This window comes from Vagococcus vulneris (assembly GCF_003950515.1).
Taxonomy (GTDB): Bacteria; Bacillota; Bacilli; order Lactobacillales; family Vagococcaceae; genus Vagococcus; species Vagococcus vulneris.
Genome location: NZ_NGJS01000009.1, coordinates 57672 through 103874 on the forward strand (window position 1 = coordinate 57672; position 46203 = coordinate 103874).

General features: G+C 36.1%; 45 protein-coding genes, 1 tRNA gene and 1 pseudogene (1 of these 47 cut by a window edge). 6 read left to right on the forward strand and 41 right to left on the reverse strand.

What is annotated here, in order from left to right; genetic code table 11:
• From cshA to CBF37_RS07340, 4 genes are all read right to left on the reverse strand, one after another.
• A protein-coding gene (gene cshA, locus CBF37_RS07325; protein ID WP_125984111.1) for a degradosome RNA helicase CshA crosses the window boundary here: on the reverse strand, nucleotides 1-32 show its beginning. 1549 nt of this gene lie to the left of the window's left edge; 32 of the gene's 1581 nt are visible here — the first part of the coding sequence; it begins with the start codon at nucleotides 30-32; its stop codon lies off the left edge, out of view.
• Nucleotides 33-135: 103 nt separating this feature from the next.
• Nucleotides 136-1500, reverse strand: coding sequence for a UDP-N-acetylmuramoyl-tripeptide--D-alanyl-D-alanine ligase (locus CBF37_RS07330; protein ID WP_125984112.1), 1365 nt, complete (start codon nucleotides 1498-1500; stop codon nucleotides 136-138).
• A gap of 64 nt (nucleotides 1501-1564) precedes the next feature.
• A complete protein-coding gene (locus CBF37_RS07335) occupies nucleotides 1565-2608 on the reverse strand; it encodes a D-alanine--D-alanine ligase (RefSeq protein WP_125984113.1) in 1044 nt (347 codons plus the stop codon).
• Nucleotides 2609-2729: 121 nt separating this feature from the next.
• Nucleotides 2730-3500 (reverse strand): hypothetical protein, encoded by a 771-nt coding sequence (locus CBF37_RS07340; RefSeq protein ID WP_125984114.1) that lies wholly within the window; start codon nucleotides 3498-3500, stop codon nucleotides 2730-2732.
• 396 nt (nucleotides 3501-3896) lie between these two features.
• Between CBF37_RS07340 and CBF37_RS07345 the strand changes: the two genes are divergently transcribed.
• On the forward strand, nucleotides 3897-4499 hold the full coding sequence (locus CBF37_RS07345; protein ID WP_125984115.1) for a class A sortase: 603 nt from the start codon (nucleotides 3897-3899) through the stop codon (nucleotides 4497-4499).
• Between the two features lie 31 nt (nucleotides 4500-4530).
• Here CBF37_RS07345 and CBF37_RS07350 read toward each other — a convergent pair whose 3' ends face one another.
• From CBF37_RS07350 to CBF37_RS07370, 5 genes are all read right to left on the reverse strand, one after another.
• Complete coding sequence (locus CBF37_RS07350; RefSeq protein WP_125984116.1) at nucleotides 4531-5481, reverse strand: 3'-5' exoribonuclease YhaM family protein; 951 nt, start codon at nucleotides 5479-5481, stop codon at nucleotides 4531-4533.
• A gap of 11 nt (nucleotides 5482-5492) precedes the next feature.
• Nucleotides 5493-8243, reverse strand: coding sequence for an ATP-binding protein (locus CBF37_RS07355; RefSeq protein WP_125984117.1), 2751 nt, complete (start codon nucleotides 8241-8243; stop codon nucleotides 5493-5495).
• Nucleotides 8243-9460, reverse strand: a complete 1218-nt coding sequence (locus CBF37_RS07360; protein ID WP_125984118.1) for a metallophosphoesterase family protein — start codon at nucleotides 9458-9460, stop codon at nucleotides 8243-8245. The genes CBF37_RS07355 and CBF37_RS07360 overlap by 1 nt, the downstream gene beginning before the upstream one ends.
• Nucleotides 9461-9563: 103 nt before the next feature.
• Complete coding sequence (locus tag CBF37_RS07365) at nucleotides 9564-9911, reverse strand: YlbF/YmcA family competence regulator (protein WP_125984119.1); 348 nt, start codon at nucleotides 9909-9911, stop codon at nucleotides 9564-9566.
• Nucleotides 9912-9984: 73 nt separating this feature from the next.
• The gene (locus tag CBF37_RS07370) at nucleotides 9985-12135 is read right to left on the reverse strand and encodes a PBP1A family penicillin-binding protein (protein WP_125984120.1); all 2151 of its coding nucleotides are present in this window, start codon (nucleotides 12133-12135) and stop codon (nucleotides 9985-9987) included.
• Nucleotides 12136-12332: 197 nt separating this feature from the next.
• Here CBF37_RS07370 and CBF37_RS07375 point away from each other — a divergent pair, with 197 nt between their 5' ends.
• Nucleotides 12333-13202, forward strand: coding sequence for an RluA family pseudouridine synthase (locus CBF37_RS07375; protein ID WP_125984121.1), 870 nt, complete (start codon nucleotides 12333-12335; stop codon nucleotides 13200-13202).
• 655 nt (nucleotides 13203-13857) lie between these two features.
• Nucleotides 13858-14214, forward strand: coding sequence for a hypothetical protein (locus CBF37_RS07380; RefSeq protein ID WP_125984122.1), 357 nt, complete (start codon nucleotides 13858-13860; stop codon nucleotides 14212-14214).
• An 85-nt stretch (nucleotides 14215-14299) separates the two neighbouring features.
• On the opposite strand, the gene CBF37_RS07385 is transcribed toward CBF37_RS07380, so the two are convergent.
• The 19 genes from CBF37_RS07385 to CBF37_RS07465 all read right to left on the reverse strand — a co-directional run bounded on the left by CBF37_RS07385 (nucleotide 14300) and on the right by CBF37_RS07465 (nucleotide 31323).
• On the reverse strand, nucleotides 14300-14512 hold the full coding sequence (locus CBF37_RS07385; protein ID WP_125984123.1) for a hypothetical protein: 213 nt from the start codon (nucleotides 14510-14512) through the stop codon (nucleotides 14300-14302).
• A gap of 339 nt (nucleotides 14513-14851) precedes the next feature.
• Complete coding sequence (gene selA / locus CBF37_RS07390; RefSeq protein WP_125984124.1) at nucleotides 14852-16237, reverse strand: L-seryl-tRNA(Sec) selenium transferase; 1386 nt, start codon at nucleotides 16235-16237, stop codon at nucleotides 14852-14854.
• A 7-nt stretch (nucleotides 16238-16244) separates the two neighbouring features.
• Complete coding sequence (locus tag CBF37_RS07395) at nucleotides 16245-17399, reverse strand: aminotransferase class V-fold PLP-dependent enzyme (RefSeq protein WP_125984125.1); 1155 nt, start codon at nucleotides 17397-17399, stop codon at nucleotides 16245-16247.
• A gap of 14 nt (nucleotides 17400-17413) precedes the next feature.
• The gene (gene selB / locus CBF37_RS07400; protein ID WP_125984126.1) at nucleotides 17414-19309 is read right to left on the reverse strand and encodes a selenocysteine-specific translation elongation factor; all 1896 of its coding nucleotides are present in this window, start codon (nucleotides 19307-19309) and stop codon (nucleotides 17414-17416) included.
• A 1-nt stretch (nucleotide 19310) separates the two neighbouring features.
• Nucleotides 19311-19577 carry a putative Se/S carrier protein gene (locus CBF37_RS07405; RefSeq protein ID WP_125984127.1) on the reverse strand — a complete coding sequence of 89 codons (267 nt, stop codon included), beginning with the start codon at nucleotides 19575-19577 and terminating at the stop codon, nucleotides 19311-19313.
• Between the two features lie 21 nt (nucleotides 19578-19598).
• On the reverse strand, nucleotides 19599-20204 hold the full coding sequence (gene yedF / locus CBF37_RS07410; protein WP_125984128.1) for a sulfurtransferase-like selenium metabolism protein YedF: 606 nt from the start codon (nucleotides 20202-20204) through the stop codon (nucleotides 19599-19601).
• A 14-nt stretch (nucleotides 20205-20218) separates the two neighbouring features.
• Nucleotides 20219-21241, reverse strand: a complete 1023-nt coding sequence (gene selD, locus CBF37_RS07415; protein ID WP_125984129.1) for a selenide, water dikinase SelD — start codon at nucleotides 21239-21241, stop codon at nucleotides 20219-20221.
• 129 nt (nucleotides 21242-21370) lie between these two features.
• Nucleotides 21371-22249, reverse strand: coding sequence for a TSUP family transporter (locus CBF37_RS07420; protein WP_125984130.1), 879 nt, complete (start codon nucleotides 22247-22249; stop codon nucleotides 21371-21373).
• A 12-nt stretch (nucleotides 22250-22261) separates the two neighbouring features.
• On the reverse strand, nucleotides 22262-23278 hold the full coding sequence (locus CBF37_RS07425) for a proline racemase family protein (protein WP_125984131.1): 1017 nt from the start codon (nucleotides 23276-23278) through the stop codon (nucleotides 22262-22264).
• Nucleotides 23279-23292: 14 nt separating this feature from the next.
• Entirely contained in the window at nucleotides 23293-23769 is a 477-nt protein-coding gene (locus CBF37_RS07430) for a glycine/sarcosine/betaine reductase component B subunit (protein ID WP_125984132.1), read from the reverse strand.
• A gap of 21 nt (nucleotides 23770-23790) precedes the next feature.
• Nucleotides 23791-24528, reverse strand: coding sequence for a proline reductase cluster protein PrdD (gene prdD / locus CBF37_RS07435; RefSeq protein WP_125984133.1), 738 nt, complete (start codon nucleotides 24526-24528; stop codon nucleotides 23791-23793).
• Between the two features lie 19 nt (nucleotides 24529-24547).
• Nucleotides 24548-24793 (reverse strand): hypothetical protein, encoded by a 246-nt coding sequence (locus tag CBF37_RS12025; RefSeq protein ID WP_240626683.1) that lies wholly within the window; start codon nucleotides 24791-24793, stop codon nucleotides 24548-24550.
• 27 nt (nucleotides 24794-24820) lie between these two features.
• Nucleotides 24821-25273, reverse strand: a complete 453-nt coding sequence (locus CBF37_RS12030; protein ID WP_240626684.1) for a glycine/sarcosine/betaine reductase selenoprotein B family protein — start codon at nucleotides 25271-25273, stop codon at nucleotides 24821-24823.
• A gap of 2 nt (nucleotides 25274-25275) precedes the next feature.
• On the reverse strand, nucleotides 25276-25572 hold the full coding sequence (locus CBF37_RS07445) for a CBO2463/CBO2479 domain-containing protein (RefSeq protein WP_125984135.1): 297 nt from the start codon (nucleotides 25570-25572) through the stop codon (nucleotides 25276-25278).
• 22 nt (nucleotides 25573-25594) lie between these two features.
• Nucleotides 25595-27493 carry a D-proline reductase (dithiol) proprotein PrdA gene (gene prdA / locus CBF37_RS07450; protein WP_125984136.1) on the reverse strand — a complete coding sequence of 633 codons (1899 nt, stop codon included), beginning with the start codon at nucleotides 27491-27493 and terminating at the stop codon, nucleotides 25595-25597.
• Between the two features lie 33 nt (nucleotides 27494-27526).
• Complete coding sequence (prdC, locus tag CBF37_RS07455; RefSeq protein ID WP_476718443.1) at nucleotides 27527-28819, reverse strand: proline reductase-associated electron transfer protein PrdC; 1293 nt, start codon at nucleotides 28817-28819, stop codon at nucleotides 27527-27529.
• 335 nt (nucleotides 28820-29154) lie between these two features.
• On the reverse strand, nucleotides 29155-30600 hold the full coding sequence (gene proS, locus CBF37_RS07460; protein ID WP_125984138.1) for a proline--tRNA ligase: 1446 nt from the start codon (nucleotides 30598-30600) through the stop codon (nucleotides 29155-29157).
• A 256-nt stretch (nucleotides 30601-30856) separates the two neighbouring features.
• Nucleotides 30857-30953, reverse strand: a tRNA-Sec gene (locus CBF37_RS11635).
• Nucleotides 30954-30990: 37 nt separating this feature from the next.
• On the reverse strand, nucleotides 30991-31323 hold the full coding sequence (locus CBF37_RS07465; RefSeq protein ID WP_125984139.1) for a nitrous oxide-stimulated promoter family protein: 333 nt from the start codon (nucleotides 31321-31323) through the stop codon (nucleotides 30991-30993).
• A gap of 577 nt (nucleotides 31324-31900) precedes the next feature.
• On the opposite strand from CBF37_RS07465, the gene CBF37_RS07470 reads away from it, so the two are divergent.
• Nucleotides 31901-32200, forward strand: a complete 300-nt coding sequence (locus CBF37_RS07470) for a bacteriocin immunity family protein (RefSeq protein ID WP_125984140.1) — start codon at nucleotides 31901-31903, stop codon at nucleotides 32198-32200.
• A 421-nt stretch (nucleotides 32201-32621) separates the two neighbouring features.
• On the opposite strand, the gene CBF37_RS07475 is transcribed toward CBF37_RS07470, so the two are convergent.
• Nucleotides 32622-34127, reverse strand: coding sequence for a phosphohexomutase domain-containing protein (locus tag CBF37_RS07475; protein WP_125984141.1), 1506 nt, complete (start codon nucleotides 34125-34127; stop codon nucleotides 32622-32624).
• 138 nt (nucleotides 34128-34265) lie between these two features.
• Here CBF37_RS07475 and CBF37_RS07480 point away from each other — a divergent pair, with 138 nt between their 5' ends.
• Nucleotides 34266-34808: a DUF924 family protein gene (locus CBF37_RS07480; RefSeq protein ID WP_125984142.1), complete on the forward strand. Its 543-nt coding sequence runs from the start codon at nucleotides 34266-34268 to the stop codon at nucleotides 34806-34808.
• Nucleotides 34809-34842: 34 nt separating this feature from the next.
• On the opposite strand, the gene CBF37_RS07485 is transcribed toward CBF37_RS07480, so the two are convergent.
• The 9 genes and pseudogenes from CBF37_RS07485 to CBF37_RS07525 all read right to left on the reverse strand — a co-directional run bounded on the left by CBF37_RS07485 (nucleotide 34843) and on the right by CBF37_RS07525 (nucleotide 43057).
• Nucleotides 34843-35286 (reverse strand): hypothetical protein, encoded by a 444-nt coding sequence (locus CBF37_RS07485; protein ID WP_125984143.1) that lies wholly within the window; start codon nucleotides 35284-35286, stop codon nucleotides 34843-34845.
• Nucleotides 35287-35296: 10 nt separating this feature from the next.
• Nucleotides 35297-35893, reverse strand: coding sequence for a MurR/RpiR family transcriptional regulator (locus CBF37_RS07490; RefSeq protein WP_125984144.1), 597 nt, complete (start codon nucleotides 35891-35893; stop codon nucleotides 35297-35299).
• 1 nt (nucleotide 35894) lies between these two features.
• Nucleotides 35895-37154, reverse strand: a pseudogene (locus CBF37_RS07495) (6-phospho-alpha-glucosidase); the annotation flags it as partial.
• Nucleotides 37155-37185: 31 nt separating this feature from the next.
• Nucleotides 37186-38778, reverse strand: coding sequence for an alpha-glucoside-specific PTS transporter subunit IIBC (locus CBF37_RS07500; RefSeq protein ID WP_125984146.1), 1593 nt, complete (start codon nucleotides 38776-38778; stop codon nucleotides 37186-37188).
• 195 nt (nucleotides 38779-38973) lie between these two features.
• The gene (locus CBF37_RS07505; RefSeq protein ID WP_125984147.1) at nucleotides 38974-39570 is read right to left on the reverse strand and encodes a nitroreductase family protein; all 597 of its coding nucleotides are present in this window, start codon (nucleotides 39568-39570) and stop codon (nucleotides 38974-38976) included.
• Between the two features lie 273 nt (nucleotides 39571-39843).
• Nucleotides 39844-40587 carry an ABC transporter permease gene (locus CBF37_RS07510; protein ID WP_125984148.1) on the reverse strand — a complete coding sequence of 248 codons (744 nt, stop codon included), beginning with the start codon at nucleotides 40585-40587 and terminating at the stop codon, nucleotides 39844-39846.
• Nucleotides 40588-40592: 5 nt separating this feature from the next.
• A complete protein-coding gene (locus CBF37_RS07515; protein ID WP_125984149.1) occupies nucleotides 40593-41321 on the reverse strand; it encodes an ABC transporter ATP-binding protein in 729 nt (242 codons plus the stop codon).
• 11 nt (nucleotides 41322-41332) lie between these two features.
• Entirely contained in the window at nucleotides 41333-42298 is a 966-nt protein-coding gene (locus CBF37_RS07520; protein ID WP_125984150.1) for an ABC transporter substrate-binding protein, read from the reverse strand.
• 120 nt (nucleotides 42299-42418) lie between these two features.
• Complete coding sequence (locus CBF37_RS07525; protein ID WP_165866664.1) at nucleotides 42419-43057, reverse strand: PepSY domain-containing protein; 639 nt, start codon at nucleotides 43055-43057, stop codon at nucleotides 42419-42421.
• Nucleotides 43058-43198: 141 nt separating this feature from the next.
• Here CBF37_RS07525 and CBF37_RS07530 point away from each other — a divergent pair, with 141 nt between their 5' ends.
• Nucleotides 43199-43621, forward strand: a complete 423-nt coding sequence (locus CBF37_RS07530; protein WP_125984152.1) for a hypothetical protein — start codon at nucleotides 43199-43201, stop codon at nucleotides 43619-43621.
• 13 nt (nucleotides 43622-43634) lie between these two features.
• On the opposite strand, the gene CBF37_RS07535 is transcribed toward CBF37_RS07530, so the two are convergent.
• The 3 genes from CBF37_RS07535 to CBF37_RS07545 are packed head-to-tail and all read right to left on the reverse strand — an operon-like array spanning nucleotide 43635 to nucleotide 45986.
• Complete coding sequence (locus tag CBF37_RS07535) at nucleotides 43635-44792, reverse strand: glycerate kinase (RefSeq protein WP_125984153.1); 1158 nt, start codon at nucleotides 44790-44792, stop codon at nucleotides 43635-43637.
• A gap of 17 nt (nucleotides 44793-44809) precedes the next feature.
• Entirely contained in the window at nucleotides 44810-45655 is an 846-nt protein-coding gene (locus tag CBF37_RS07540) for a DUF1129 domain-containing protein (protein ID WP_125984154.1), read from the reverse strand.
• On the reverse strand, nucleotides 45648-45986 hold the full coding sequence (locus tag CBF37_RS07545) for a PadR family transcriptional regulator (protein WP_125984155.1): 339 nt from the start codon (nucleotides 45984-45986) through the stop codon (nucleotides 45648-45650). The genes CBF37_RS07540 and CBF37_RS07545 overlap by 8 nt, the downstream gene beginning before the upstream one ends.
• Between the last annotated feature and the right edge of the window lie 217 nt (nucleotides 45987-46203).

The following is a 46203-nucleotide window of genomic DNA, read 5'->3' on the forward strand; positions in this document are numbered from 1 at the left end:
TTTTCGTCTAAATGTAATTCACTAAATTTCAAAAGTTAGCCTCCTATTAATCTTTCACTATCGTCAAAACATGCCAAAAATTAGCAGTCGTATCATCATATCACATTTTCATTTCTCATACAATCTTTAACTAAATTAAACTTCCCTTAATTTGTTGACCACATCAATTAATTTCATACCGTTACTTCCTTTAATGAATACCATATCTTTCGGCAATACATACTCTTGAACCGCTTCAATCAAATCTGTTTTCTGCTCACTTGCATACCATGTGACCGACTCATTAAAAACTGGAAGTAATTCTTGATACAATGCCTCCATGTCCTTTCCATATAAAAAGACACGTTGAATTTTTTCATGCGGTATATGTTCTGCCAAAGCAGCATGCATCTTTTTAGAATCCGAACCTAGCTCTAACATATCGCCTAAGACAATAATTCGCCTGCCATTCGCTGCTAATTGACTAAATGTGTCTAATACCAAACGGGTTGCTGTAGGATTTGCATTATATACGTCACTTAAAATTTCGACACCATTACTGCTGTGTAGCCACTCTGTCCGATTTTTTGTCAAATCAAAATGAGTCAGTCCTTCTTGAATTTTCTCAACAGAAATATCGCAGTGATACCCAATTAAAATAGCAATTAGTGCATTTTTTACATTATATGTTCCTAAGACAGGGATTGTAAAGACAGGCCCCGGAAACAAACTAGTTGTAAAGCTTGTTTGATTTTTTTTGCTAGCAACAATTGTTCCGCTGATAGTTGCCTCTGTATCCATACCAAAGGTTTCGACTGTTTGTTTCAAATCCATAATTAATTCTTTTAAAAGCGGTTCATCATTTGGAATAATCAGTGTGCCCTTGTCAGACATGCCATTAATTATTTCCATCTTAGATTCAGCAATGCCTCGACGTGAGCCCAAATATTCGATGTGAGATTCACCAATAAGAGTAATAGCAGCAATATCAGGTTGACCAATCATAGACAACACATCAATTTCGCCTTTATGATCCATACCCATCTCTAAAACCAGCATCTCCGTATCTGCAGGCATATGTAAAACAGTGTACGGCAAACCGATATGATTATTATAATTTCCTTGTGTTTTATATGTTGCATATGATGTATTTAAAATTGCTGCCGTCATGTCTTTAGTTGTCGTTTTCCCATTACTACCTGTTACAGCGATAACTTTGGGATTAATTTTTTTTAAGTACCATTTTGCCAACTGCTGCAATGCCGCTAAAGAATCGGCTACTTGCAGATAAGGAATATTCTCCGATAATTTTCTTTCTGAAAGCGTTAAGACTGCTCCATTTTCAAATGCTTGAGGAATAAATTCATGCCCGTCACGTTCACCTTTTAACGGGATAAACAAACTGTCCTTTACTACTTTACGTGTATCAAACTCGACAGATTGAATCGACTGAGTTTGGCAAGATGTAGAGATATACAAAGGAGAAACAGCCTCAATTATTTGATCAATAGTTAACATCATTTATAGTCTCCTCCTAGTTGCAACAGAAAAAGCTGAACACGATGTCCAGCCCCATCTTTTATTTTTAATATACTTTAATTGCCTGTTTCTTTTCATATCGTAGTTTAGCAAGTTGGATAAGTTCTTCTAATAAGTCACTATAACCCAACCCCATATTCTCCCATAACAACGGATACATACTAAACGGCGTAAAACCGGGCATTGTATTTACCTCATTTAGGTACATCTCATTGTTATTTGTCAAGAAAAAGTCACAACGGCTAAGTCCACTACAATCAAGCATGACATATGCCTTTTCAGCATACTCACGCATTTTTTCTTGTACCTCTTCGGTAATTTCGGCTGGAATTTGAAGTGTCACCTGATTATCGATGTACTTCGATTCATATGTATAAAACTCGACATCTTTTACTATTTCTCCTGCCATTGTTGTTCTGATCTCGTCATTACCTAAAACGGCAACTTCTAGTTCTCGTGCTTCCACGCCCTGCTCAACAACTACACGACAATCATATTTTAAAGCTTCTTCTAAAGCAGCGTATAATTCTTCACGATTTTCTACTTTATTAATTCCGACACTAGAACCCATATTAGCCGGTTTAACAAACATCGGATACAACAGTGATCCTTCACAACGAGCATATAACTCTTCGCGGTCTACTTCAAAATCACGTTTAGCCACAGCAACATACGGTAATTGTGGAATTCCTGCTTGTTGAAATAATTGCTTAGCAATTATTTTATCCATAGCACATGCGCTAGCTAATACACCGGCACCAACATATGGCATATCAAGCACTTCAAACAACCCTTGAACGGTGCCATCTTCTCCATTTGGACCATGCAAGACAGGAAAAATAATCGTATTTTTTTCTTTGATTTCAGCCGGAGAAATCGGTTGAGCATTTGCAAGCGTTAGGTGTAGCTCTTCTTCACTAGCAGGTGCTTCCTTAAATAAAGGTCCTTTTAGCCAATTACCTGTTGTATCAATATAGATTGTCTGAACTTCATAATAATTGTAATAAATAGCCTTCAAAACTGAAAAGGCAGACAGAATCGACACATCATGTTCGGCACTCTTACCTCCGTAAATTAAAGCAATTTTCATGGTAATCCCCCTAATTTTTATCATCACTCATTATACTTTATTTCTAAAAAAAAACATAGTCAAGAGGATAAATTAATTAACTAAAAAAACCGTTATGCATTTTTGCACACCGGTTCTCTTATCAACTCAATGCGTAAAAAGAGTCGAATTGCTCTTTTTGCAGCGACCATTTTTTATGTCCAGAATCATAACTCAATATCCCAATTTGTTCTTCCGTTTTAAATACTGGCTGATCTAATTTTCTAAGATTATCTTCAACAATATAAATCGGAATATGATAAAACCCATTTTTTAATCCAACCTGGGCCGTATCAAAAACAACGCCTTCCTGCATTGTTAATTTCAATCGATTAATCAGTTCTTCCGGAATTTCTAACACGTCTATTTTTTTTCTAAAAAAAGACACTGATGAATTTAATTTCGCATCAGTCTGATTTGTTAACTTTTCGGATAAAATTCGATAAAAATTTTCGATATTACGAAAATAAATTTTTGTGGTTTTATCATTTACTTCAAAGAAAGCATAATTATTTTGTAATTTATAAAAAAACGGTGAACTTAATTGAGAATTCATATGACCGAAATAAAGCAATTCAGCAATTTCATTAGCTGTTAAACGCTGCAGTACATCATACTCTTCAAAATCAATCCACTTTGTTCCGGTCGATATTCGTTGACTGGCCTCTGCTAAATAATTATCTACCTCCCGCGCACCTCGAACAACGCGAAAACCTGTATGTATTTCATAGTCACCACTTCGATCATCGCCATTTAATAATAAAATGTTTTGAGGCCGATGTAATGTATAATTATAAAAATCACGATGTGTGATTCCACGAGACAATACAGAATTACTCATTTGATCTAAATGAACATAAGTATAATTACGCAACAAACACACCTCTTTCTGGACTTTTCTACCAATCTGTTATTATTAACTATACCACTTTTTTTTAACAAAATGTTGCCGTAAACACATTAAGTTTATATTACAACATTTCATCTCTAAAACAAATTCTGAAGCAATCACGTAACACAAAAAATAATTCCATCTTATCCACTTTATAAAAAGTCTATGTTATGATAAAGTAACAATGAAAAGGAGGGGAGTGTCATCGCAAAAAAGCAATCCTCTAACAAACAAACCACACGTTCTCAAAAACACAAACATAAAAAGCCAACCAAAACATGGGGAACACGAATTAAAAACTTCATTACAAATCTACTTATTTTCTGTTTACTTTTGGTCGGATTAGCTCTAATATTTAATAACCAAATAAAAAATTATATGGTCAAACAAACAACAGATAAATTTACGGTGGAAAAATATACAGCTAAAGATATTGAGGCAAATAAGAAAAAAGAAGCTACTTTTAACTTCGACAATGTTCAATCGCTCGATTTTAATCTCGTAGCGGAAGCTCGAAAGAACACTGCTAACATGCATGTTCTAGGTGGCATTGCTATTCCTAGTGTCGAACTTAATTTGCCAATTTTTAAGGGAATTTCAAATTACAGTATCGCTGTCGGTGCCGGCACGATGAAAGAGGACCAAATCATGGGCCAGGGTAACTACGGCTTAGCCAGCCATTATATGTATGATCCTAAATTATTGTTTGCACCGTTGGTTCGAGTGGAAAAAGGCAGTTCTATTTTTCTAACTGACTTAGAATATATTTACGAGTATAAAGTAACAATGAAAGAATACGTTGAACCAACACGTGTTGAAGTTATCGATGACGTCCCTGGAAAACGTATGGTCACACTCGTAACCTGTGATGTTACAGGTGCTAACCGTTTGATTGTTCAAGGAGAGTTAGTGAAAGTAGCAGCTGGTGATGCTGCTACTAAAGACATGACCAGTGCTTTCAAACTACCTCAAAGCAATTAAAAAGCACAGCCGCTTAAAGCGGTTGTGCTTTTTAATTATCTTTAAAGTTCGGCAAATAAAAATTACGATGATCTAAACCAAAAATACGTTCTGTATATTCCCCTGGACTGACTTGTTTTAACGAACCTAACATCATTTGAATAGAAGCATCTAGATTATCAATCTGATGCAGTATTTCAGCCTCCATGATTTTAGGTCGAACAGGTGAACCATACTCCAGCAATCCATGATGCGCTAGAACAACATGCTTCAAAATTAAAACATCTTCATCCTGCTCATTGATAGACAACTCGACACAGGCTTTTGTAATTTCTTCATCAGCCATAACAATATGCCCTAAAAGATTCCCAGCCAGCGTATATTCAGTTGATACTGCACCGCTTAATTCTTTGACCTTGCCTAAGTCATGAAGGATTGTTCCAGCATACAGCAATGCTGGATTAACTTCTGCATATTGTTCACAAACAGCCTTAGCTAAACGCAGCATAGTCACTGTATGATAAGCGAGACCACCCGCAAACGCATGATGGTTTCTTTTAGCTGCTGGGAACTCAAAAAATTCTTGCTGATACTTTGATAAAACGTGACGCACAATTCGGTGCCATTTACCGTGATCAATCGCAAATAAAAATTGATTGATTTCTTCACGCATCTCATCACTATCTACGGGTGATTTTTCCATATAGAGTACAGGGTCTCTAGGTTCGTCTTCTTGTGCCAAACGTAAATGCAATATTTTTACCTGTGGCATATTTTGATATGTTTCACGCTTCCCACCAAGAAAAACGACATTGCCAACCGTAAATTTTTCGATTTCTTCCTCTGTCGCACCCCAATATTTTCCATCAATAGTACCTGATGTATCTTGAAACGTAAATGCGATAAATTTCTTGCCGTTTCTCGCAACACGAACATCTGCTGTTTTTAATAAGACGAACATTTCAAAAGTTTCATCGACAACTAATTCTCTTAATTTTTTCATTCTTTAACTCCTTACAGCGTAATAACTGTTTGTTTGGTTTCATCGAAAAACTGCTTCATACTTATATCTGATGATAAACAGATGACCTGTGACTCTTTGCCTAAAACTTGTATTAGCTTAAACAAAGTTTCTTTGCGCTCTTTGTCGAAGTGAAGCCAGCCATCATCGATAATTAAAGGACTGCCATAATCTCGTTGATGCATCTGGATAAATGCTAAACGAAAAGCAATGTACATTTGATCTTTTGTGCCTGTCGATAACTGTTCGATATGTAGTACACGACGCTGACGATCTTTTACAACTAACTGTCCTTCATTGACGATAATCTGATTGTATTTTTCTTGAGTAAGCAAATTAAAATAATTAGATGCTGCTTTTAATAAACTTGGCAGCTGTTGATCTGAAAGAAATTGGAATAATTCTTGAATCGTTTCTTCAGCTAATCGGATGCTCAGCCATTCATCAGACAGCTGTTTGATAACTGTTAAGTAATTTTCGCGTTCTTGATACAAATAATCTAATGTCCCATTTTTTTCCATCGCTGTAATCTCATAACGAACAGCTTGTAAATCATCTCTGGTTTTAACCATCTGTTGTTCAAGCTGTTCCTTCTCAGTTGATGCCTTAATTAGGCTATCACTGATTGCTGCAAGTTCGTAAGATTTTGATAAATCAAAATATTCTTCCAAGCGCAATGCAAGTTCCTCCGCCTGCTGCTGATTATTCTGCCAATCCGTTTGACGAGCAATCCACGTCACAATACCATCAACGTTCGTTACTGCGGAATCTTCAATCACATGTATCAATTGTTCCAATAATGCTTGCCGTTCGTATCGTAAATTAATTAATGATTGTTGATATGATTCAGTTTGTGCATAGTTCACACGTTCTGTTTGAGCCGCTTTTTGCTGATCGGTTACAAAATCACGTACAATCAAGTATTGTTCTCTAATTGTATTTACTTCTAAATTAAGCCATTGACGTGCAAAATTCAACTGCTCACTATACATTGTCAACTCATTATCAATCTGATCCAGTTGTAATTGACTTGACTCAGCTTTTTCCTGCAACTCTTGAAGCTGAACAACAACCGGTATTTTAGTCAGCCAGCTAGCCAACGTATCTGTTGAGGTAAATCCGTATAATTTATGCCAAATGGCCTTTTGGTCTTCAATCACTGTCAGCTGATTACTAACAGTATCTAGCTTTTCCGATATTTTATTCAGTTCGTACTCTAATTCATCCGCTTCCGCTAACTGCAAGCGATAATGATCTCTTGACATCATCGGATTCATATCTTGAATAGGCGGTTGACCTCCCTTTTGAGGTTTTGTCTGCATCCAACTGATAACACCTGCACCAGTAAAAATAATTGCTGGTACAATTAAAATTAGCTTCGGTAATAAAACGGTCAACAGCAGACAGATGACTCCGACAGCAACTAAACCTGCACCGACTATTTGTGCTAGGGTCATCCCAGAAACATGTTTAGGTGCCGCTTGCGACTCACCTTCTTGTTCAACCATTGTTTTTTCGATAGCATTCAGTTGCTGATTTAGTTCTTTTTGACGAATACCTAATCGGCTGCTTTCGTTACCAAGAATAATCTTCTCACGCGTAATTAGTTCTTCACGTTCAGATACTTCTTCGATTTCCTTAATAATCTGCTGATTCAATGGCTCATCTGTAACACCACGCTGCATTCCATATGTACTGCATAACGCATCGATCTTACGATTATCCGCCAATACTTGCTCTGCAACTAATTGGCGTCGCTCAGTCAATGTTTCTACAGTCATTTGATCAACAAGTGCCTTTTCAAAAAGCTCTTGATTATCCAAATAAAAAACAAAGGCAGGTGAAACATTACTCGTCTGCTCTGCTTGCTGTGCCATCATATCCTTTTCTTTTTTCTCTAAAAACCGATACTCTTGAAGACCATCTTGTACCTTCATAACCGTTAATTGATCTGTTGGTTTAGTAGCTTCTGCTTCAGTCTTTAGCGTTGTATACTCCACATACATCGCAAACCGCTTTTGCTGTTCAGCCAATCGGCGACTGGCGGTCATTACTTGGTCATGCTGATTTTCTAGATGCAGTACCTTTTCTTCCAATTCTCCAAGCAATGACAGCTTCGTTTGATATGTCGATTCTTGCTTTTCAACATCTGTAATCTTGGCTTCTAATTCACGAAAAGCTTTTAATTCCTGATTTAATCTAGGCAAACGTCCAGTCGGTTTATAAATTTGTTGACGATCCTTTAATAAATCATCACTGATTTTAGTTAATTCACCACTCCCAGTTAAACCAACAGATAATAACAGGTGCTGCAGTCTCACTTCGTCTAGCTGAGCCAAATCGGTCAACTGTTCTTGTTGAAAACTGAATACTTGATCAAACAATTCCTTAGTTAATGGATTTAAGATTTTTTCAAGCAAAGCTTCTTGTCCGGTTTGACCATCTGACAACGTTACAGATGCTTGGCCTTTATTCTTGTTTTTAAACCGCTCAATTGTAAACTGATTATAGACGGGATGCTCTATTTCTATTCTACCGCCATAAGCAGCTCCCGAAATAGGCTCAAAATCTCTAACTTGTTCACGTTTTTTTGGAAAACCAAACAACATAGTTCGTATGAATTGGTAAATAGTTGACTTACCGGATTCATTACCTCCGTAAATCAGCTGAGAGCCATCTGTTAAATAAAACGATTGGTTCTCAAACTGGCCGAATCCTTGAATGTGTAAACTGAGTATTTTCATTAGTTTACCTCGCTTTTAAAACGTATTTTATCTTTAATCAATTGATTACTATGCTGTAGACAATCATTGATATCCTGTTCTGTCCACTCCAAATATTTTGCCAAGGCCGGCTGCTGTAGCAAATCGCTACCAACACGGTTAAATTGATCGCTTGAAAAGAAACGACGACTCAAATCATCAATTAAGCTAGATTCAAACCCCATAATCAATTCATCTTTAAAAGATTCTTGTAGAGTTAATTTAACCAGACATTTTTGATTATCGGACAAAAGCAATACTTTTTTTTGAATATATTCTAATATCGCCTTTTGATCCTGTTGAAGCTCAAGCAATTGTTCCGATTTTCCGCATTGCAATGACAAATTAATGGCTAATAAATCATAAGAATCAGTCGTAATCGATGCTAAGTAATCTAATACGACCGATAGTAATTCCTGCCGATTTTTAACACTTTCCACATTAATCATGACATTGTCCCAACCGATAACTGCTTTTGGTGTAAACTCATAGCTCGTCTGCCCATTGTCAACAGTAACAGAAACAATCCCTCTTCCTTGCGTTTCTTTACGGTTATGTCCTTGCGGTGTTCCAGGATAAACAGTCGCCGGATGTTCCCGAATAACTTCACTTTTATGAATATGTCCCAGCGCCCAGTAATCATAACTGGGAGACAAATCAGATACAACAAAAGGGGCATAGTTCCCTTCTCTTTCTGGTTGACCATGATAAAAACCAATATGATAATCAGTTGACTGATCGCGCATTGGAAACTCAAGCGCTTTGGTATCAGTTACCCATTTATTTTGGTAAGAAAATCCACTGATTGCGACTGTTTCATTATTTTTTAAAGTTAACTTTTTGGTTGTTACCTGTTCTTCTGTAAACCATACCACATTCTCAGGCCAATCAAACCAGTATCGATTATCTGTATAGTAATCGTGATTACCGAATGACAACACAACAAAAATATCATAATCCTTTAAACGCTTAAATTCTTCAATGATTATTGCTTGTGTTCGAATAGAAGATACCGATTGATGAAATGTATCACCGACAATCAATAAAAAATCAACGGATTCTTCAATACATTGGTCCACAATACGATGAAGCACTGTCTGATTGGCATGGTTCACTAATTGTTGGATAGGTTCATTACTAACATCGATGCCCGAAAATGGCTGATCAATATGTAAATCAGCTGTATGAATGAATTTCATATCATCACTCCTTCTTAACTATCATACCTAGTTTATCATGATTTTTCTAGAAAAAAATAAGGTGGTAAGCTTATCAACTTAACCACCCTTACCTGTTTGTATCTTAATCCATTTGATATAATTCTTGAACTGGTGCCATAATGACACGGTTTAAATCATTAATTACTGCACTAAAAGCTTGTTCTTTTTCCATTAATTCTTGAATTAAACCAGATTCTTTGACACGTTCTGCCATTTCTTGTGAAGCGGCAATATCTTCATCAGAGATTTCCATCCCTTGCATTTGTTTTTGTTGTAAAGTCATTTGAAGCATTTGGAATTCTTTAAACAATTCATAGACTGCTCCGTCAGCTTTCATATTAGTAAAAGCTAATTGCAATGCTTTGTATTCTTCAGTTTCGCGAATTTCTTTTTCTAATTGGTTAGCTGTATCATAAATATTTACTGTCATGATAACTCTCCTTCTTATCCTATAAATTTACTACGTGCTTATTGTAACATGCTTCTTTTCAATTTCCTATTGATTACCTTGAAAATCGTCCACGTATGTTATCCCAGGCTTCACCAACCCGATCCGCACCTTCTTTGATGCCATCAGTTACTTTATTCACACCATCTTTAACGGTATCACTAAATGAATTCGCACCGTCTTTAACTTTTCCGCCTAATTCGTCCCAATCACGACCGCTTTCTTCTGTTGTCTGATTCTGTTGATTGACATCTTGAACTGAAAACGGGGTGTTAGGTGATGAGGGCAGCACACGCTGCATCTCGTCTTTAAAAATACTTGATAACAAGCTACCACTTGAACCAGTTAAATAGTGATCTTTTCCGCTCTTGTCAAAGCCCATCCACGTTGCAACGACAACATCTGGCGTATAGCCAATAATCCACTGATCTTTAGACATTCCGTCAGCACTTATATTTTCTGTTGTTCCAGTCTTTCCGGCGATTGTATACCCGCTGGGACTTGCCTCAATCCCTGTACCAGAACTGAAAACACCTTGCAGCATACTTGTCATTGTATTGGCGACCTCCGGTGTTGTTACACGTGTTTCTTTTGACTTAGCATTCTCATAAATAATTGTTCCTGTCGAGTCCTCAATCCGCGTAATAAAGTGTGGGTCATAACGAATCCCTTCATTAGCAAAAACACCATAGGCACTTGCCATTGCAGCTGGGGTGGTTCCCTTAGTCAACCCGCCGAGAGCTAAGCCATAATAACGGTCCTTTTCATCAAGCTTGATTCCAAATTGTTCTGATTTTTTAAAACCTCGGTCAATCCCTATCTCATGTAGCAGCCAAACAGCTGGTGCATTTAAACTCTGTGCCAATGCTTCGTACATCGGCACTTCGCCGCTATAAGTTCGTGAATAGTTTTGTACATCATAATAATCTAAAGCCTGGTCTTTCAACATATCTTCAGGTTTATACCCTGCTTCTAAAGCTGATGTATATACAGATAAAGGTTTCATCGTTGAACCAGGCGATAAGTTAGAATCCATTGCACGATTCCAACCACGGTATTGATATTCACGACCACCAATAACACCCATTACACCACCATTTTTTGGATTTAAGGCAATGGAAGCTCCTTCTACAATGGCACCATCTGCCGCGTTTGCTGGAAATAGACTATCATTAGCAAACGTTTGATCCATGCCTTGCTGATATTTTTGATCGAGTGCTGTAAATATTTTATACCCACCGTTTGAAATATCGTCATCTTTAAGCTTAGTGACACGAACAGCTTCGTCAATTACTGCATCAAAATATGACGGATAGCGATATGAATCATGATTCGGCTGATAAGTATCATTAACATATAAAGGCTCTTTCATTAGTTTTTTTGCTGTAGCATCATCCAATTTACCATTATCAACCATTACCGATAATACAGTATCGCGGCGTGCTACCGCACGATCCATATGATCAATCGGATTATAAATACTTGGTCCTTTCAACATTCCCGCTAACACTGCTGCTTCATCAACCGTAACATCTTTAGCATCTTTACCGAAGTATTTGCGTGACGCATCTTGAACACCCCAGACACCATTCCCAAAATAAGATTTATTTAAATACATCTCTAAAATTTCATCTTTTGAATATTTTTTTTCAATCTCGATTGCTAAAAATAATTCTTTCGCTTTCCGTGTTACCGTTTGCTCCTGTGTCAATTTAGCATTTTTGGCTAGTTGCTGTGTGATGGTACTCCCACCACCGCCGCTCGCATTACGATTGATCACACTACGAACAGCTGCTCTGGCAATCCCCTTAACATCATATCCGTGATGTTCATAAAATCGCCGATCTTCTGTTGAAATAACGGCATCTTTAATATAGGGAGACACTTGGTCTATTGAGACAAAGCTGCCTTTAGCCCCGTACACTGACAGTGTTCCAGCCTCATCACCATCCTTATCATAGATAGTCGTTACTTGCTGCAGACCAGATTTTAACGTATCAATATTGGCTGTTTTAGCCAGATAAAATAAATAGATACTTGTAATTAATGTGACAGATAAAGCTAATAATAAAATTATTTTATTAATATGATATTTTTTCCAGAGGCGCTTTCGCCAAGCATGGAATGTCGCAAAATGGGGCTTGAACCACGCCCAAAACTGCTGCAATTTCTCTCTGCAGGCTGTCATTATTTTTTTTACGTCCATAGTCTCTCCTTTATCATGCGTATACATGAAATCTTGCAAATTATTCTTGCTTAGTTTAGCATAAATCATGTGCTTGTTAATGAGTCTAAAGACTGACTCATCCGCAATAGTTTAACACAAAGTTATTAATTTTATGTGTTACAATCTTTAAAAAACAGTAAATTAATCAAAGAATATCTACTAAGGAGTCACATTAAATGAAATTATCAATTACTTTATCACCCCATTACCAGCCAACAGCTATTCGTGATCTTCTTGAAAACGAATGGCTAATTCCTCGTAAAACACGTCATTTTTTACGTATACGAAAAAATGTCACACGCAACGGGAAAACCGCTATGTTCCATGATATGGCTTACCCTGGTGATATTATTACACTAACCTTTGAAGCAGCAGATTACACTCAACCTCTGATACATCCCGGCAAAGCTAAAATAATAAATATTCTTTGGGAAGACGAACACATCATTATTGTTGATAAACCGGCTGGTGTAAAGACTCACCCAAATCAACCTGATGAAAAAAATACATTATTAAATGATTTAGCGGCATATCTTTCCCCTCAAAATCAATTACCCTATGTCGTCCATCGTTTGGATAAAGAAACAAGTGGAGCTATTTTATTTGCGAAAAATCCAATTATTTTACCTGTTTTAGGCCGCATGCTGGAGCAAAAGAAAATACAGCGGACCTATGAAGCTGAAATAGTCGGACACTTACCTCAAAAGACCATCATTATTGATAAACCAATCGGCAGACATCGGCATGATAGAAGGAAACGGGTTATTGATCAAAAGGGAGGTCAGCGCGCAATTACACATGTCACTGAGGAAGCAATAAATTCTGAAACATCATGGGTAACCTGTCAATTAGACACAGGTCGTACCCATCAAATCCGTGTTCACCTAAGTTCCATTGGACACCCGATTGTCGGTGACCCTTTGTATCAACAGCAAGGAAAAACAGCACCTCGACTACAGCTGCACGCGAAGGAGCTGTCACTCATTCACCCTTTTACTAAAGTACCTGTTAATATAAAAACAGCACATCAGCTTTCTGAATTGTAAATCGTCATGCCAGCTGAGGTGTCTTCCACTGAACAAGCATTAGGAGCCTTGCTTAAAATTAATTAATAATAAAAATCACCCGCGCAACTTGATGTATGCAAACTGAATAGCGCGACAAATAATATCGGCGGCAGCCATTGATAGAGAAGTGTAGCAACTAGCCTAATACTAGTTAGCATAAATGAAGCGACGGCTATCCAAGTAAATTAATCTCTTTAATAGGGTAAATCCGAACTTTTGACGTAAATCATTCTATTTTTAAATCCGAAAAAAACACACATTGGAGGGATTAATAATTAAAAAAACGACCATATACCCCTTTGTGCATAATTACTAATAATACAAACGATACCAGCATTTTTAGAACAATGCCTAAACTTGGTCCAACCTGTTGAAGTGGTCCAGACAGTACACTGGTTTAGTACCTAAAATGTCAATTATTCTTAAATAACCAGACTATATAATTGGAGTTTAATCAGTTATTTCTTATTGTGTATGTACCCAGCTTAATCCAAACTTCCATCGAGACACTTTCCAGTCTCTTCTTTTTAAGTGAAAAAACCTAATATTTACCTTATCTTATGTTACAATAGGAAACAATAAAGAAAGACAGACACAAAGTATTTTGCGTCTGCATCCATTTAAGGGAGACTATATGCTATTTATCATTTCAACACTACTTATATTTATTATCTCAATTAAATTAGCATCACTGTTAGGTGCGGTCTTGTTAACCGTTTTTTTTAAATTAAAGCAAAAAAGCCAAGGCTTGTCAGAAAGTGACTGGAATAAGTATTTCGAAACAATCAATACAAAAGGTTTAATGTTTAGAATGTACATCTCTTATTTTGTTGCATTGACTATCTTTGCAGTCTTTAACACCATCATCTTTTGGAACGGTGTCTACGGATACGGTATTGCTTTGATTATCGGCGGGATGTTTTATACTTACTCACGCTACAAACAAAATAAAGATAAAATCTCTATTATTTTTCAAAAAAAAGACGATTAAATGTCAGAAGTTAAAAAACAGCTGTATCATCCTAAGATACGGCTGTTTTTTATATCTGTATTATGTCTACTAAATTATTAAATAACTATCTTTTACTTTTTTGTTCTTCGATAGTTGCATCCATATTATCAATATTTATAGAACTACCGTTAAGTCCACCGGTAACTCCAGCGCCACCACCACTAAAACCTGTGTTCACCATTTTATCCCAGCCTTTTAAAGGTTTCTTTCCTTGTGAACGTAATTTATCATTTTTTATGCGGATTTTCTCTGATTTTAACAATTCTTTTTCTGACATAAAAATTCCTCCTTTACTTTTAAAGTTAGAAAAAACTAAACTAAAAAAATAAAAATATTAACAATCAATATGAGTTTATTAGTCCTTTTCATCAATTTTATCGGATATCAATGAATTAAAATTTAACCTGCTTCTAAACGTTTCTAAACATATTCAAATTGAATCCATCAGTAATCCATTAACCAGACTAATGACGGAGCAATACTGGCAACGATAAATCTGCCTTTAAAAAATTTAATGATTACCAATTTTTATCCTAACAATACGGACCAACAACTTTATTTGTCGTGTAGCGTAACATAATTTGATACTAAAAAAGATCTGATAAAGTATTTTAAATTACTGGAACACTGTAGACAGTTCCTTGCATAACGTATCATCATCACCAGACAGCAGTGTTCGTACGTCTATCAATATTTGATTGTTTTTAACTCGAACAATAATCGGTGTTTCAGCTAAACGTAAAGCTTCTTCTAATTCAGCCGCTGAAAATCTATCAGAGTACAAGGCGACAACAAAAGTATCCAAATAATATTCTGGAAATGATCCGCCACCAATGTTACTTTTTTCTGCCAGAATTTCAGCTTGCAATGGTAAATTCAACGATTGAATTTTTTCAAATAATTGTTCAGCACGATGCTGACATTCCACTGCTGATAAACCTATCATTTGTAATGTGGGTACTTCTCTAAAAGCTAGGTCTGAATCAGCATAACAATGCAACGTTGCTTCTAGCATGGACAATGTCATTTTATCAACTCGCAGAGCTCGCAGTAACTGATTTTTTTTCATTGGCTCAATGTACTTTTTCTTACCAACTATTATTCCCGCTTGCGGGCCGCCCAACAACTTATCGCCGCTGAATGTCACAACATCACACCCTTGATCAAGTGCCTCTTTTATCGTTGGTTCATACGGCAACCCAAATTGCTGTAAATCATAAAACAAACCACTGCCTAAATCATTGATTAACGGCAAACCATGTTGATGTGCTAATTCAGACAGTTCTTCAATACTCGGTGCTTCAGTGAAACCTACAATACGATAATTACTCGTATGAACTTTCATCAGTGCGCCCGTATTTTCCGTAATAGCAGTGGCATAATCAGATAGGTGTGTTTTATTTGTTGTACCAACTTCACTAACACTTCCACCGCCCATTTTAATAACTTCTGGTATACGGAATGACCCTCCAATCTCCACTAATTCACCGCGCGATACCACGACTTCCTTTTCTGGAACAAGTGTACCCAATACTAACAATACCGCAGCAGCATTATTATTAACTACCAAAACATCTTCTGCGCCTGTCAGTTGTTTTATGATACCTTCCAGGTGCTGATACCTTGAGCCACGTCTCCCCTCTGACAAATCATACTCTAAATTTGTGTAAGAACAAGCCGTTTCAAGCAGCTGAGTTTTCAACTTAGGACTAAGTAAAGATCTACCTAAATTAGTGTGAACAATCGTTCCTGTACCGTTCACAACAACTTTTAGTGAATAAGCTGCCTGCTGTTGCAGTTTTTCCGTAATTCTTTGGTAGAATTCATCAGCAGTCGGCAACACATTGCGCGTACCGTCCAAAATCTCTATACGTATCTCCTTTAAACACTTCTGAATGACATCTTTTGTTACTGATAGTGTGTAATTTTCTATTAACTGTCCTGACTGATTCAGCAATTCATTCACTGATGGAAGTTGTGACAGTAACTGTCTATTTACCATAATTTCACTACTTTCTACTTAGTTCATTTATTATTTGGGTAACATGTTCAATTTCTTCATACGTGTTAAAATTTGAAAAAGAACAGCGGACAGTTCCGGTTTTTTTTGTTCCTAACACCTCGTGCATTTTGGGGGCACAGTGATAACCCGGTCTAGTAGCAATCTGATGATGCTCCCAAAGATAGTTGCTGACCTCTGCTGAATCGATTCCTACTAAATTAAACGATACAACACCTGTATGTACTAAATCATCATTTTGATAGAGAACAATATTATTATTGTTGCTTAACCCGCTTAAAAAAGCATCTCGCAATTGCTGCAGCCCCAACTGAATCCTGGCGGGGGTTTTTTCTAAAATATATTCTAATCCAGCACCTAATCCGCTGATTCCAGCAACGTTCATAGTCCCAGCTTCTAACAATATTGGGTATGTTTGCGGTTGAACCATTGAAAAAGACTGAATCCCGTCTCCTCCAGTAATCAGAGGTTCTATCATCAACTCTTTTCGAACACACAAACCCCCTGTACCTGTTGGACCGTACAATGATTTATGCCCTGTAAAACACAAAATGTCAATCAGCCCATCTGATAGATCTATCGACACCTGGCCCATCGTCTGTGAAGCATCCACAATCAACAAAAACCCATACTGTTGTTTCCAAAACTTGATACGTGTCAGATCTAATATATTCCCTGTCACATTCGAACCGTGATTGACAATAACTACATCTGGCTTCATTTGTTTTATTGTTCGCTCAAATTCCTCATAATTCAAATCCCCTGAAATCGGTGTACTGGAGATAAATTCGACTTCCGCCGAGCGTTCTTTTACCACTTGGTAAACCGGCCGCAATACTGCATTATGTTCCCACGTGGTAGTCACTATCTTTTGCCCTCGAAGAATTGTTCCCTTGATAGCCATATTTAACGCAGTCGTTGCATTTGCAGCGAATACCACCTCGTAAGTTTCTGGTGAATGAACTAACTCTTTCACCAAATTTCTGACTTTTTCAACTTCACGGAAACTATTCAATGAAAAATCGTGCGAACCGCGTGCTGGATTGCCGAACTGTTGAGATTGAATCGTTTGGTATACCCTTTCAGCTACTTCTACTGGTTTTTGAACTGTTGTTGCTGCATTATCGAAATAAACTGCTGTCATCTTATCTCACCGCCTTATGACTTCTTTTCAACCAAAATACGTGTGTTTTCAACACGTTCCGTAATGTGTTGCCCATCTAGATATTCTAAAATCAACATTGATGCCTTGCGACTTGATTGTGTCATATCTCGAAAATTTGCCAATGTCATTTTACCATTTTCATGAATAAATTGACGAACCTCTTCAATTGCATGGACCAACACATCCTTAGAAATAACATATTCAAAGGTTAAAGAAATAACTGATTCTCCTTCTAAAGCTTCTAAAACAGACACTGCATTTTTATCTAATTCAATGAGTTCTTCTTTTTTTATTGGCATATATCCTGATTTTTTAAGTGCTGTTTCTATTTTTTCTTGTGCAACGAGCTGATATTTATTAAAGATAACTTCAAAATCTGGTAACGCTACATATTGGTTAGTCACAACTAACTGATGTTTATCTTTTAAATAAGTTAATATGTCTGTTATTTCCTTATTAGATAGATCTGATTGTAATTTAGAGCGGAATTCTTCAATCGGCATACCCTTTCTTAAACGGTATTTTTTATGATATTGTTCCAAATAGCCAATCATCTTAGTTTTAACCATAATCAACCGTTTTTGGCTCATCCAGCGCTCATTATTCAACTTAATTACTTCTTGTTTGTCACTTAAATCAGCCAAAATAGTCTGTAATTCTGCGGCATCCTGACCAAAATAAGTATCTATTTCTTTAAATGATACAAGCGCATTTTTTTGATGAAGCAAGAAATCTAGTATCAGATAATCTAAAGTTCCTTCATCCTTCACTTTTAGGCTATCTAATACATCTTGTTTAAAACGTCGATGTTTTACAGGGGCTGCGTCTAATACTTGCCCCCCGCCAATCGTCATAACAGGGGAGTACGTTCTCAAAATAAAGTAGTCGCCGGCCTTAACCGCGACTTGCTCTTCCAAACGCAGTTGAATAAATCCTTCATCACCTGGCTGAACACTCTCGGTACCAATCGGGACTACCCGTGCAAATACTTCACGCGTACCAATCAAAACACGAACCCTATTCCATAAATCAATACCAATTGGCGAATCCTTTAAACAAGATACTTTAACATCAAGCATCCAAGTTGTTTCAAGCGTTTCACCATTCGTCAATACATCACCGCGTTTAACATCTTCTGTTGAAACATTCGCCAAATTAAGCGCTGTTCTTTGTCCAGCACTTGCCGTTTTTTGATTTTCTTCGTGTACTTGAATATTTCTTATTTTGGCACTTTTACCGTTTGGAAAAATAGTTACTTCATCACCAACTGCCACAATACCATCTAATAAAGTACCTGTCACAATTGTTCCAAATCCTTTAACAGAAAACGAACGGTCTACATTTAAACGACCTGGACCATAAACTGGTACATCCGGTTGTGCCGCAACAAATTGTTGGACAGTTTCTTTTAACTCATCTAAGCCTTTTCCACTGACTGCATCGGTTTCAATAAGCGGAGCATCAGCTAAAGTTGTACCTGCCAGTTGTTCATGAATATCATCGCGAACTAACTCTAATAATTCAGGATCAACTGTATCACATTTAGTCAAAACAATTAGATAATTTTTAATGCCTAACAAGGTCATAATGTCTAAATGTTCTTTAGTTTGCGGCATGATACCTTCATTAGCATCAATGACTAATAACACCAAATCGATTCCCGGAAGTCCAGCTACCATATTTTTAATAAACCGTTCGTGTCCAGGAACATCAACTATACCGACACGTTGGTGATTTGGTAGATCCAAATATGCAAAACCTAAATTAATGGATAATCCCCGCTGTTTTTCCTCATTTGTCGTATCTGTTTCTATACCAGTCAGCCCTTTAACCAGTGTCGTTTTTCCATGGTCAATATGACCCGCGGTTCCCAATACAATATCTGCCATTTTAAAACTCCTTAACTATTTGATACGTCATTTTTAATCCAACACCTTGCGCATGATACTGACCTTCAGCTGTTATCTTTTGTTCAGAAAGAACTTGCATAATCTGAGTTTCATCTGCAAGTACATACTTTAACGAAAAACCACAACTCGCTTTGATTTGTTCTGGTGTTGAAATAATTCTAGCTTGTAAATGTTTTTCTTTAACAGCCTTTTCTGTAGACATTGCATCGTGTGTCGTTGAAAAAACTAATACTCCATAACTTTCCATAATGATTCTCCAATTTTACGATTAAGGTTTTACAATGCGGTTTGCTTCACGCATCATTTCAACAATTCGATACATATTTGTAATTTCTCCAACCTGAATATCCTCTTTTAATCCATAAAAATCAAGACAGGCACCGCAAGCATAAATTTCAACACCTGCTTCTGCCAAAGTTTTCAAATCAGAGATAGTATCTGGGTTTTCCGCAGTTAATTTGACACCCCCATTATAAAAAATAGCACGTTTAGGTAATACATCTTGCTCAGTCAACGCATAAATAAATGTCTTTAATAAATTAGCCCCTAATTCATCTGAACCACGACCCATTACGTCGGTATCTACAACTACGGTATATTCATCAGATGTTTTAACTGCGGCCACTGTTTCTTCAGCAATCGATTTATTAACACCCACTTCGTTACCTGTTGTTGAAATAGTGACTCGATAGAGAACATCTGATATTTTTTCGCATTGATATATATAATTTAATTGTTCCGCTAATTTCCTTAAATTTTGAGTCGCAATTTCATTATCTACCAAGGTTGTAACTGTTTCATTTTCTTTAAGTGCCTTTTTTGTCTGAATAACTGGTAATGGGCAAGCCAATCCTCGAGCATCAATTTTTTTCATTTTAGTCTATCTCCTTATTGTACGATCATTTCTTTTGTTTCTCTGGCTACAATTTCACCAATATCAGCTGATTTTATGTCTAATTTATTTAATTCTGTCGTCAATTTTTCAGCATATTGTGCTGGTACACTAACCAACAATCCCCCCGAAGTCTGTGGATCAAAAAGAAGCTCTTCAATCGCAAAGTCGTTTTGTTTAAAATCAACAAACGGTGTTAAGTAATTACGATTTCTTTGTCCTCCAGCGGTCAAAATAAATTCCTTCGCTCCTTGGTATGCGGCTGTTATGTAAGGCAGCCTGTCACTATGAATCACTGCAGAATATTCATCATGAAGCATCTCATGAAGATGGCCTAACAAGCCAAATCCTGTCACATCTGTACAGCTATTTATCGGATATGACCGAATAATCTCCATTGCGTATTTATTAAGCGTCTCCATATTATAAACCGCTTCATCAAAAGCAGACTGATCAATTTCACCCACACTATAACCGGTCGTAATAATTCCAACGCCTAAAGGTTTGGTTAAAATCAAATGGTCCCCAATCTGTCCCGCGTTGTTCATTAAAATATCATCAGGATGCGCCAAACCTGTTACAGATAAGCCATATTTTACAGAATGATCGTGAATTGAATGTCCACCGGCTAAAATCCCACCGGCTTCTATGACTTTTTCTGCACCGCCGCGTAAAATTTCTTTTAAAATATTTAAATCTTTTTCTTCAGGAAAAGCGACAATATTCAAAGCAGATAGCACTGTACCACCCATTGCATAAACATCGCTTAAGGCATTCGTTGCCGCAATTTTTCCAAATAAATAGGGATCATTTACCATTGTCGGAAAAAAATCGAGTGTTTGAATCATCACTTGTTCATCATTTAACTTAATAATCGCTGCATCGTCTGTTGACTCAAACCCAACAAGGAGTCTGTCATCATGCCTTTTAGGCAAATCTTTCAGCAAACTACCTAAATCTCCTGGTCCGATTTTGGCATTACAACCACCACAAACAATTAATTGTTCAATCTCTGACATTTTATCCATCTCCATTTTCTATTAAAATCAATAGATAACTATCAAACACCTTATCTACTAATGTTACTAGAAAAGTAAAAAGTTCGAAAGCAAAAAATAGAGCCTTACTTTCGAACTTTATATTATGTTCTATACAGCATTTAAACTTTTTTTACTCTTAATGATATAAGTAATCCCTGTATAAACGATAACAATTATGATAAGCCAAGTCAAAAAATTAAGGTTTAAATTGGTTACAAATTTAACAGCAATAATAATACCTATAATACCACCTATTGTGATACCAATCGTTGCTTTACGTGAGTAATCGCCTGTTTTTATAAACTCAGCACTTGCAACTGGCATTAAACCAGCACAAGAGGCCATCATAATCGGAAATGCAACTAATGGGCTCAAACCTAACATATAGACCATTGCCATACATGGAGCATATAAACCAACACCTATTGTCATCAATGCACCAAAAATGAAATTACCGACAATACCTACGATTAGTTTCCAACCTGTTAAAGCAGTAGCTGTGTTACCAGCACCTAATAAATCAAGCAGACCTAATTGTTTTAACCCCATTAATACAGCAGTCACTATTAAAGCGATACCGATAAAATATTGCACTTTTTTTTCTGGCAATTTGGTAACAGTTTTAGACCCAATCCAAGATCCTAAAATCGCTGCAACAACTAATGAAAACAAGGTTAGCGGCGCTACTTTAACAACTGTAATAAAAATAAAAGCTTCTACCATTACTGGAATAGTATGAGCCACATTTAGAGTACCTGGCAATAACTTGTCATCATCCAAATATTTAGTTGCATTAAGTGCCAGCGTTGTTGGAGCAAAGCTACCAATACCTAATGTATCTAAAAAATCTGTAACTAATCCAATAATTCCTGCCAGCCAAATTCTCCCTGGACCTAAATCATTTTTATGCGCAATTAAATCTTTTAACAAAAAGAATACATAATATAATAATAAAATACCTAATAAACCTAATAAAGTTGCTACCATGCCACATTCCTCCTATCCCAGCACAAAGCCGTCTTTCAATGGATCTGTAGGATCAATTAAAAATGTATTAAATCCATTTATGTATGCTGAACCAGAGATACGAGGTATGATAGCTTTATAGCCTCCAACCTCAGTTTCTTTAACAATTTCACCACCGAACATTGTTCCTAAAATACTTTCATAAACAAAAGTGTCACCAACATTCATTTGGCCTTTTGCATATAATGTTGCTAATTTAGCACTTGTCCCAGTACCACATGGTGAACGGTCAACTTGTCCATCACCAAAAATAACTACATTTTGATACGTAGCCTTTGGGTTTTTTGCGGGTCCATAAATTTCAACTAGATCCACAGTTTTAATATGTTCCAGTGTTGGATGTTGAATTTCAATCTGTTCATTGACTGCATCTCTGATTTTGATACCAATTTCTGATAGTTTTGTTGCATTTTCAGGTTCAATAGCAATACCTAAATCTGCTGCAGGTACCAATGCAAAGAAACTACCACCAAATGAAATATCTACCGTTACTTCACCAAAATCTGGAACTTGAATTTTTACGCCTTCTTTATATAAAAATGACTCAACATTCTCAAAGGCAACTGATTCCACACAAAAATCTTCTCTTAATTTTACAACACCATTCACCAATCCTGCAGGTGTATCTTGTTTCACAGCAACTTCTCTTTGGCCAGGTTCAACATCTACCCAACCTGTTTCAACAGCAGCAGTCATTGCTGCAATTGTGTTATGGCCACACATATTTAAATAACCACCAGCATCCATAAAAATAATGCCATAATCCGCCTCATCGTGAACGGGTTCACAAATAAACGCACCAAACATTTCATTATGGCCCCTTGGTTCATGCATAATTTCAGTTCGTAAGTAATCTCTTTTAGTAGCTAGAAGCTCTTTTTTTTCTGCCATTGTTTTTCCTGGAAATTTAGTCACTCCGCCGATAACAAGACGAGCTGCTTCTCCAGCTGTATGTGTATCAATTGCTACCATTACTTTTGATGCTTTCATGTTAGTTACGCCTCCTAAGTATATTTTCTATCCTTCTGCATTTTAAGTTTGATTGACGCAAGGGCCTTTTTAGCATCAAGTTGATCAATGGTGTTTTCACCGACAACTTCTGTTTCGATGCCTGCTACAGACTTGTTAAAATCAAGAACAAACTCGGTATATTCGTTTTCTACAACAAACTTTGCTTGTTTCCCGATAAATTTTAACCCAATGACACTTATATCTCGACTGCCTATTTCTTGCAGTGTATTGACAAAATCAACATCTGAATTTCCCCATCCATCTGCTGAAACAATTGCCCCTTGGCAACTCATACTTTTTAACCATGTTGCTGTACGATTTCCTACAAAGTATTTCATCTTATTACTTTGTGGCGTCCCCACAACAATAATGCCTAAAAAATTTATATCTGGATCTTGTGATAATAAATCCACTAATGGATCTCTAAAATGATGTAATGACGTTTCTTTTGTTGACGGTCCTATTCCCATAATATTTACCCGCTTTCCAAATCAAACCATAGCTCTAATTGCGCCATCGCGATATTCATTTGCCGTTAAAATAATGGGAACATTGGCCATATCAATAATCGATGTTCCCCCTGAAAAACCGCTCGGCTCATTAGGAAATAATAAATTATCATACATTGCACCTTGTCCAGCTACTTGTTTAACCAATGCAACGTTAGGTTTATTTAAATTAACGTGTTCCTTATACTCGTGAATTTCCGTAGCGAGTCGGCCATCAATCATTTTTAAAGGATTTCTAATACATTGAATGTATTCATCTGTTACTTCAAACATTTTTAAACATATATCACGTGTAAATGATACATCAGGTCTAGCCAATAAATCTATATGAATAATATAATCATCTTCACATGGCGTACCAGTTCGATTTAATTTAAGATGCTCCCTCAACATTCCTTCAGATGATCCGAATTCATGCATTTGTTCTCCATCTTTAATAGCCCCTGTCATCACAATGTAGACTCCCGTTAGTGTATGGGTAATGCCATCACCTAATTCTCCTAAAACTTTAGTAGAAATTGGTATAACATCCATAATCGTATTTGTTACTACATCATGCTTTCCAGGAGGAAGTAAGTCTACTGTCATCGACTCAATTTCTTCATATTTAGGAGTAAATTCCGACCGTATAGTTAAACGGTCGGAGTTTATCATGTAATGTTCTCCTAAATTAACTTGTGCCATGTGAAAAACTTTTATTTTCAAGTTTTTCTCACTCACTGTACTAACCTACTTTCCTTTACACGTGTGCAATATACTCATAAGGTAAACTAACAATTTTTCCTGGTGTTTCGATTTCAACTAACTCTTTTAATGTATCTTTTAAAATATGTGTTTGCATTTCAATGTTATGAGGTTCCCCAGCATTAGCTCCCATTGGTACTAACGGTGCTACAGCTCTAGGTGAACCGTTTTGACGCACTACTGGAGGTAATGCGGCGATTAAAATAGTAGGAATACCAGCTTCCTCAATTGCTCTCTGCACGATCACGGCAGTTCTATGGCAAGTCCCTCAACCAGCGGTTAGGATAACGGCATCTACATCTTCATTAATTAATTTTTGTGCTATCTCTGGGCCAGTTACATCATGGAAAGCATCTTGGTCTCCGCCGCCTCCCATAAATCCGAAGTGCATTGGTGCGCATTCTCCAATGAATCCTTGTTCTGCTAATTCATGCAGACGGTCAATTGGAAACATACAGTTAACATCACGGTTGACATCTGCGTTATCATAACCTCCGTGAGATACCATTAATTCATCAGTAGGTGTATCGTTAGGAATTTCACGATAACTTGTATCCCCCGCTAAATTAAAACGTTCATCACTTTTCAAGTGAACACCTGCAGCTGTTGCTAAAGCGACGCGCATCTCTTTTAAGTCTTTCTTAACAGGTGTAAAGATTGATTTTGGTGTAATTGGTACATAAATTTCTGATTGTAATCCTTCAAAAACTGTCAAGCTCATCTTTAGTTCTCCTCTCCGTTTTTTATCATCATTTCTTTTTGACGTTTTTGATGCTCCTGAATGGCGTTAACGTAGTGTTCATTCGCTTCTTCATCTAACACTTCCGGATATGACATCATAAAACCAACTTCTTGGCCGATTTTTAAATTATATTCCGAAATGAGCATTCTTCTAGGGATCTTAAGTTGACCTAGACGTCCTTTAATATCTATAGTTACACTGGCATCAGTAATATCTACTAAAATTCCCTCGAACAATCTCTCAGTAGACACATATTTAAGCTTATCTATTCCATTCATTTCATCAAATCCTCAAATTATATTAGTTTTCCTTTTCGTAAATCTCTTCACGTTTTTTACTCTTAGGTAAAACTTGTTCATTTTCAACTAAATCAATTTTTTGACCAGTTGTTTTTTCGATGATTTCGATATTGTTTTGTTTAACATTAGGATTCCATTTACGTTCGGCTTTTTTAATTGTTCCGCCGCCCATAAGTGTTTTCAACATTGCTAAATCACGAATTGCATCTTCTTTACATAATGTATTGTTTGACAAGATTTCATTTTCAATACCTTGTTTTGATTTATTATTATCAACCATTGCAACCATTTCTTTATTGCCGACAACTAACGCACCTTGAACAGCACAATATGAATCACCGACAACATGGATACCACGTTTACCGACTTCTTCAATATGTGACGCAAAGTCAATATGGTTATTACCAAAACCTTCTGTAGTTACAATAGCTCCATCAATACCCATTGCTTCAACCGTCATACCTAAACGTTTTGATACATAGTATTTTTCAGAATTTGCTTGTGGTGAACCGACAAATAGTACACCGACCAAATCGATTTCTTCATCGTTCATAGCTTCTTGAACTAATGGTTCACGCCAATAGTGACGAGATGTTTCCTTAGAAGCTGGTCCAATACATGTTAATGCATGAATACCACCATCTAATACTTCTGTTGGCGCTAACATAATAGGTAAGTTACCTAGGTCAACATTTGGTTTTGCTCCTAAAGTGCCCACTGGTTCTACTGGCATTATCAAGTTATCATGCATTGCTCCTTGGCCCATGATTTCTTTAATAATTAATACTTTTTTCTTGCCAGGTCGACGATATTGCACAATTTCACTTTCACTTGAAACCAATGACGCATCAGCGACTTTTAAAGCTTCTCTGATTTCTTGCGTAATATAATCAGAGGCTTTATGTGCTGCTAATGGTCCAGGGCGTTCCATATTGGCACCAGCTTTAATTGTTACTTGTGTTTTAATAAAGATTTCACCTTTGTCCGGCGCTCCAGGACGTCCCCACATAATATTGCGGTCTAATTCACCTTCTGAAGAACCAAACTCACCTATTTGGACACCATTAGCGTCAGTACCTGTAACAACCATAATCACACCATCGATAATACGTGTAATACCATGACCTAAATCACCTTCAACTTTTGTAGCGATTGGTTGAACGTCCATGATTGTTTCACTGTATTCATGATAACGATCTGGTGTAATAATTTCGATTTTCATGTCTTCGACCAAGTCTTCAATAGCTGTTGCTTCTGCACATAGATCTTCTGGAGTACGAATAATTAATGTTGTACCGTCAATTTTAGTTTCTTCGCCAAATACTACTTCTTTAATGGTAAAATGGTCTCTTTCAACTTTACGCATCATAATTGCTTCTGCTTCTTGAGTCGGAGCAGCTGTATTATCAGATGTATCTGCTGTTTCAGAAATAGTTGTTACTTTTTCTGTTGCAGGAGCGGCTTGACCAGCAGCTACCATGATAGGTAACTCTAAATCAATTCCTTTTCCTTCTGAAATATGAATTTTAATTGTTTGGCCAGATGAAGCTGACATAGGCGCAGTTGTTGCTAACGGTGCTGTTTCTATTGTATCGTCTGTTAGTACTTCTGCCTCTACTCCATCTACTGTCACATCATCTTCGACTACATTGGCTCCTTCCACTAAATTCGGTGTAATAGCGTGTAATGCATCGGTTGTTTCTAATAATTTTGCACCCAATACTTCTGCAATTGTTAAACAATTTTCTGGAATTTCTAATAAACCTGAGTCTTCTAAGTCAGCAAATATTGCTGGATCTTCAAGATTACTTGGTTCAATAATGATATTTGCTTCTGCACGGCAACATAATACCGCTGGATCTTTTGCATGTTCTTTTGCGCTTTCTACAGTTATAGACATTCGATAAACCCTCCTATTTAAATTAGCATTTAATTATTTATTACTAGGTAGTCTACGATATAGTTTGTGTCCAACCGCGCGCAAAACATGATCCGTATGATGATAAACTGGAACTCCTAACCTAGGAGCAACACCTAAAACGGTGTTCGTTCAATCCGAACACGTTCCAGTAAGAACTACTTCTGCACCTTGTTTTTTCAGCTTCATCACTGTCTCTGCTTGTCCTGGGCAAACCCCTGGCTTCGCACATCTATATCTTCCATTAACTTCTACCATACGTTTACAACGTTCTGCAGCAACAACTTCGGCACCCATATTATTAGCAATTTCAGTTAATCGCTCTTCCGAGCCACCACATTCACATATCAAGATACCGACTTTTCGTTGTTCTTGAGGAAACGGCATAGCAACTAAGACTCCACCAGTTGTTTTTGTAACCGGCGATGATTCTTCACCATGTCTTCCAGTCATTGGCCCGCCGATAACAATTTCACCATGTGGCTCAATATAACCACCAACTGCATCAATTAGGCCCTTAACAGGAGTCCCAATGGGAACATTTTCAAAGATATGAGAATCATCTTTCACACGTCCTGATACAGTAACATCCTTATCGATAAATGGCTTGCGATCTTCAATAGCCTCAACCATATGTTTAAGTGTTTCAACATTAGATACTACGGCTCCTACTTCTATCGGTAATTGACCTGGTTCTAAAACAACCCCTAGTAATTCACGAATAATGGCACGTTCATCACCAGCTGGATAAATATTTGGTAAACGAAATACTTCGATTGTGGGTTCATTTTTAGTTGCTTTTAACAACTCAATGACTGCTTGACGATTCTTATCCTTTACTGCGATATATCCTTTTGACGATTTAGTCATTTCCATAGCATATTTAACACCTCGGATAAGTTGTGCTGATGCTGTTTTCAATTGTTCTACATTATGCAATAATAATGCTTCACATTCGACACCATTAGCAATAAATACTCCGTTAGTATTATCAACGTTTAATTTAACATGCGTTGGAAAACCTGCACCACCAGCACCGACAATCCCAGCAGATTTAACTAATTCTAGTTTATCCTCTGAGTTTGGAATTGGTTCATAACTTACATCTTGAACTTCATCAGCCGAAATAGCGATTTCATTATCAGTAACAGTTGTCACTGTACCGGTTACACTGGCATGGATATTTGCACCTAAACCAGTGGGTTCAGCGATTAACTGACCACGTGTTACTAAATCATCTTTAGCTACGATTGCTTTACATGGCGCACCAACGTGTTGCTTTAATGGAATATAAAAGACTGTCATTATTTTCACCTCCTACTGTGATTTTTTGAGCATTTGAAGGTATTACAAACCTCACAAATATAATAACACAGACAAAATTAAATTTTACACAAATTAGTTTTTTTTTATATTTAATCTAATAAATATACCGTTTTCATAATGAATTTTACAATATTTTTTGTTCACTACTGTGCAAATGGTTCATTTCACAATGTTTGTGAATTATTAAAATATAATTAGAATCAAACGTTTTCTTATCCTATTTTATTTTTATTACGAATAATTAGTTATTATTTTCACTAATATAAAAAATAAAGAAGACAGCACTAATGTGCCGCCTCCATCTTTATTATTTACTCTTAATATGCTTTTGCCCAATGCATCATATATTTAGCATCTTTACCTGTCCATAAATCCTTAACACCTGATAAATCTGCATCAATATAGTCAAAACTTAAACAACGCGTCGTTGCTCCTGTTTCTTCTTTCACTAAGTCTTCAACTGCTTCAGTACCATCCCAAGGCGCAATAACAAATCCGCCTGCTTCAACCATTGCTGCGAATTCTTCTTTTGTTTGTGCCATTTTTGTTTTTTCTTTTTGACGATCCTTAGCACGTTTAAACATATCATTATGAATTGACTCTAATAATTCTGAAAGTGCAGTATTTAAATTATCATCTAATGGTAATGTTATTTTTTCTAATGTGTCACGACGAACGGCAACAATATGACCTGCTTCTATATCTTTTGGCCCGATTTCTAATCGAATTGGGTAACCTTTCATTTCAGCATCACTGAATTTCCAACCAGGTTGTTTTTCACTATCATCAACTTTAACAGTCATATCTTTTGACAGCTTATCTCTCAATTCAAATGCTACATCTAATACGCCATCTTTATGCTGTGCGATTGGGATAATCATGACTTGAGTTGGTGCCATTCGAGGCGGAAGTACTAATCCACGATCATCACTATGTACCATAATCATACCACCGATAGCCCGTGTCGTAATGGCCCATGACGTTGTGTTAACATACTGTTCTTTACCTTCTTTATCAGAATAAGTAATTTCAAATGCTTTACCAAAATTATCACCGAGGTTATGAGATGTAGTGATTTGCAATGCTTTACCATCATACATTAAAGTTTCATTCGTGTATGTTTTATCTGCTCCAGCAAATTTTTCACTTTCAGATTTCACACCTGAAACGACCGGAATTGCTAAAATATCGCGGCAAACTTCCACGTACATATCTAAAATCATGCGTGCTTCTTTATCAGCATCCTCATAGTCAACATGGCAAGTATGGCCTTCTTGCCAGAAGAATTCGGTCGTTCTTAAAAACGGACGTGTATTTTTTTCCCAGCGTACAACACTCACCCATTGATTATATAAAACAGGCAAATCACGATATGAGTGAATAATCTTTTTGAAATGTTCACAAAAAAGAACCTCTGAAGTAGGTCTGACAGCCAAACGTTCTTGCAATTCATTATCTCCACCATGAGTTACCCAAGCTACTTCAGGGGCAAATCCTTCAACATGTTCCGCTTCTTTTAATAACAAACTTTCAGGTAAGAACATTGGCATCAGCACATTTTCATGTCCTGTTTTTTTAAGGCGTCCATCAACAACTTCTCTAATTCTTTCCCATAACGCGGTCCCTGTCGGTCTTAAAACCATACACCCTTTAACACTAGAATAGTCACACAACTCTGCCTTTAAGCAGACATCAGTATACCATTTAGAAAAATCTACATCACGACTAGTAATTTGTTTAACGAATCCTTCTTTTTTCGCCATCATTCTTCCTCCTATAAACATTTTTATAAAATAAAAAAACTCTACTTTGACGCAAGGACCCGAATAGGCGGTACCACCTTGCTTCAAAGTAGAGTTTACTTTACAACTTGATTAGATGATAACGGTATCTCACCAGAGTTCTTCGGCAGGTTCGAGGGCTTACGGATGAAATCTTTCAGCATTTGATTTCTCTCTTTAATCTTTCAGCGTTTCTCTACTAATCCAATATTTTTTTAAATCATTTATCCTTTATATATGGCGGGAAAGTGTGGGAATCGAACCCACCCAAGAAGCTCTTAACTCCTCATACTGGTTTTGAAGACCAGAGGGAACACCAGAACCCATCCATTCCCAATATACAACAGATTCTAACATTCTTTATTTTTAATGTCAATCATTTATCGGACGTTGATGTTCTTTTATAAAGTGTTTGATAGACATAAGTGGATGATAAATTAACATTCGTGGGCCCGAATATATCATAATTACTTTCATTTTTTCTCGATATTTTTTACTATAACAATGCACCGGGCAAGTTTTACAAGTCGGTTTATCGTCGCCGAATTGACAGAAATCAAGTCGTTTCATTGCATATCGTTCAATTTCTTCACGTTCTTTTTGGTGTTCTTCATCAGAAAATTGTTTGAAATAAATTGCAATCATTGCCTGAACAGTCTGACGTTCATAGGTAATGCGCGGACCATTATTTTTTTGCTTAACCATCTCTATGTTTCTACCTCTCTTTTACTGTTCGTATATTGGCATAAACTTTTTCAATAGTACCCTGATCATTTTCAACTATCTATTATCAGTTTAACATGTATATTTGTATTTTATCATAATTATTTTTTTGTTTTCACAAATACATATATCATAATTGTGTGTTGTAAACATAAGTCTTTTCGTTTTATAATAACAACAAATCTTTATAATTATCGGTTGCAACACATCGTTGCACGACCAAAAATGCTGATGCAACGAGCTTTTGCACATCATTCACTTGTTATATTGAAAGGAGCGCGTATAGTGAAAATTGTATTAGGTGAAAATATTAAGAAAAAAAGAATGAGTTGAAAATGAACACAAAAAGATTTAGTGGATAAATTACTGGCATCAAGGCAGACGATTGCTAATTGAGAATTAGACAAACGGTATCCTGATATCAAATCGTTGATACGACTTAGTCAACTATCGGCAATTTCGACTGATGCATTGCTAGGTTTCGACAAAAATTCAAAAAGAAATTTCAGCAAAGCATTCATTTTTAGCTTTTCTTTTTTCAAAAAGGAGGAAATCAACGATGTCTCAGATTAAATGGTTTTCAGGAGGAAACGAACGCAAAGCTGCAGCACTCAGCTTAATCGTAACCATTCAAGAAGAGCTGACTGAAAACACAGTTGGCGAACGAAAATTAAAAGCATTATTATCTCGCTTTTACAATGATTTGATGTCTGGCACGCAATCAGTTCCACTAACTCTCAGTCGGCTGAACATCAGCGTTGCAGATTGTTTACTGCAATATCACGTAGTACTCTCTGCAGATAACGCTGAACGAATGGAAAAGTTAACTAAACTAAGTCAAATCCGTTATGGCTATTAACAGGATAGCAGTCGGTTTATCGAAAATTCCGAATCAAAAAATTCCTTAATTTAAGAAATCTCTATTCCTCTGATGATTCCAAAAATCTAGAGCGTGAACCCTCAAACGGTGAAATAAGGAATCAATCAACCAATGTTATACATCTCTTAGATACTCTAGTTTTGATAGCTGTCAGTGATAATTTTTTTGCTTTATAAGAAATTTATTTGTTAAACAAACACATTATGTTGAGCATAAATTAGGATTAACAATTATTGATAAAGCTAATATGTTAGAAGCCGTTCAGCGATAATACAAAGAATCCTGCAGTTACCTCTTCCCGCCATCATTACTAGTACCCAAATTTTTTACGAACATATTACACTTAATAAATTAGAATAAACAAGAGCAGAAGATTTTTTCTGCTCTTATTTTTTTAAAATTATTTATTAATCAATTGCCTTAAATTTTGAATGTCAAGTTCTAAATAGTGTCTAAAAAATTCAAGTAATTTTTCTAATACTAACTCATTCTTTCCAGCAATATCATTTTCAACTTGCAAAACTAACAGAGGTTCATGTAGGCTTAAGCGTAACAAAAACCAACCGTCGCCATATTGGTGATTGACATTGACACGAATTCCCTCCTCATTATCCTGATCAACGCTAAATCCTTCTGTTTGCTCAACAAATACTTCTAAATCATTGATAACCTTTTGCCCTGTCTTACGATCATTTTTTGTATTTATCTTCATTCGGCACTCTACCGCTTCAATTGGTTGTATTAATTCCGCAATTAAACTGCTTAATGATTGATTTTGCTCTTTTAAACGCGGTAAAAGCATTAGAATCTTTGCAATAACATATGCCCCATCATCCAAGAAAAAATTCTCCTTAAAAGCTGCATGACCACTCGTCTCAATAGCTAGCGGCGTATCAATTCCCGCACTGTTCAATTCAATAGCTTTATTAATAACATTACGGTAACCACATAAATAACGAACTTGTTTGCCACCCAGCTCTTCAATAAAATCTTTAAGATGACTTGATGTTGGTGAATTTGTTACAATTGTTTGCCCTGAGTGATCCGTTAAAACTATCTTAGCTAATACCGCAATTAAATTATTTCGATTGATAATCATCCCCGTTTCATCAACAACTGCTGCTCTATCAACATCAGTATCAAAGATAATTCCCAAATCGGCTTGATTATTCAGTACAGCCTCTCTGATACTTGCCATTGCCTCTTTATTGTCCGGATTCGGCATATGGTTTGGAAAATTCCCATCTGGATTTAAAAATTGACTACCTGTTGTTATTGCTCCTAGAGGCTGCAATACGTGTTCATCAAAAAATCCTCCTGCTCCATTACCAGCATCTAATACAATATGAAAACCTTCAAGGGGTTTATCAAGTCCTGTATCTTTGCGTATCCGACTCACCAGATCAGCTGAATATTCAGGTAAAATTGCTTTCTTAATAACTTGTCCTTTGTCTCCACCAACTAGCGACTGATCAGTATGAGTTAAAATAAATTCAATGTCTTCATGTTCAGCTCCACCTGATTTTGAAAACAGCTTAATTCCATTATAGTAATACGGTAAATGAGATGCCGTTATCATAATACCAGCATCGACGTTAAAATCATCATATTGAGTTGCCATAAACATTGCTGGCGTTGTAGATAGTCCCGTATCATAAATAATCACACCTACGGCACTCAAATTTTCAATCAATGTATCTTTGATTACAGCTGCCGATAAACGACTATCATGACCGATTGCAACTTTTAACGTGCTATTTTCTACCGTCTTTTTTTTGCATAACCAATTATAAATACCAGATGCAATCTGCTTTACATTTTCTTTTGTTAGAGTCGCTTCGTACTCTGCCGTTTCAATAGCGACACCTCGAATATCAGAACCATTTATTAATTGATTTAATGACATATTATCCTCTCCTTATAACAACGCTTACATCATTTGCTATTAATTATAGCAAATTTTACCTAAAAAGACGTTTTAAATATATCAAAAACTAAAATCATGATAAAATTAATTTATCAATTATAAATAAGGAGGGATTACATGCTTACACCGCAAGACGTTTTATCTTTTTGGTTCGGAGAAGCATCTCCAAATCAACATTTTACTAAAGATAATAATTTTGACCAGCTGATTAAGGAGCGTTTTACAGGACTTCATCAGCAGGCTGCACAAGGCGAATGTTATTATTGGCGTCAGTCAATCCACGGACGTTTGGCTGAAATTATTATTTTAGATCAATTTTCACGTAATATGTTTCGTGATACTCCTCAAGCATTCAATTATGATGGTATGGCATTAATTTTAGCTCAAGAGGCTATAGCAACTGGAGAATATAAACACTTAGGTACCAGCGAGCTGGCCTTTCTGCTGATGCCCTATATGCATTCAGAATCAAAAGCTATTCACGAAGTCGCTCTTGAGTTATTTTCTATGCCTGGACTTGAAGACACTCTCGCATTTGAAGTGAAACACAAAGTCATTATTGACCGTTTTGGCCGCTATCCTCATCGAAATAATATTTTAGGAAGGACTTCAACTAAAGAAGAATTATTATTCTTACAAGAACCAGATTCATCATTCTAAAAAAAGCAGCCGCCGATATTCGGCAAGCTGCTTTTTACTTAAATTTAAATACATTAAAACTGATTAAACTCATTATCAACGAAAGAATTAAAATAAAACCCATCACACCAACCATAGCTGGTGTTAATTTTTGTTCACTATCCTCTTGCTGAGAAAGCGTTCGATAATACAAGAAAGCCGCAACAGCACCGATTACATTTAATGTTACTACTTGCTGTATCATCGCAAATACTAAATATTTTTTTAAAAGTACCTCATGTTGACTATCAATCATCATCATCATCAAAGCCATAACCAACATCAAGCAGATTAAAAGCAAACCGACTGCAAATGTGCCTGAATCTGTTAACAATTGTTGAAAACTAACTGATAGTTTAATAGCAGTTAGGCCTGTATAACTCAAAAATACCACCGGAATTAATAGCCAATAACCGATTAAGACTCTGCGCCATAGGTTTGTCTGTTTGATGTTAGTCATTTTTTTTCCTCTATTCTTTATAATATGTTAAATAATATCGAACAATATAATCCATAATTAAATGCAACGTTACAAATGAAAGTGATTCTATTGCATTTTTAACTGAAAATTCCGTCAAATAATAGAATAAACTAAATGATGAATGTCTGGAAATAAAATTCGGTCCGGATCTCGTTACCGAAATAATCTCGATGTTACGAATATTTAAGTTTAAAATTGTATTTTTTATCGCTGCGGTTTCACCACTTAAAGAAACGATTATTAAACAATCTTGTACAGTCATTATATGAGCCATCATATCTAATTCTGTTTGATTTGGAATCATGATTACTTTTTTACCACAAGCTATCATCTGTTTAGAAAACTCTTCAGCTGCTTTTCTTTGTGAGTAACCAGTTCCATAGCAATAAATTATCTGACTGCGTTCAATTAATGCTGCAGCACCACTTAACTCTTCTAAATTTATGTTTGTCAGAGTATTTGTGATATCAGCCTCTTGACTTTTAAATAAATCAATTCCTTCTTTTGCCATAGCTTCTTTCTGCCTTGTCTTTTGATTTAATAAAAATTTAAGTTCTGAATAACCTGATAGTCCCAACTTCTTCATTATTAGGAACTGTTTTTGATAGCGTTAGAGCTTGCCATAATTTCTGGTATGATTTCTCAGCCCATGCTTCAACAACTAATTTTTCAACAGCTACTTGCTGTTCCATCATACCTTTTTGGAAACGAGGAATCTCTCCTTGCACTAAAGGTTCAGGACCATTCACGCCTACAATACATGGCACTTCCACCATAGCTGTTTCATCAAAGTTTGCAATCGCTCCCTTATTTTCGACAATTAACAGCATACGTTCGTGCGTATTGTAAGCAATAGCTCTTGCTAAATCAACAATATAACTAGCATGCTCGTCAATTTCCAGCGTTGAACCCTTCGCTGTACCATTAGCCACAATCTTATCACACTCACCAAAGACATGTTTTTCTCGACCGTCCATTACTTCATTTGCACGTGTATACTCTGGATTTGCATGCTCAACTGCTTCTTGTGGGTATAAATAATATTTCAGATAAGTATTTGGTAATGTATCCGGATCCACTGCGTATAAATCTTTTGCTTTAGAGAAGGTGTCCATCCAGCTGGCATCTGTATGCTGTGAGTCCTCAACTTCTTCTTTTAACGAATATCCATGCTGTGCGACATGTGCTTTGATTTGAGGCATCAAATCATTACCTTCAAGATCTCTAATATCTGTCCACCAACCAAAGTGGTTCAATCCATAATAGCGAACGACCATCTCTTTACGAGATTTTAAACCAATTGATTTTGCCATACGTTCTTCAATTCCTACTGGCATATCACAAATATTAATAATTTTAGAATTCGGACGTAATTTGCGTGTTGCTTCAGCAACAATAGCTGCTGGATTAGAATAATTCAACATCCAAGCATCTGGCGAATATTTTTCCATATAATCAATTAACTCTAAAACACCACCAATTGAACGCATTCCATAAGCTAGTCCACCAGGTCCACATGTTTCTTGTCCAACAACACCATATTTTAATGGAATTTTTTCGTCTTGTTCACGCATTGCATAAAGTCCCACACGAATATGTGCCATAACAAAGTCAACATCTGTAAATGCTTCTTTAGGGTCAGTAGTTGACACAAATTTTATATCTGGAGCGCTCTCTTTAATGATTATCTCACATGCATCAGCAATATGTTTTTGACGAGAATCCAAATTATCATAAAATTTAATTTGTCTAATTGGTAATCTATCCAGATTATCTAAAAGCATTAATACTATTCCTGGTGTAAATGTACTCCCACCGCCTGCTATCACTATCGAAAATTTCTTCATTTTATTAAATCTCCATTCTTTTTATTTATCTCTATAATATTTTTTCAAATTGCTCTCTTACTTGTGGAACGTCCAAGCCTACAATCACTTGGAAGGCTTTACCATTCCGAACAACTCCATGAGCACCACCTTCTTTAAAGGCTGCATCAGGTAACACTTTACTCTCATCAACTACCGTAATTCTTAACCGAGTCGCACAGTTATTTACTTTAGCAATATTGTCAGAACCGCCAAATGCTTCTAAAAAGATAATCGCACGATCCAAATATTGTGAATTAGCATCCGATGGTGACGTTGCAGATACACCACCTTCATTAGCCTTCTTTTCTTTAAAATCTTTTTTACTATATAATTTCACTTCAGATGATGTATCCTCACGTCCTGGTGTTGCAAAATTAAATTTCAAAATTAAGAAACGGAAAACTAAAAAGTAAACTGCTGTAAATCCTAAACCGATAATCAACTGTGTGAAAATCATTCCTTTATGATTAGCAAACAGTGGAATCCAATTTTTAGCAAGTAAATCAATAAATCCGCCACCCATGTCACCGACTACACCAAAGCCATACATTGTCGCTGCCATCGTTGCTGCCAATACCGCATGAACTACGAAAAGAACAGGTGCAACAAATAGGAAAGTAAATTCCAAAGGTTCCGTAATTCCTGCAAGAACCGCAGTCAAAGTAGTAGGAATTAGGATAGCCAATACTTTTTTACGATTTTCTGGTTTAGCAGTAAAATAAAAGGCTGCTGCAATACCAGGGGAAGCAAATATTTTAGAATTGCCATGTAAAGCAAATCCACCCTCTGGGAATAATTTTTTCAATGGTTCTTTTGTTTGCGCATATTCATTTAAATGTGCCATCCAATATTTAGTAATACCGCCTTCTACTACCGCTGGACCGAAGACAAATGGGGTGTAAATAAAATGATGGAGTCCAGTTGGTATCAGTATCCGTTCTAAGAACGTGTATAACCAGACGCCAAAAATACCGGAACTCGCTAAAAATCCTTGCATAGAACTGATGCCTATTTGAAATTTAGGCCAAATTAAAGCTGTCAGAAAGGCTATAGGTAACATCGTAAAGAATCCAACAATGACAACAAGCGATGACCCCTGAAAGACACCTAGAAAATCTGGCAATTTGGTATCAAAAAAACGATCATGTATCATAACTACAATAGCTGAAATTAAGATTGCACCTATAATACCAGTGTCTAACGTCTTTATTCCGCCAATTAATTTTAGTCCACTATCTCCGCCAGCTTCTAAAGTAAAGTCTACATTGAAAAATGAACCAAAAAATTTAACCATCCCACTTACAAAATAATTGAAAGTGGTATAGATTACAAAGGCTTCCATTGCCGCTCGAGCATTTGCCTTTTTTGCTAGACCAATAGCTAGACCAATAACGAATAATAATTCCATTTGATTAAATACAGTCCAAGCTCCGTCTTCTATAATTGACCAAACACTAAACCATGTCGTCCCCTCATTAGCAATGCTGCCCACTAACATTGGATTTTTAAAAATTATACAGAGTGCTACCATGATACCTGAAAAAGAGAAAAGAAGTACCGGTGTAAACATTGCACCCCCAAATCTCTGCACTTTTTCCATCATAATCTTGTAACCCCTTTCTTTTTTATAACTTTATTATGTCATACTTGCCATCTATTGCAATGCTTTACAAGTTAACTGTACCAATTTCCTTGCAAAGAAAAAAAGTGTCATAAAATGAAACCTAAGTATCAAAAAAGAGATATACCAAAATATTGGTATATCTCTCCGACTTTAATTATTTATATGCTTTTAGTCTTAGCTGAATGATTTAAAACGATCAGTATCTGACATATATTCTTTATCTCCAGCTGGCGCTTCAATTGAGCCATATACTAACTGCGCACGTAATTTCCATGACTCAGGAATGCTCCATTTACTATGAACATCTTTATCTATAACTGGATTATAATGTTGCAAATTAGCTCCTATTCCTTTTTCTGCTAAGGCTGTCCAAACATTGGCTTGTGTCAAGCCGCTTGCTTGCTCAGACCAAACCGGAAAATTGTCAGCATACAATGGAAATTGTTCTTGCAATGATTTAACAACATCTGTATCTTCAAAGAAAAGAATTGTACCCTTTCCAGCAGCAAAACCATTTAATTTTGCTTGGGTGTTAGGAAATACCTCTGGAGGAGTTAGTGGTTTCAGAGCACTCTCTGTTATTTCCCATAATTCTTGATTTGCTTCACCAGTTAAAAAGACCACGCGTTGCGTCTGTGAATTAAAAGCTGACGGTGAATCTCTAACCACTTCTTTTACTAATGATTCAAATTCTTCCTTTGATAAAGAAATATTCTTTCCTAAAGCATAAATAGAGCGACGTTTTTTTAATAGATTTACAAATTCTGACATAATTAATTCCACCTTTAAGTTTTAGTTATATTCATCATAACGCCATACAAGAAATAAATAAAATAATATGCTTATTTTTTGTAAGTGATGATCGATGAATTCATCATACCAACTTACTTAAAATAAGTAAAGAGAAAAGCTCAAAAAAGTAACTTTATTGATAAAGATTTTAAATTAATCAGCAGAAGTCTATTAAATCTTATAAAAACAATATTGAAGTAATCATTTCTCTATAAATAGCAGCACAAAAAAAGAGAGTTTTATCTCTCTTTTCTAAGTATATTTATGCCACTTCAATAAAGAATTCTCTATTAGATCAATTACTAAAAACAGTAAAAATGCTAACAAACTTAAAATCAAAATACCACAATACATATCCAAATAATTCAACCTGCCCCACGCATCCATAATAAAATAGCCTAGTCCATATTCTGTTCCATATACTTCAGTAAAAAATAAAATAGCAATTGCAGTACCTAATGCTATTCTTACCGCGCTTAAGATTGCTGCAACAGCTGCCGGCAATGTCACTTCAGTAAACAACTGCCAACGACTTGCGCCTAAGACTGTCAAATGATTGTAGTAACTAGGTGAAATACCACGTATTCCATCTCGAACTGATAAAATCACCTGAAATACTACAATAAGCACAATCAATATTATTTTTGATAAATTACCTAAGCCGAAAAGCAGCATGATTATCGGTAGCAAAGCAACCTTAGGAATCGGATAAGTTAAATAGACAATCGGATCTAACCAACGATTCCAGCGATCAGAGCGCCCCATAAGTAAACCAACAGCAAAACCGATTAATACGGCTAGAAACAGTCCCCAGAACAAACGAATGAAACTATTATAAGTATGAATACTCATCATCGTTAAATCCATTGTACCAAAATGTTTATAAACTGATGTTGGAGACGGTAGCATAGACTGGTTTACTTGGATACTTGCCAACCACCAGAGAACATTCAATATAAAAAAGCCAAGTAACGTCGGTATCAATTTTTTCTTCATATTTATCAACGTCCTAACGCCTCCCTTACTTGCTGGGTCATCGTATAGAATTCCGTTGTTTGGCGTCGTTCATCAATCGAAAACTGAAATAATTCATTAGATATATCTTCAGTTATTTCACCAGGAGTCCCGGACAACAGTACAATACGGCTACCCAAAAATACAGCCTCTTCAACATCATGCGTAATAACAATCGTAGGGGCTCTATGAATCTGCCATTGCTCCAGAAAAAGACACTGCATAGCTTCTCTTGTCATTGCATCTAAAGCTGAGAAGGGCTCATCCAATAAAAATACATCTGGAGACATCACCATTGATCGAGCAATCGAAACCCTTTGTTGCTGCCCTCCGCTTAATTGACTGGGAAACTTATCAAGTAAATCCATCAGTCCCATCCGATCAATTAAATTCATAACATTTTTTCTCTCAAATGGAATTTTTTTTATTTTTAAACCCATAATTATATTTTTATATACCGTTTCCCATGGTAATAATCCATAGTGTTGCGGAATCCAGCTTATTTTAGCATTTTTCGGAGAAAGCTTTTTACCTCCAAGCTTGACTATACCATCCACCGGAGTATGCAGTCCTGTAATGCAATTAAGTAGAGTAGACTTTCCTGTTCCGCTAGGTCCAATTAAAGCAACAACTTCATCCTCTTTAACTGATATATTGATATTTCTTAGTATTTCTTTCTCTTCGTAAACCGCTGTAAGTCGTTGAATTTCTAACATAGCAACCTCATTTATTTTGTTAGTAAAGAGCTCATAACATCTTTATCTGTCCATTTTTTTGTATAGATACCTTGCCCTTTTGACCACTCAAATGCCTCTTTTACTTGTTTTGAATCAATTTGCTTCGCATGCGTATACTTAGGAAGTTTAACCTCCCCTTTTATTTCTTCAGTAAATCCAACCTTTTCAATTAAAACATCATAGTAATCATCTAAAGATTTTTCATTAATAAAATCTACGGCTTTATCATACGCACGATAAAAAGCTTTAACTGCCGCTTGATTTTCTTCTAACACATTCCCTTTAAACCCAAAAACAGTAGTTTGAATGTTGAGCTCACTACTATTTGCTAATTCCTTTAACCCTGCTGTTTTCCCAATGGTTGTAAATGGTTCCGGAACTACTGTCGCATCAATCTTTTGGTTTTTAGTCAGTTCTATACGTACAGGAATTTGCGGTACTGCTTCAAACTCCACATCGTCTAGAGTCATATTATCTTTTGCTATTGCTTTCGCTAAAAAATACTCTGGTGCTTGTTTTTGTATATATCCAATTTTTTTCCCTTTCAAATTAGATAGAGTTTTAACTGAATCATTTCCAGTCAAGACTGAGAAAGCACCTACAGATTGACTAACGATTTTTACATCTAAATCTCCCTGACGATAAGCACTTAAAGCGATTAAGTCTGTATTTGCTCCATCTAAGTGTCCGCTAGATAATGCCGCGTCACGATCTTTTGGTGATTTAAAGCTTTGTAAATCTAAATTTAAACCTTCATCTTTAAAAAAGCCTTCTTTATCAGCAATATATACAGGCAAGCTATCCACCGCAGGCATTGCTCCGAAACTCAATGACATTTCTTTTTTATTTTCACCTTGCATATTTTTTTTACTTGAAGGCTCTTTTGTAGCACATGCACCTAAAACACCTACAATAACAACTGATAATAGTATCAACGCTAGTAGTCTTTTCTTCATTATATAATCTCCTTTTTATTCATTAAATCACAACCACTATTATACACTATTTTATTATTTTTTTTCATAACTTATTTCAATAAAAAAGAACATACTTTCGTATATCCTCTCTAAAAATTATTAATCGTTTTCCACTTCTAAAACATCACCTGTTTTAGCATTGATCTTGATATCCATTTCTTTTGTTCCTTCTTTAACACTAACACTCCAATAAGTAACATTCAATTCTTTATCCAGTTTCAACTCTGTCGCTTTACCAAAACCAGCTGCACCTTCAGCAATCGAAATCGCTTTACCGACACTAATAACATCACTAGTATCCAATGCATCTTCTTTACGCTCAGCTTCACTCTTAGCTTCTCTATCCAAATGCTCATCTTTATTCTTAGTGACTTCTTTTGTTGAGGCATCGATATCCATTTCGTATTCTTTATCGGCATCTACACCCTCTATAGTATAAAGATATTTACCCGATTTAGAATCTAATTCTAGAGATGTAATATCAGCATTATGATGAGCTTGTTTAAAGATATCAATTACTTCTTTCACTGTAACTTTTACTTTGCCGATTTCAGATGAACTAACTGTTGAAGCGCTTGATGAGTCTGTCGCTGCTTCACTTGATTTACTTCGTGTTGCTGATGATAACTGTGCTCGACTAGAAGATGGTATTGTATTGGTTTGTGCCTGTTTGGAACAAGCCGTCAGTGCACCTACTGTTATTAAAATTAAACTCAAAATTATATATTTCTTCCTCATAATTAACTTCTCCATTTCTACTTTATAAATATATCATACCAAAAAAAACATCATATTTAAGTCACATTACTGCGATTATTATGATTTTCTTATAAAACATGCTATAATTCACGTACAGTTATTTTAAAAAGGAGTTTCAACATGAAATTATTTAAAAATGGATATTTTTGGTTATTTTTAGCATTCTTAATTTTAGGTATTTATCAATTATTAACTTTTTTTGCTTATATTAATATTTTGAATTTTTTAGCAGGTATTCTTTTTATAATTGCTGCCGGTTTAGTTCTGCTTGCTGTATTAAAACCTAAAAAAAGTACCACAAATAATGATACGATTGATGTCAATATTCCCGAAAAAACACTGGTCACTGAAACGACTGAAGTGATAACTTCTGAAGAAGTCCCTCAATTGACTGATACTGAACTAGAAGAAGTCAAAATAATGCTTCGCGAAGAGTCAGAAGCCTACATTGTCCGTTGGATTAGCGATCAAAAAAATATTTCAATGGATACTGCACAAGAAGTATACGAGGGTGTGCTGATTAATATGGAGAAACCATTCTAATAAAAAAACAGCCTTAATCCGGCTGTTTTTTTATTTCCATTACTCTGGCAATATTCTCACACGTTTTTTCTAAATTAATACTCCCTTGCTTTAAACAATCATCCAAGACACTTAAGCTAGGAACAATACTGAACATTGCTGTAACACCTTGCTCATATAGAACATTTGCATCGTCTTTAATAACCCCTCCGCAGGCAATTAACGGTTTTTCATATACCTTACATAATTCAGCAATGCCTGAAATAACTTTTCCGTTTGATGATTGACCATCAATGGATCCCTCGCCTGTAAATATTATGTCAGCTTGTGATATCGCTTCTTCTAAATCCAACATATTGCTCACTAAATTAATCCCTGATATCAATTTTCCGTTTAAAAATACTTGAATGCCAAATCCTAATCCTCCAGCAGCACCACTCCCGGGTACCTCTCGGTATGAACATCCCATCGTCTCTTCTACAATATTTCCGTAATTCATCAGACCTGATTCTAGTCTATCTCTAACACTTTCAGTATTCGCACCCTTTTGTTGGCTAAAAATTTTTGTAGTTCCTTTAGGACCAAGCAATGGGTTTGTCACGTCACAAGCTGCTTCAAACTCACAATCATAAACTCTTGCATCAATGCTTTTTACATCAATTGATGCAATATCATACAAATTCCCTCCATTCATTTGTATAATATTTTTTGACTTATCGTAAAATTTAACGCCTAACGCCTCTGCCATACCGGCTCCACCGTCATTTGTCGCACTGCCACCAAGTGTCACAATAAATTTTCTTATTCCTCGATTTAATGCATCTTTTATGAGTTCTCCAGTACCATAAGTCGATGTTAACAAGGGATTTCGTTCCTCAAATTTTAACAACTCTAAACCACTGGCCTGTGCCATCTCGATTATTGCAGTTTTTTCTGATTGATTTATTATTCCATAAGAAGCTTCTATTTTTTTATGTCTAAACAAATCTGAAACTATTACTTTTTGGATATTTCCATGGGTTGCATCTACCAATGTTTGGACTGTTCCTTCACCACCATCTGCCATAGGAATCTGATTAATCCAAACACGATTTCCATATACAGTTTTCAAGCCCTTTTCCATCGCTGAACATGCCTCTTTAGCTGTCATGCTATCCTTAAATGAATCTGGTGCCAATAAAAATTTAAGCATAATTTATTCCTCATTCTTTAAGATTCTTTTTTTGCTGATTTCATTGTCCAAATCAGATAAATCAAATAACCACTTAGCACCAAGCCGAGATCAAGATAACCCCCCCATTTATTTGGGATCAACTCAGACAATGCAGGAATTCGCCTTAGAAAACCGCTAATACCAAAAGCAAAGATAACGGGTAAAACAGGATAAAATTGTTTTTTTCTTTTAATTAAAATCGCTGAAAAAATGCTAAAGACCAACACCAGCAAACAGATGACATCTAGCGGATATGGAATAGGCAGCATTACGACTGATGGTGTCTTATAAACTATTAATAGATAACAGCCGATAAAGACCATAAAAGCCAGCCACAAACAAAGGAAAGATATCACTTTTGACTTTTTCAACCAACTATTTGAAGGTAGATAAGTCAGATACTTAATCGCTAGAAAAACAACTTTAATTCCGACAACAGCTAAACAGCCTGTCAATAAGTATGCTAATACATTAAGTGACACTGGTCCTGATTTTGAAAATTCGCCAACAAAAGGAAACAACCAAAAAATACCGATTGCCATTAAAATAAAACTGATTTGCTTGCTAAAATCAAGCATTGGTATCTGTTTAATCAACTTATCAGCAGTTTGTTTGGGATTTGTACCAAAAAAATCTGCGGCGGACTCACCTTGCTGCTGTGCCTCAAGCAAATCACATCCTATTTGATAAATCTGTTCTTCTAATTGTCTATCATCAATCAACAAACTGCTGCTTCTCATATATATACGCAAATCATTAAAGTATTGCTGATTTTCTCCTATTAACTGTTTTTCAACCCGGTTACTTCCGTCTAAATAAATTTCTAAATCTTTCTTAGCCATTCCAATCCCTCGCTTCTGTTTCCATTAACTGATTAACCGTCAATACTAACCGATTCCATTGTGCATTGAACTGCTTTAAATAAATTAGACCATCAGAAGTAATCTTAAAATATTTGCGATTAGGACCCTCTGCTGATTCTTTCATTTCACCGACAATCAATTGCTGCTTCTCTAATTTTTGCAACAATGGATAGACTGTCCCTCCCACAATATTATTGAAGCCAGCGGCTCTCAAATATTGAACCAACTCGTATCCATAAATTTCCTGCTGCGAAATAATTTTTAAAACACAACCGTCTAAGACACCCTTTAATAATTGTGTTTCCTTCAATTGCTTTCCTCCCCCGCTACTATGTAATACAAACTACACACATAATTTATCATGCATCCACTAGCTTGTAAAGTCTAGTAACTAAAAAACAATCAAAACCTCCAGTGTGAACTGGAGGTTTGTTCTTCGGCTGAAAGCCTCTATTGCCGGCCTGAGCCTAAAAGGCTCACTGAAAAAGTCTCCCTTATGCACCACATTCACTCGCTGATCCTAAAAG

Coding starts and splice junctions, on each gene's coding strand:
- CBF37_RS07330 (WP_125984112.1), bottom strand. CDS start 1,500: ATGATGTTAACTATTGATCAAATAATTGAGGCTGTTTCTCCTTTGTAT.
- CBF37_RS07335 (WP_125984113.1), bottom strand. CDS start 2,608: ATGAAAATTGCTTTAATTTACGGAGGTAAGAGTGCCGAACATGATGTG.
- CBF37_RS07345 (WP_125984115.1), top strand. CDS start 3,897: ATGGTCAAACAAACAACAGATAAATTTACGGTGGAAAAATATACAGCT.
- CBF37_RS07350 (WP_125984116.1), bottom strand. CDS start 5,481: ATGAAAAAATTAAGAGAATTAGTTGTCGATGAAACTTTTGAAATGTTC.
- CBF37_RS07355 (WP_125984117.1), bottom strand. CDS start 8,243: ATGAAAATACTCAGTTTACACATTCAAGGATTCGGCCAGTTTGAGAAC.
- CBF37_RS07360 (WP_125984118.1), bottom strand. CDS start 9,460: ATGAAATTCATTCATACAGCTGATTTACATATTGATCAGCCATTTTCG.
- CBF37_RS07365 (WP_125984119.1), bottom strand. CDS start 9,911: ATGACAGTAAATATTTATGATACAGCTAACCAATTAGAAAAAGAAATT.
- CBF37_RS07370 (WP_125984120.1), bottom strand. CDS start 12,135: ATGGACGTAAAAAAAATAATGACAGCCTGCAGAGAGAAATTGCAGCAG.
- CBF37_RS07375 (WP_125984121.1), top strand. CDS start 12,333: ATGAAATTATCAATTACTTTATCACCCCATTACCAGCCAACAGCTATT.
- CBF37_RS07380 (WP_125984122.1), top strand. CDS start 13,858: ATGCTATTTATCATTTCAACACTACTTATATTTATTATCTCAATTAAA.
- CBF37_RS07385 (WP_125984123.1), bottom strand. CDS start 14,512: ATGTCAGAAAAAGAATTGTTAAAATCAGAGAAAATCCGCATAAAAAAT.
- selA (WP_125984124.1), bottom strand. CDS start 16,237: ATGGTAAATAGACAGTTACTGTCACAACTTCCATCAGTGAATGAATTG.
- CBF37_RS07395 (WP_125984125.1), bottom strand. CDS start 17,399: ATGACAGCAGTTTATTTCGATAATGCAGCAACAACAGTTCAAAAACCA.
- selB (WP_125984126.1), bottom strand. CDS start 19,309: ATGGCAGATATTGTATTGGGAACCGCGGGTCATATTGACCATGGAAAA.
- CBF37_RS07405 (WP_125984127.1), bottom strand. CDS start 19,577: ATGGAAAGTTATGGAGTATTAGTTTTTTCAACGACACACGATGCAATG.
- yedF (WP_125984128.1), bottom strand. CDS start 20,204: ATGAAAAAAATTGATGCTCGAGGATTGGCTTGCCCATTACCAGTTATT.
- selD (WP_125984129.1), bottom strand. CDS start 21,241: ATGTCAGAGATTGAACAATTAATTGTTTGTGGTGGTTGTAATGCCAAA.
- CBF37_RS07420 (WP_125984130.1), bottom strand. CDS start 22,249: ATGGTAGCAACTTTATTAGGTTTATTAGGTATTTTATTATTATATTAT.
- CBF37_RS07425 (WP_125984131.1), bottom strand. CDS start 23,278: ATGAAAGCATCAAAAGTAATGGTAGCAATTGATACACATACAGCTGGA.
- CBF37_RS07430 (WP_125984132.1), bottom strand. CDS start 23,769: ATGGGAATAGGACCGTCAACAAAAGAAACGTCATTACATCATTTTAGA.
- CBF37_RS12030 (WP_240626684.1), bottom strand. CDS start 25,273: ATGAGCTTGACAGTTTTTGAAGGATTACAATCAGAAATTTATGTACCA.
- CBF37_RS07445 (WP_125984135.1), bottom strand. CDS start 25,572: ATGAATGGAATAGATAAGCTTAAATATGTGTCTACTGAGAGATTGTTC.
- prdA (WP_125984136.1), bottom strand. CDS start 27,493: ATGTCTATAACTGTAGAAAGCGCAAAAGAACATGCAAAAGATCCAGCG.
- proS (WP_125984138.1), bottom strand. CDS start 30,600: ATGGCGAAAAAAGAAGGATTCGTTAAACAAATTACTAGTCGTGATGTA.
- CBF37_RS07465 (WP_125984139.1), bottom strand. CDS start 31,323: ATGGTTAAGCAAAAAAATAATGGTCCGCGCATTACCTATGAACGTCAG.
- CBF37_RS07470 (WP_125984140.1), top strand. CDS start 31,901: ATGTCTCAGATTAAATGGTTTTCAGGAGGAAACGAACGCAAAGCTGCA.
- CBF37_RS07475 (WP_125984141.1), bottom strand. CDS start 34,127: ATGTCATTAAATCAATTAATAAATGGTTCTGATATTCGAGGTGTCGCT.
- CBF37_RS07480 (WP_125984142.1), top strand. CDS start 34,266: ATGCTTACACCGCAAGACGTTTTATCTTTTTGGTTCGGAGAAGCATCT.
- CBF37_RS07485 (WP_125984143.1), bottom strand. CDS start 35,286: ATGACTAACATCAAACAGACAAACCTATGGCGCAGAGTCTTAATCGGT.
- CBF37_RS07490 (WP_125984144.1), bottom strand. CDS start 35,893: ATGAAGAAGTTGGGACTATCAGGTTATTCAGAACTTAAATTTTTATTA.
- CBF37_RS07500 (WP_125984146.1), bottom strand. CDS start 38,778: ATGATGGAAAAAGTGCAGAGATTTGGGGGTGCAATGTTTACACCGGTA.
- CBF37_RS07505 (WP_125984147.1), bottom strand. CDS start 39,570: ATGTCAGAATTTGTAAATCTATTAAAAAAACGTCGCTCTATTTATGCT.
- CBF37_RS07510 (WP_125984148.1), bottom strand. CDS start 40,587: ATGAAGAAAAAATTGATACCGACGTTACTTGGCTTTTTTATATTGAAT.
- CBF37_RS07515 (WP_125984149.1), bottom strand. CDS start 41,321: ATGTTAGAAATTCAACGACTTACAGCGGTTTACGAAGAGAAAGAAATA.
- CBF37_RS07520 (WP_125984150.1), bottom strand. CDS start 42,298: ATGAAGAAAAGACTACTAGCGTTGATACTATTATCAGTTGTTATTGTA.
- CBF37_RS07525 (WP_165866664.1), bottom strand. CDS start 43,057: ATGAGGAAGAAATATATAATTTTGAGTTTAATTTTAATAACAGTAGGT.
- CBF37_RS07530 (WP_125984152.1), top strand. CDS start 43,199: ATGAAATTATTTAAAAATGGATATTTTTGGTTATTTTTAGCATTCTTA.
- CBF37_RS07535 (WP_125984153.1), bottom strand. CDS start 44,792: ATGCTTAAATTTTTATTGGCACCAGATTCATTTAAGGATAGCATGACA.
- CBF37_RS07540 (WP_125984154.1), bottom strand. CDS start 45,655: ATGGCTAAGAAAGATTTAGAAATTTATTTAGACGGAAGTAACCGGGTT.